This window comes from Leifsonia sp., assembly GCF_051955155.1.
Lineage (GTDB): Bacteria > Actinomycetota > Actinomycetes > Actinomycetales > Microbacteriaceae > Leifsonia.
Genome location: NZ_JBQCGZ010000170.1, coordinates 1 through 54,854 on the forward strand (window position 1 = coordinate 1; position 54,854 = coordinate 54,854).

Annotated in this window: 54 protein-coding genes and 1 pseudogene; 19 read left to right on the top strand and 36 right to left on the bottom strand. The window is 70.5% G+C overall.

The features are described from left to right. From ACTHMF_RS18175 to ACTHMF_RS18190, 4 genes and pseudogenes are all read right to left on the bottom strand, one after another. A pseudogene (locus tag ACTHMF_RS18175) lies at positions 1-469 on the bottom strand (hypothetical protein); the annotation flags it as partial. Further along, positions 466-1,632: a sensor histidine kinase gene (locus ACTHMF_RS18180; protein WP_440319557.1), complete on the bottom strand. Its 1,167-nt coding sequence runs from the start codon at positions 1,630-1,632 to the stop codon at positions 466-468. The pseudogene ACTHMF_RS18175 and the gene ACTHMF_RS18180, both read right to left, overlap by 4 nt. Before the next feature lie 16 nt (positions 1,633-1,648). Next, positions 1,649-2,854 (bottom strand): homoserine O-acetyltransferase MetX, encoded by a 1,206-nt coding sequence (gene metX, locus ACTHMF_RS18185; RefSeq protein WP_440319559.1) that lies wholly within the window; start codon positions 2,852-2,854, stop codon positions 1,649-1,651. A 201-nt stretch (positions 2,855-3,055) separates the two neighbouring features. Next, a complete protein-coding gene (locus ACTHMF_RS18190) occupies positions 3,056-4,378 on the bottom strand; it encodes a bifunctional o-acetylhomoserine/o-acetylserine sulfhydrylase (protein ID WP_440319560.1) in 1,323 nt (440 codons plus the stop codon). Positions 4,379-4,479: 101 nt separating this feature from the next. Here ACTHMF_RS18190 and ACTHMF_RS18195 point away from each other — a divergent pair, with 101 nt between their 5' ends. The 7 genes from ACTHMF_RS18195 (at position 4,480) to ACTHMF_RS18225 (ending at position 11,688) form a co-directional block, all read left to right on the top strand. Further along, positions 4,480-5,256 (top strand): SDR family oxidoreductase, encoded by a 777-nt coding sequence (locus ACTHMF_RS18195; RefSeq protein WP_314149095.1) that lies wholly within the window; start codon positions 4,480-4,482, stop codon positions 5,254-5,256. Between the two features lie 3 nt (positions 5,257-5,259). Then, complete coding sequence (locus ACTHMF_RS18200; RefSeq protein ID WP_440319562.1) at positions 5,260-5,952, top strand: potassium channel family protein; 693 nt, start codon at positions 5,260-5,262, stop codon at positions 5,950-5,952. A 57-nt stretch (positions 5,953-6,009) separates the two neighbouring features. Continuing rightward, positions 6,010-7,215: a homoserine O-acetyltransferase MetX gene (gene metX / locus ACTHMF_RS18205; protein ID WP_440319563.1), complete on the top strand. Its 1,206-nt coding sequence runs from the start codon at positions 6,010-6,012 to the stop codon at positions 7,213-7,215. 13 nt (positions 7,216-7,228) lie between these two features. Continuing rightward, on the top strand, positions 7,229-8,395 hold the full coding sequence (locus ACTHMF_RS18210) for a sensor histidine kinase (protein WP_314149098.1): 1,167 nt from the start codon (positions 7,229-7,231) through the stop codon (positions 8,393-8,395). Next, positions 8,392-9,588: a hypothetical protein gene (locus ACTHMF_RS18215; RefSeq protein ID WP_440319565.1), complete on the top strand. Its 1,197-nt coding sequence runs from the start codon at positions 8,392-8,394 to the stop codon at positions 9,586-9,588. Before ACTHMF_RS18210 ends, ACTHMF_RS18215 begins: the two co-directional genes overlap by 4 nt. Positions 9,589-9,622: 34 nt before the next feature. Continuing rightward, complete coding sequence (locus tag ACTHMF_RS18220) at positions 9,623-10,276, top strand: response regulator transcription factor (protein ID WP_314149100.1); 654 nt, start codon at positions 9,623-9,625, stop codon at positions 10,274-10,276. A 131-nt stretch (positions 10,277-10,407) separates the two neighbouring features. Further along, a complete protein-coding gene (locus ACTHMF_RS18225) occupies positions 10,408-11,688 on the top strand; it encodes an MFS transporter (protein ID WP_440319567.1) in 1,281 nt (426 codons plus the stop codon). A gap of 10 nt (positions 11,689-11,698) precedes the next feature. Here the strand turns inward: ACTHMF_RS18225 and ACTHMF_RS18230 are convergent, their stop codons facing one another. After that, the gene (locus ACTHMF_RS18230; protein WP_440319569.1) at positions 11,699-12,268 is read right to left on the bottom strand and encodes a TetR/AcrR family transcriptional regulator; all 570 of its coding nucleotides are present in this window, start codon (positions 12,266-12,268) and stop codon (positions 11,699-11,701) included. A gap of 115 nt (positions 12,269-12,383) precedes the next feature. On the opposite strand from ACTHMF_RS18230, the gene ACTHMF_RS18235 reads away from it, so the two are divergent. Next, positions 12,384-13,640, top strand: coding sequence for an amidohydrolase family protein (locus ACTHMF_RS18235; protein ID WP_440319570.1), 1,257 nt, complete (start codon positions 12,384-12,386; stop codon positions 13,638-13,640). 46 nt (positions 13,641-13,686) lie between these two features. Here ACTHMF_RS18235 and ACTHMF_RS18240 read toward each other — a convergent pair whose 3' ends face one another. Genes ACTHMF_RS18240 through ACTHMF_RS18255 form a run of 4 tightly spaced genes read right to left on the bottom strand, consistent with a single transcriptional unit; the run spans position 13,687 to position 16,455 of the window. After that, complete coding sequence (locus tag ACTHMF_RS18240) at positions 13,687-13,884, bottom strand: hypothetical protein (RefSeq protein ID WP_440319571.1); 198 nt, start codon at positions 13,882-13,884, stop codon at positions 13,687-13,689. Next, on the bottom strand, positions 13,885-14,193 hold the full coding sequence (locus ACTHMF_RS18245) for a thiamine-binding protein (RefSeq protein ID WP_314149105.1): 309 nt from the start codon (positions 14,191-14,193) through the stop codon (positions 13,885-13,887). Between the two features lie 25 nt (positions 14,194-14,218). Next, the gene (locus tag ACTHMF_RS18250; protein ID WP_440319572.1) at positions 14,219-15,562 is read right to left on the bottom strand and encodes a hypothetical protein; all 1,344 of its coding nucleotides are present in this window, start codon (positions 15,560-15,562) and stop codon (positions 14,219-14,221) included. Between the two features lie 41 nt (positions 15,563-15,603). Continuing rightward, positions 15,604-16,455 (bottom strand): ADP-dependent NAD(P)H-hydrate dehydratase, encoded by an 852-nt coding sequence (locus ACTHMF_RS18255; RefSeq protein WP_440319574.1) that lies wholly within the window; start codon positions 16,453-16,455, stop codon positions 15,604-15,606. Between the two features lie 33 nt (positions 16,456-16,488). On the opposite strand from ACTHMF_RS18255, the gene ACTHMF_RS18260 reads away from it, so the two are divergent. Together ACTHMF_RS18260 and ACTHMF_RS18265 are read left to right on the top strand one after the other, a co-directional pair. Further along, positions 16,489-17,106 (top strand): HAD family hydrolase, encoded by a 618-nt coding sequence (locus tag ACTHMF_RS18260; protein ID WP_314147363.1) that lies wholly within the window; start codon positions 16,489-16,491, stop codon positions 17,104-17,106. An 8-nt stretch (positions 17,107-17,114) separates the two neighbouring features. After that, on the top strand, positions 17,115-18,197 hold the full coding sequence (locus ACTHMF_RS18265) for an NADH:flavin oxidoreductase/NADH oxidase (RefSeq protein ID WP_314147362.1): 1,083 nt from the start codon (positions 17,115-17,117) through the stop codon (positions 18,195-18,197). A gap of 55 nt (positions 18,198-18,252) precedes the next feature. Here ACTHMF_RS18265 and ACTHMF_RS18270 read toward each other — a convergent pair whose 3' ends face one another. From ACTHMF_RS18270 to ACTHMF_RS18280, 3 genes are all read right to left on the bottom strand, one after another. Then, positions 18,253-18,639, bottom strand: coding sequence for a VOC family protein (locus ACTHMF_RS18270; protein ID WP_314147361.1), 387 nt, complete (start codon positions 18,637-18,639; stop codon positions 18,253-18,255). 100 nt (positions 18,640-18,739) lie between these two features. Beyond that, positions 18,740-19,777 carry a hemolysin family protein gene (locus ACTHMF_RS18275; protein WP_314147360.1) on the bottom strand — a complete coding sequence of 346 codons (1,038 nt, stop codon included), beginning with the start codon at positions 19,775-19,777 and terminating at the stop codon, positions 18,740-18,742. Further along, positions 19,770-21,065, bottom strand: a complete 1,296-nt coding sequence (locus ACTHMF_RS18280) for a hemolysin family protein (RefSeq protein ID WP_314147365.1) — start codon at positions 21,063-21,065, stop codon at positions 19,770-19,772. Before ACTHMF_RS18280 ends, ACTHMF_RS18275 begins: the two co-directional genes overlap by 8 nt. Positions 21,066-21,314: 249 nt before the next feature. Here ACTHMF_RS18280 and ACTHMF_RS18285 point away from each other — a divergent pair, with 249 nt between their 5' ends. After that, a complete protein-coding gene (locus tag ACTHMF_RS18285) occupies positions 21,315-21,701 on the top strand; it encodes a hypothetical protein (RefSeq protein WP_440319576.1) in 387 nt (128 codons plus the stop codon). On the opposite strand, the gene ACTHMF_RS18290 is transcribed toward ACTHMF_RS18285, so the two are convergent. The 3 genes from ACTHMF_RS18290 to ACTHMF_RS18300 form a co-directional block, all read right to left on the bottom strand. Beyond that, on the bottom strand, positions 21,698-22,354 hold the full coding sequence (locus ACTHMF_RS18290; protein WP_440319578.1) for a DUF305 domain-containing protein: 657 nt from the start codon (positions 22,352-22,354) through the stop codon (positions 21,698-21,700). The genes ACTHMF_RS18285 and ACTHMF_RS18290 overlap by 4 nt on opposite strands. A gap of 2 nt (positions 22,355-22,356) precedes the next feature. Further along, a complete protein-coding gene (locus tag ACTHMF_RS18295) occupies positions 22,357-22,989 on the bottom strand; it encodes a DUF3105 domain-containing protein (RefSeq protein WP_440319579.1) in 633 nt (210 codons plus the stop codon). A gap of 106 nt (positions 22,990-23,095) precedes the next feature. Next, the gene (locus ACTHMF_RS18300) at positions 23,096-24,535 is read right to left on the bottom strand and encodes a GuaB1 family IMP dehydrogenase-related protein (protein ID WP_314147356.1); all 1,440 of its coding nucleotides are present in this window, start codon (positions 24,533-24,535) and stop codon (positions 23,096-23,098) included. A gap of 135 nt (positions 24,536-24,670) precedes the next feature. On the opposite strand from ACTHMF_RS18300, the gene ACTHMF_RS18305 reads away from it, so the two are divergent. After that, positions 24,671-28,552: a multifunctional oxoglutarate decarboxylase/oxoglutarate dehydrogenase thiamine pyrophosphate-binding subunit/dihydrolipoyllysine-residue succinyltransferase subunit gene (locus tag ACTHMF_RS18305; protein ID WP_314147355.1), complete on the top strand. Its 3,882-nt coding sequence runs from the start codon at positions 24,671-24,673 to the stop codon at positions 28,550-28,552. Between the two features lie 137 nt (positions 28,553-28,689). Here the strand turns inward: ACTHMF_RS18305 and ACTHMF_RS18310 are convergent, their stop codons facing one another. Next, complete coding sequence (locus ACTHMF_RS18310; protein WP_440319582.1) at positions 28,690-29,778, bottom strand: epoxide hydrolase family protein; 1,089 nt, start codon at positions 29,776-29,778, stop codon at positions 28,690-28,692. Positions 29,779-29,844: 66 nt separating this feature from the next. Between ACTHMF_RS18310 and ACTHMF_RS18315 the strand changes: the two genes are divergently transcribed. Further along, a complete protein-coding gene (locus ACTHMF_RS18315) occupies positions 29,845-30,627 on the top strand; it encodes a VOC family protein (protein ID WP_440319584.1) in 783 nt (260 codons plus the stop codon). A gap of 103 nt (positions 30,628-30,730) precedes the next feature. On the opposite strand, the gene ACTHMF_RS18320 is transcribed toward ACTHMF_RS18315, so the two are convergent. Together ACTHMF_RS18320 and ACTHMF_RS18325 are read right to left on the bottom strand one after the other, a co-directional pair. After that, complete coding sequence (locus tag ACTHMF_RS18320; RefSeq protein WP_314147352.1) at positions 30,731-30,976, bottom strand: zf-HC2 domain-containing protein; 246 nt, start codon at positions 30,974-30,976, stop codon at positions 30,731-30,733. Then, on the bottom strand, positions 30,973-31,584 hold the full coding sequence (locus ACTHMF_RS18325) for a sigma-70 family RNA polymerase sigma factor (RefSeq protein ID WP_314147351.1): 612 nt from the start codon (positions 31,582-31,584) through the stop codon (positions 30,973-30,975). Before ACTHMF_RS18325 ends, ACTHMF_RS18320 begins: the two co-directional genes overlap by 4 nt. 139 nt (positions 31,585-31,723) lie before the next feature. Between ACTHMF_RS18325 and aroA the strand changes: the two genes are divergently transcribed. Genes aroA through bcp form a run of 3 tightly spaced genes read left to right on the top strand, consistent with a single transcriptional unit; the run spans position 31,724 to position 34,654 of the window. Then, entirely contained in the window at positions 31,724-33,091 is a 1,368-nt protein-coding gene (gene aroA, locus ACTHMF_RS18330; RefSeq protein WP_440319586.1) for a 3-phosphoshikimate 1-carboxyvinyltransferase, read from the top strand. Further along, positions 33,088-34,146 (top strand): ribosome small subunit-dependent GTPase A, encoded by a 1,059-nt coding sequence (gene rsgA / locus ACTHMF_RS18335; RefSeq protein WP_440319587.1) that lies wholly within the window; start codon positions 33,088-33,090, stop codon positions 34,144-34,146. Before aroA ends, rsgA begins: the two co-directional genes overlap by 4 nt. A 34-nt stretch (positions 34,147-34,180) precedes the next feature. Further along, complete coding sequence (gene bcp, locus ACTHMF_RS18340; protein ID WP_314147348.1) at positions 34,181-34,654, top strand: thioredoxin-dependent thiol peroxidase; 474 nt, start codon at positions 34,181-34,183, stop codon at positions 34,652-34,654. Positions 34,655-34,739: 85 nt separating this feature from the next. On the opposite strand, the gene ACTHMF_RS18345 is transcribed toward bcp, so the two are convergent. From ACTHMF_RS18345 to ACTHMF_RS18375, 7 genes are all read right to left on the bottom strand, one after another. Further along, complete coding sequence (locus ACTHMF_RS18345) at positions 34,740-35,504, bottom strand: ABC transporter ATP-binding protein (RefSeq protein WP_440319589.1); 765 nt, start codon at positions 35,502-35,504, stop codon at positions 34,740-34,742. Further along, positions 35,501-36,289 (bottom strand): ABC transporter ATP-binding protein, encoded by a 789-nt coding sequence (locus ACTHMF_RS18350; RefSeq protein ID WP_314147345.1) that lies wholly within the window; start codon positions 36,287-36,289, stop codon positions 35,501-35,503. The genes ACTHMF_RS18345 and ACTHMF_RS18350 overlap by 4 nt, the downstream gene beginning before the upstream one ends. Then, the gene (locus ACTHMF_RS18355) at positions 36,286-37,170 is read right to left on the bottom strand and encodes an ABC transporter permease (protein ID WP_440319591.1); all 885 of its coding nucleotides are present in this window, start codon (positions 37,168-37,170) and stop codon (positions 36,286-36,288) included. The genes ACTHMF_RS18350 and ACTHMF_RS18355 overlap by 4 nt, the downstream gene beginning before the upstream one ends. Continuing rightward, entirely contained in the window at positions 37,167-38,129 is a 963-nt protein-coding gene (locus tag ACTHMF_RS18360; RefSeq protein WP_314147343.1) for an ABC transporter permease, read from the bottom strand. Before ACTHMF_RS18360 ends, ACTHMF_RS18355 begins: the two co-directional genes overlap by 4 nt. A gap of 92 nt (positions 38,130-38,221) precedes the next feature. Further along, on the bottom strand, positions 38,222-39,718 hold the full coding sequence (locus ACTHMF_RS18365; protein ID WP_440319594.1) for an ABC transporter substrate-binding protein: 1,497 nt from the start codon (positions 39,716-39,718) through the stop codon (positions 38,222-38,224). Positions 39,719-39,773: 55 nt separating this feature from the next. Continuing rightward, a complete protein-coding gene (locus tag ACTHMF_RS18370) occupies positions 39,774-40,529 on the bottom strand; it encodes a DUF1684 domain-containing protein (protein WP_440319596.1) in 756 nt (251 codons plus the stop codon). 37 nt (positions 40,530-40,566) lie between these two features. Then, entirely contained in the window at positions 40,567-40,992 is a 426-nt protein-coding gene (locus tag ACTHMF_RS18375) for a hypothetical protein (protein ID WP_440319597.1), read from the bottom strand. Between the two features lie 225 nt (positions 40,993-41,217). On the opposite strand from ACTHMF_RS18375, the gene ACTHMF_RS18380 reads away from it, so the two are divergent. Next, entirely contained in the window at positions 41,218-41,466 is a 249-nt protein-coding gene (locus ACTHMF_RS18380) for a WhiB family transcriptional regulator (protein ID WP_018190103.1), read from the top strand. 392 nt (positions 41,467-41,858) lie between these two features. Here ACTHMF_RS18380 and ACTHMF_RS18385 read toward each other — a convergent pair whose 3' ends face one another. From ACTHMF_RS18385 to ACTHMF_RS18415, 7 genes are all read right to left on the bottom strand, one after another. Continuing rightward, positions 41,859-42,467, bottom strand: coding sequence for a hypothetical protein (locus tag ACTHMF_RS18385; RefSeq protein ID WP_440319600.1), 609 nt, complete (start codon positions 42,465-42,467; stop codon positions 41,859-41,861). 492 nt (positions 42,468-42,959) lie between these two features. Next, positions 42,960-43,817, bottom strand: a complete 858-nt coding sequence (locus ACTHMF_RS18390) for a DUF2278 family protein (protein ID WP_440319602.1) — start codon at positions 43,815-43,817, stop codon at positions 42,960-42,962. A 138-nt stretch (positions 43,818-43,955) separates the two neighbouring features. Then, positions 43,956-44,732 (bottom strand): ABC transporter ATP-binding protein, encoded by a 777-nt coding sequence (locus ACTHMF_RS18395; RefSeq protein WP_440319604.1) that lies wholly within the window; start codon positions 44,730-44,732, stop codon positions 43,956-43,958. Continuing rightward, positions 44,729-45,523, bottom strand: coding sequence for an ABC transporter ATP-binding protein (locus ACTHMF_RS18400; RefSeq protein ID WP_440319606.1), 795 nt, complete (start codon positions 45,521-45,523; stop codon positions 44,729-44,731). Before ACTHMF_RS18400 ends, ACTHMF_RS18395 begins: the two co-directional genes overlap by 4 nt. Further along, complete coding sequence (locus tag ACTHMF_RS18405; RefSeq protein ID WP_440319608.1) at positions 45,520-46,410, bottom strand: ABC transporter permease; 891 nt, start codon at positions 46,408-46,410, stop codon at positions 45,520-45,522. The genes ACTHMF_RS18400 and ACTHMF_RS18405 overlap by 4 nt, the downstream gene beginning before the upstream one ends. Then, entirely contained in the window at positions 46,407-47,483 is a 1,077-nt protein-coding gene (locus ACTHMF_RS18410) for an ABC transporter permease (RefSeq protein WP_440319610.1), read from the bottom strand. The genes ACTHMF_RS18405 and ACTHMF_RS18410 overlap by 4 nt, the downstream gene beginning before the upstream one ends. Next, entirely contained in the window at positions 47,467-49,032 is a 1,566-nt protein-coding gene (locus ACTHMF_RS18415) for an ABC transporter substrate-binding protein (protein WP_314147335.1), read from the bottom strand. The genes ACTHMF_RS18410 and ACTHMF_RS18415 overlap by 17 nt, the downstream gene beginning before the upstream one ends. Positions 49,033-49,208: 176 nt before the next feature. Here ACTHMF_RS18415 and ACTHMF_RS18420 point away from each other — a divergent pair, with 176 nt between their 5' ends. Continuing rightward, positions 49,209-49,772, top strand: a complete 564-nt coding sequence (locus ACTHMF_RS18420) for an Lrp/AsnC family transcriptional regulator (protein WP_440319612.1) — start codon at positions 49,209-49,211, stop codon at positions 49,770-49,772. 60 nt (positions 49,773-49,832) lie between these two features. Here the strand turns inward: ACTHMF_RS18420 and ACTHMF_RS18425 are convergent, their stop codons facing one another. Continuing rightward, a complete protein-coding gene (locus ACTHMF_RS18425; protein WP_314147333.1) occupies positions 49,833-50,210 on the bottom strand; it encodes a hypothetical protein in 378 nt (125 codons plus the stop codon). A gap of 116 nt (positions 50,211-50,326) precedes the next feature. Further along, positions 50,327-51,820 (bottom strand): sensor histidine kinase, encoded by a 1,494-nt coding sequence (locus ACTHMF_RS18430; protein WP_314147332.1) that lies wholly within the window; start codon positions 51,818-51,820, stop codon positions 50,327-50,329. Between the two features lie 120 nt (positions 51,821-51,940). Between ACTHMF_RS18430 and ACTHMF_RS18435 the strand changes: the two genes are divergently transcribed. Continuing rightward, positions 51,941-52,372, top strand: coding sequence for an Rv3235 family protein (locus ACTHMF_RS18435; RefSeq protein ID WP_440319614.1), 432 nt, complete (start codon positions 51,941-51,943; stop codon positions 52,370-52,372). Here the strand turns inward: ACTHMF_RS18435 and ACTHMF_RS18440 are convergent. Further along, positions 52,359-52,823, bottom strand: a complete 465-nt coding sequence (locus ACTHMF_RS18440) for a DUF2871 family protein (RefSeq protein ID WP_440319616.1) — start codon at positions 52,821-52,823, stop codon at positions 52,359-52,361. The two genes, ACTHMF_RS18435 and ACTHMF_RS18440, sit on opposite strands and share 14 nt — an antisense overlap. Positions 52,824-52,940: 117 nt before the next feature. Continuing rightward, a partial coding sequence (locus ACTHMF_RS18445) for a preprotein translocase subunit SecA (RefSeq protein WP_440319618.1) occupies positions 52,941-54,854 on the bottom strand: 1,914 nt, incomplete at its 5' end.

Below are 54,854 nucleotides of genomic sequence, written 5' to 3' on the forward strand. Positions count from 1 at the left end.
CGATCGCGAGGACCCCGCCGAGGGCCGCAGCCGCGAGGAGGATGTCGCGGGCCGGCCGAACAGGCACGCAGAGCAGCAGGGCGGGCCCGATGGCCGCGGCCGCGGTCAGTGGCGCGGCGGCGCCTCCTCCCGGCCAGCTGCCCGCGATGTCGAGGGCGAGGGCGACCGCCCACATCCCGAGGCCCCCGAGGTACAGCCACAGCGGCAGCTCGTCCGGCAGCCGGAAGCGCAGCACGAGCGCGGCGACCAGGGTCACGGCGACGAGGACCCAGGCGGCGATCGTCAGGCCGAGCAGCGGGTAGTCCCCGATGTCGAGGAAGAACAGGACCAGCAGGAACGCGATGAGCGCGACCGTTGCGACGTTGAAGCCGAGATCCAGGCGGGCGCGGCTGAGCGCATCCCGTTCGTCCCCGGCTGCCCCGCGTGCCAGCGGGCTGCGCGGGACCGTCCGCTCGTCGATCCGGGTCACTTCGGCACCTCCAGCACCACGGTCGTCCCGCTGCCGGGCGACGAGAACAGGCGTGCGTTGCCCCCGACATCCCGCAGGCGCGCCACGATCGACTCGGTGAAGCCCAGACGGCCGGCGTCGATGGTCGACACATCGAACCCCTTGCCCGCATCCGTCACCATGGCCCGCACGTTCGCGTCGTCGTCGGTGATGGTGACGTGCGCCTCGTTCACCCCGGAGTGCCTGCGCACGTTCTCGAGGCACTCGCCGAGGGCGAGCAGGAAGGCGTCGAGCACGTCGCTGGGCAGGAGGACCTGGCCGGCGCCGTGCCAGTTGACCTCCAGTCCCATTCGCCGGAAGCGCTGCTTCACCGACTCGAGGGTGTTGCCGAGCGTGGACTGCTCCACGGGTTTCAGCTTGTAGTCGCCGGACCGCGACGGGTCGGGCGTGAAGCCGAGCCGCAGCTGGCGCAGCAGGGCAGCATCCTCGGCCGCCTGCTCCCGGAGCGCACCGTGACTGACGCCGACACCGGAGTGGGCGAGCAGCGTCAGCGTGGCGAGCACGGTGTCGTGCAGCAGCCGGGCGCTCTGCCGGCGGCGCGCCTCCGTCTCGCTCGCCTGGCGTTCGACACGGTAGGCGCGGCTCATGGTCGAGATGCGCTTGAGCGTCCGTGGGACGGTCCGCGAGAGCCAGACGCCGGTCGCGGTCAGCGCGATCCAGCCGGTCACCGTGAACACGAGCGGCTCGGCCATCCGCGAGCCGGTCATCCCGAGCGTCACGCCCAGCGAACCCACCGTCAGCGCGGCAGATGCGACCAGGAGGATCAGCCGGGTACGGGAGGTGACGGCAAGGACGCAGACGCAGGCGACCGACGCTGCGCCGATGACGCCGACCGCGCTGATCGCCGAGGGGCCGAGGGCGGTCCCCGGGAGGAGGTGGACGAGGATGAGGGCGTTGCCTGCGGCGACGATGATCCACATCCACATCGTCAGGCGCAGCAGCCCGGCCAGCTGCCACTGCGCGTAGCCGAGGCACAGGATGAGCACCAGGGAGGCGAAGTAGAGGGGGAGCGGGAGCGAACCGGGGACGCTCAGGCAGAGCAGCGCGGTCGCCGTGGCGGTCAGCCCGACCGTGCGGGCTGTGGCGGCGAGGAGACGATCACGCTCCTTCTGGATGCGCGACATGCCCCTCCAACCATCGTCAGCCTGCGAGCAGCCGCCTCAGTTGAGCGCTGACCGCATCGTCCTCGATCAGGAACCCGTCGTGGCCGAAGTCCGACCGGATCACCACTGGAACTCTACCGTCCAGCGTGTCCGGAACATGGTAGGCAATCTGCTCCTGTCCTTCCACGGGGAACAGACGGTCGCTGTCGATGCCCACGACGAGCGTGCGCGCCGCGACCCGGGAGAGCGCGGCGGCCTGCCCTCCGCGGCCGCGGCCGACGTCGTGGGAGTTCATCGCCTCCACGAGGGTGATGTAGCTATTGGCGTCGAACCGGCGGGTGAACTTGTTGCCGTGGAAGTCGAGGTACGACTCCACCGCGAAGCGGCCGCCGCCGCCCAGCGGACTGATCCCGCTCTGCCACGCGCGCTCGAACCGGACGTTCAGCTCGGAGGGGCTGCGGTAGTTGAGCAGCGCCATCCGGCGGGCGAGCGCCAGCCCGCGGTGCGGCCCCTCGCCGTCCCCGGCGTCGTAGTACTGACCGCCGCGGAACAGGGGGTCTGTGCGAACGGCCTCGATCTGCACCGAGTTGAGGGCGATCTGGTCGGCGGTGGAATGCGGCGGCGCGGCGAGGACGGCCAGCCGCTCGACGCGGTCCGGGAACATCACCGCCCACTCCAGCGCCTGCATCCCGCCCATCGAGCCGCCGACGACAGCCGCCCAGCGATCGATGCCGATCGCGTCGGAGAAGGCGGCCTGCGCATTCACCTGGTCGCGGATGGAGGTGAACGGGAAGCGGGGGCCCCACTCCGCCCCGTCCGGAGCGAGGGATGCCGGCCCGGTCGTCCCCTGGCAGCCGCCGAGCATGTTGGGCACCACGACGAACCAGCGATCGGTGTCGATCGCCTTGCCCGGTCCGATGATGCCCTGCCACCAGCCGGCGGTGAGGTGGCCGGCGCTCGCAGGGCCGACCGCATGGGAGTCGCCGGTCAGCGCGTGCAGGACCAGCACCGCGTTGTCACGGTCCGGCGACAGCTCGCCCCACGTCTCGTACGCGATGCGGACGAAGGGGAGGCTCTCGCCGCTCTCGAAGGTGAACGCGCCGATCCCCGCGAACTGGCGCCCGCCGGCATGGTCGGACTCCTTCCAGGCGCCGCTCGCCGGCGGCTTTCCGAGCAGCGTCCGCGCCTGGGCGTCCGTGATGAAACTCGACGGCGCCGTGTCGGCGGATGTCTGCCACTCCATAGGCCCATTCTCCCGGAGCGCGCCCGCGCCCATCGCTCTATTACGTCCCGCCGTCGCCCGCGCCCTGCGAGCACCCACTCCCGAGCCCCACTCCCGAGCCCCACCCTCGAGCCCCACCCTCGAGTACGCGAAGACTGCACGCGGACACCGTTCTCCGCGTGCAGTCTTTGCGTACTCGAGGGTGGGGCTGGATGGAGGGGGTTACGCGCGCGCTGCCTCCGCGACCGAGCGCGCGGCAGCGAGACCGGCGGAGAGGTCGGCCTTGAGGTCGTCGATGCTCTCCAGCCCGACCGAGAGGCGGACGAGACCGGGGGTGACGCCCGCGGTCAGCTGCTGCTCGGGCGTCAGCTGCGAGTGCGTGGTCGACGCCGGGTGGATGACGAGGCTGCGGACATCGCCGATGTTGGCCAGGTGGCTGAACAGCGAGAGGTTGTCCACCAGGGCGGCGCCCGCATCCACACCGCCCTTCAGCTCGAACGACAGCACAGCGCCGACGCCCTTGGGGGCGTACTTGTTGGCGGCCGCGTACCACGGGCTGGTCGGCAGGCCCGAGTAGTTCACCGAGGCGACATCGGGGTGCGACTCGAGGAACTCGGCGATCTCCTGCGCGTTCTGCGTGTGGCGCTCCACCCGCAGCGAGAGGGTCTCGATGCCCTGGATCAGCTGCCACGCGCTCGCCGGGGCGATGGCCGCACCGAAGTCGCGGAGCAGCTGGACGCGCGCCTTGATGATGTAGGCCAGGCCGTCGCCGACCGCGGCGGTGTAGCTGGCGCCGTGGTACGAGGGGTCCGGCTCGGTGAGGCCGGGGAACTTGTCCACGTTCTTCGACCACTCGAACTTCCCGCCGTCCACGACGACGCCGCCGATGACGGTGCCGTGGCCGCCGAGGAACTTCGTCGCCGAGTGCACGACGATGTCGGCGCCGTGCTCGAACGGGCGGATGAGGTACGGGGTCGCGATCGTGTTGTCGACGATCAGCGGGACGCCCGCCTCGTGCGCGACGTCGGCGACCAGTGCGATGTCGAGGACGTTGATCTTCGGGTTGCCGATGGTCTCCGCGAAGAACAGCTTGGTGTTCGGGCGGACCGCGCGGCGCCACTCCTCCGCGTCGTCCTGGTTCTCGACGAACGTGGTCTCGATGCCGAGCTTGGCGAGCGTGTACTTGAACAGGTTGTAGGTGCCGCCGTAGATCGAGCTGGAGGAGACGATGTGGTCGCCCGCCTGCGCGATGTTGAGCACGGCGAAGGTCTCCGCGGCCTGGCCGGACGCGACGAGGAGAGCGCCGGTGCCGCCCTCGAGCGCGGCGACCCGCTCCTCCACCACGGCCTGCGTCGGGTTCTGGATGCGGGTGTAGATGTTGCCGAACTCGGCGAGCGCGAACAGGTTCTTCGCGTGCTCCGCGTTGTTGAAGACGTACGACGTCGTCTGGTAGATCGGGGTCGCGCGAGCGTTCGTCACCGGATCCGGCGCGGCGCCGCTGTGGATCTGCTTGGTCTCGAACTGCCAGTCGGCGGCGTCGGTCATGGCTCACGCTCCTCGTATTCGGGTGGTTGCTAGCAGGCTAGACGGCACGCACCGCGGGGGCAACGCACCCGAAACATGCCGTAACCCGTGAGAATGGGCGCATGAGCAGCAGACGAGTGGTCGTGACGGGAGCGAGTTCGGGCATCGGGGCGGCGACGGTCCGCCTGTTCCGCGAGCAGGGCTGGGACGTGGTCGGGGTCGCCCGCCGCGCGGACCGGCTGCGGGCGCTCGCGGAGGAGACCGGCGCCGAGGTCTTCGCCGCCGACCTCACCCGCCAGGAGGACGTCGACGCGCTCCGCGACCACCTCGCGGCCACGGGCGGCATCCACGCGCTCGTCAACAACGCGGGAGGCGCGCACGGCCTGGACTCGGTCGAGGGCTCGAGCGTCGACGACTGGGTGTGGATGTACGAGATCAACGTCATCGCCACCAAGCGCGTGATCAGCGCGCTGCTGCCGCTGCTCCGCGCCGGCGCGAAGGCGACCGGGCACGCCGACATCGTCACCGTCACCTCCATCGCCGGCCACACCGCGTACGTCGGGGGCGGCGGCTACAACGCGGCCAAGTTCGCCGAGCACGCGCTCACCGAGGTGCTGCGGCTGGAGCTGAACGGCGAGCCGATCCGCGTCGTCGAGGTCGCGCCGGGGATGGTCGCGACCGAGGAGTTCTCGCTGGTGCGCTTCGGCGGAGACAGGGCGAAGCGGGACGCGGTCTACGAGGACGTCCCCGAGCCGCTGGTCGCCGAGGACGTCGCCGAGACGATCGTGCACGCGCTCAGCCTCCCCCGGCACGTCGACCTCGACCTCATCGTGGTCAAACCGGTCGCGCAGGCCGCATCCCACCGCTTCCACAAGGGCGAGCTGATGGTCAAGGATTAGCGCGTGAGCGACGACGCGAAGCGCATCCGCTGGGAGCAGGCCACGGCCTGGCCCGGCATCGGCGCGAGCATCGTCTTCCTGATCGCGTACTCCTGGACGATCCTGCAGCCGAGGATGTCGCCCGCGATGTACGCGGCGCTGGTCTCCCTGCTCGGGCTGATCTGGGTGCTCTTCGTCGTCGACTACTCGGTGCGGCTGATCCTCGCCGAGGACAAGCGCCGGTTCGTGCGGCGCAACATCGCCGACCTGCTCTCCGTGCTGCTGCCGCTCGCCCGGCCGTTCCGGCTGATCGGCGACCTGGGCCGGCTGCCGCTGCTGCGCGGCAACACCGCGTCGCACCTGCGCCGCAGGGTCCTGATCGTCGCCGGTTCGTTCGTGCTGATGTTCATCTACGTGATTTCGCTCGCCGTGTACCAGGTGGAGCGCTACGCCCCTGGTTCGAACATCCACTCGTTCGGCGACGCGCTCTGGTGGGCGTGCGTGACGATGGCGACCGTCGGCTACGGCGACTACTACCCGGTGACGGTCACCGGCCGGCTGCTCGCGGTCGTCCTGATGATCGGCGGCATCGCCATCGTCGGGACCTCGAGCGCCACGATCGTCAACTACCTCAACGAACGCACCCAGCACCTGCGCCAGCGCCACCAGCACGAGACCGAGCGCGTCGACGACCGCGAGGCCGGCGACGGGCGCTGATCCGGCTCCGCCGTAACACGGCACCGTCCCGTCGGCCGCTCGGCAAGAATGGGACGCATGGAGTGGCAGACGTCGGCGGACACCGCACCCTCGAGTTTCATCACCGAGGAGCAGGCGCGCTCGCTGCTCGGCAAACCGCACGCCAGCGGGGCGTGGAAGGAGTCCGACCCGGTCGGCGGGCGGAAGTTCGCCGGGATCGGCGAGTTCCGGTTCGAGAGCGGCGAGACGCTGCCGTTCGTGCGGGTCGCGTACGAGACCTGGGGCGAGCTGAACCCGGAGCGGGACAACGCGGTGCTCGTGCTGCACGCGCTCACCGGCGACAGCCACGCGGTCGGCGCGGCCGGCCCCGGCCATCCCACGGCCGGCTGGTGGCAGGGCATCATCGGTCCCGGCAAGGCGATCGACACGGACCGCTGGTTCGTCGTCGTCCCCAACATGCTCGGCGGCTGCCAGGGCACGACCGGGCCCGCCTCGATCGCTCCGGACGGCGCGGAGTGGGGGCCGCGGTTCCCGTTCACGACGATCCGGGACCAGGTGAACGCGCAGGCCGCGTTCGCCGACGAGATCGGCATCGGGCGCTGGGCGGCCGTCGTCGGCGGGTCGATGGGCGGGATGCAGGCGATCGAGTGGGCGGTGAGCTTCCCGGAGCGCGTGGAGCGACTGGCCGTGCTCGCCGCTCCGCCGTTCTCGACCGCGGACCAGATCGCGCTCAACTCCGTGCAGATCGAGGCGGTCCGCACCGATCCGCTGTTCCACGGCGGCTACTACTACGACGAGAAGGACGGCGAGGGACCGCACCGCGGCCTCGCGCTCGCCCGCCGGATGGCGCTGCTCAACTACCGCAGCCCGTCCGAGCTGAACGAGCGGTTCGAGCGCGCCTGGCAGAGCGGGATCAGCCCGCTCGGCGGCGGCGGCCGGTTCGCCGTCGAGTCGTACCTCGACTTCCACGGCAACAAGTTCACGCGGCGCTTCGACGCCAACAGCTACCTGACGCTGGTGGAGGCGATGAACTCGCACGACGTCGGCCGCGGCCGAGGCGGGCTGGCCGCCGCGCTGTCCCTGGTGACCGCGAGGACGCTCGTGCTCGGCATCGACAGCGACCGGCTGTTCCCCGTCGAGGGCCAGGAGCTCATCGCCTCCCATCTGCGGGACACGATCGACGGTAGGATTCCCGTGGTGATCCGTTCGGACTTCGGTCACGACGGGTTCCTGATCGAGGACGACGCCGTCAGCACCCACCTGAGGCGGCTGCTCGCGGAGTGAGGAACGGAGGGGCATGTCGCGCATCCAGAAGGAGCGTGATCGACTCCTCGCCACCACGGCGCGAACGGTCGGGCTGACCGCCACGGTGACCGCGCTGCTGTGCCTGAGCGTGCCCGGGACGCTGCCGCTGCCGCTGTACTTCGCCTCCCTGGTCCTCCTGGTCTGCATGGGCTACGCGCAGTTCCAGCTGCCGGCGCTGCTGCGGATGCGGCTGTGGATGTGGGTGATCGTCGTCGCCGGCCTCGCGCTCGTCCTCATCCACCTGCTCCCCGGGCACGAGCTCGTCCCGTCCGCCGTCGCTGCGGTCGGCGTCGTCGCCGCCGCGGCCATCCCGAGCGTCAGTGTGCTCGGCAGCACGTCCCGCGCGAGCATCGCGCAGCTGGTCGTGGCCGCCCTGGCGACCGTCGTGGCCACGGTCGCGACGCTCGCGGTGACCGGCTCCCGGCTGACGGAGGTCGTCGTCTTCATCCTCGCCGGCTGGGTCGCGCTCACGGCCACCGGCGTCTGGCTCTCGCGGACCGTCCCCCGGACGCTCAAGCGCATCTCGACGATGAGCCGTGCGTACCGCGTCGAGAGGCAGGCCAGCGAGACCGAGGCGCGGCGCCGGCAGGGCGCCCGGCTGCTGCACGACACGGTGCTCGCGACGCTCACGCTGCTCGCGCACTCCGGGGTCGGCGTCAGCGTCGGCGCGCTGCGGGAGCAGGCGGCGGAGGACGCGGCGCTGCTGCGGCAGCTGCGGCTCGGCTTCACGCCCGACCCGTCCCGCTCCGGCGACTACCGGCTGAAGCCGGTCGAGGAGTCGACGCTCGGCAACACGCTGGAGTCGGTCAAGCAGCGCTTCCGCCGGATGGGCCTCGAGGTGAACTGGCACGGCTCCGGCCAGGTGCTGCTGCCCAGCGACATCCTGGACGCGTTCCTGCTCGCCCTCGCCGAGTGCCTGGAGAACGTGCGCAGGCACTCCGGGGTGAACGAGGCGCACGTGACCATCACGGACGACGAGACGACGGTCCGCGCGATGGTCACCGACTCCGGCGTCGGGTTCGACGTTTCGTCCATCCAGGAGGGCAGGCTCGGCTTCACGGAGTCGATCGTCGCCCGCCTGCGCGATGTCGGCGGCAACGCCCGTCTGTTCTCGTCCCCCGGGAGCGGGACGACCGTGGTGCTGGAGGTGCCCAAGTGAGCCGCGTCGACGAGCGCACGATTCCGCACCGGCAGGTCGGCCGGCCGGGACCGGGCGGGCAGGAGCGGGACGCCCTGGGCCGCGCGCGCCTCGACCTCGGCTTCAACATCGCCTCCGTCGCCCTGATCGCGTTCCTGTTCGTGATCGCCGCGCTGACGATCGGCTACGACCCGCGGCCGCTCCTGACCGGCGCGGCCTGGGGACTGCTGATCGCGACGCTGGTGGCGGCGCTCATCCTGCGCTTCCGGCTGCCGGATGTGCTGCCGAACTGGATGTTCGCCGGGGCGCTCCTCGCCTGGACGGCCGTGGTGACGCTGGACGTCCTCGGCACCGCCGGCGCCGACCAGTGGCTGCCGCTCACCGCGGCGGCGGCGGTCGGTCCGGCGCTGCTGCTCTGCGCCTCGGTGCGGCCGGCGCGGGACATCGTGCTGGCGACCATCGTCCTCGGGGCCGCACTGGCGACCGTGCTCGTCATCCGGTCGCTGCCGGACATCCAGATGCTCGGGCCGGGCTTCGCGACGATCGCGATCGCCGTGGCCCCGCCCCTGGTCGGCGTGCAGATCGTCCGCTCGCTGAGCACGCTCGTCCAGCTGGAGCTCGACCTCGTCCAGGTGCAGAGCACGGTCTCCTCCCCCGGCTACGCGGTCGGCATGATGGCCTCGGAGGAGCTGGCGCGGCTCGACCTCGCGGCCGAGCGGCTGCTCGACGGCGTCGCCACCGGGCGCACGTCGCTTCCGCTGGACGAGGAGACCGCGGACACCGCGGCGAGCATCGCCACCGAGCTGCGCCTGCACCTCATCCAGGGCCGCAAGGAGACCTGGCTGTACCACGCCGTCACCGAGTCGGCGCTGCTCGGCCCCGCGGTCACCCTGAGCGACCCGGACGGCCTGGCGGCCGGGCTCACGCGCGATCAGCGCGACGGGCTGCTCACCGCGGTGTGGCTGCTGATCAGCGACCCGGTGCGCACCGGCGCCGGCCAGTCCCGCAGCCTCGATCTCGACATCGGGCGCGTGGAGGGACCCGGCACCACCATGTCCATCGTGATCACCGCCACCGGTGTGCCGCGAAACGGGGTAGACCCCGCGGCGTGGCAAGCTATCCGTAAGGTGGGCCGCCACGTCGAGGCCTTCTCCGGCTCGACGCTCCGGCTCGAGATCACCACCGTGAGCGACACCACCGCCGAGCTGACGTGATACGGCCGGCGCAGACAGGAAGAAAGGCTTGCTCATGAGCGAGGCTCCCCCCATCAGAATCGCGATCGTCGACGATCACAAGATGCTGCTCGGCGCCCTCACCGAATGGATCCGCAACGCCGCGGACGACATCCGGATGGTCGCGGCCGTCGCCACCTGGCCCGAGCTGCTGACGCATCCCGAGTTCCCCGTCGACGTCGTGCTGCTGGATCTGGACCTCAAGGACAACATCCCGGTCTCCCTCAAGCTGTCGACGCTCAAGACGACGGGCGTGCGGACGGTGCTGATGAGCACGTACTCCGAGCCCGCCGTCGTGCGCGAGGCGCTCGCGGCCGGCGCGATGGGCTACCTCGTCAAGAGCGAGGACGCCGAGATGATCGTGGAGGCGATCCGCGCGGCCAGCAAGGGCGAGTCGTTCATCTCGGCCGAGCTGGACCTCGCGCTGAACGCCGGCGAGGTCGGCGGCGCGCCCAAGCTGAGCGCGCAGGAGCGCCGGGTGATGGCGCTGTACGGCGCGGGCGAGCCGGTCAAGGCGGTGGCCTTCCAGCTCGGGATCTCGGACGAGACCGCCAAGAGCTACCTCAAGCGCATCCGCGAGAAGTACCGCGTGGCCGGCTACGACGTCGGCACCAAGGTCGCCCTGCGCAAGCGCGCCATCCAGGACGGCATCCTCCTCCAGAACGACTGACGCCCGCGCAGGCCGCCGAGCACAGGAAAAACGCTCGGATCCGGGCAGGATCCGAGCGTTTTTCCTGTGCTCGCGGGCTGTGGGGGGGCTCGCGGGCGTGGGGGGTCGAAACGATTCGATAGGATTGGCGGGTGAATCCCGTCATCGCCGGGCCGACGTCGGTGGCGTCGGCCCGTATTCGTCTTGCCCTGCTCGCCCTCGCGCTCGGGGGCTTCGGCATCGGCTCCACCGAATTCGTCGCGATGGGATTGCTCCCGAACATCGCCCACGACCTGCTCCCGCAGGTGTACGCGCAGTCGCCGAACGCCGCCAACGCGCAGGCCGGCTGGATCATCTCCGCCTACGCCCTCGGCGTCGTGGTCGGCGCGCCGACCATCGCTGCCCTGGCCGCGCGCTGGCCGCGCAAGAAGCTGCTGCTCTGGCTGCTCGTCGCGTTCACGGTCGGCACCGTCGCCTCCGCCCTCGCGCCCACCTTCGGGCTGGTGCTGGTCGCCCGCTTCCTCTCCGCGCTCCCGCACGGCGCGTACTTCGGCATCGCGTCGCTCGTCGCCGCGTCCCTGATGGGACCGGGCAAGCGCGGCCAGGGCGTCGCCTTCGTGCTCTCCGGTCTCACCATCGCCAACGTGATCGGCGTCCCGTTCATCACCTGGGTCGGCCAGACGCACGGCTGGCGCATCGCCTACCTGGTGGTCGCGGCGATCTTCGCGCTGACCTTCGTGGCCGTGGCCCTGCTGGTGCCGTGGCAGGCGGGGAACCCGCTGGCGACGATGCGCAACGAGCTGCGCGCGTTCGGGCGCCTGCAGGTGTGGCTGGCGCTGCTGATCGGCGCGATCGGCTTCGGCGGCTTCTTCGCCGTCTACACGTACATCGCGCCCATGGTCACCTCGGTCACCGGCCTCCCGGCGTCGAGCGTCCCGCTGGTGCTCGTCCTGGTCGGCGTCGGGATGACCGTCGGCAACATCCTCGGCGGCCGGATGGCGGACCGCAGCGTCCCGCGCTCGATGCTGCTGTTCTTCGTCGTGCTGCTCGTCGGCCTCGCCGCGCTGTTCCTGACCGCGTGGAGCATCGCCGGGCTCCTGATCTCGGTGTTCGTGATCGCCGGGGCGTCCTCCGCGCTCTCGCCGACCATTCAGACCCGGCTGATGGATGTCGCCCACGACAGCCAGTCGATCGCCGCCGCCCTCAACCACTCCGCGCTGAACATCGCTAACGCGGCCGGTGCCTTCCTCGGCGGGCTGACCGTGGCCGCCGGGTTCGGCTACCTCTCGCCCGTCGCGGTCGGCGCGGTCCTCTGCGTGGCGGGGATCGCGCTGGCGCTGGTGTCGTTCGGGATCGACCGCTCCCGCGTCCGCCGTGGCGTCGACACCGGCGTGGTGCACGCGCAGCACGCGGATCCGGTCCCGATCGACTGAGACCCGGCGTTCATACGCCCCAGCCGCGGCGCAGGTTGGCGAAGATCACGGCGAGCGCCTCGCCGGGCGACTCCTCGCGCGCGGCGATGTCAGGGCTTTCGAGGACGAAGCGCGCGAGCGCCCGCAGGTCGATGCGCCCGCGATCGCTCCACTCCTCCGCCAGGACCGCGGTGAGGGCGTCCTCGCAGTCGGTCCAGTTCTTGCGCACATAGGCGCGCAGCGGCGGCGTACCGAAGATGAGGTCGAGGAGCCGTTCCGTGTGCTCGTCTCCGGCCTCGAACGGCAACCGGGAGGCCATGAACCGCTGGACGGCGGCAAGCGGATCCGTTCCCGCGGGCCGTTCGCGGACCGCCCGGATGAGCGCGTCCTGGCGGTCCTCCTCCTGCGGGAAGACCAGCGCGACCTTCCCCTCCGGGTAGTAGGTGAAGAGCGTTGTGAGTGCCACGTTCGCCTCGTCCGCGATCTCTGCAACGGTCACGTCCTCGAACCCGCGCTCGAGGAACAGCCGGAGGGCCGCCTCGTGCAGTGCGAGGCGCGTCTGCGCGCGTTTGCGCTCCCTGAGTCCCGTTCCTGCGGCCATGCCCCGAGTCTAGAGACTTTCTCGGATCCTATCCATTTTCGGAGCGATACCATTTCTGTAGTCACTACAGAATTCTGCTATGGTCGACCCGATCCCGCAGAGGAAGGAACCCGCTATGAGCACGACCGCCATCATCAACGCCCGCATCTTCGACGGCGAGGACACCATCGACGCCACGACGGTGGTGATCGAGGGGGGCCGGATCCGCTCCCTCGGAGGCGCCGCACCGCGCGACGCCGAGATCGTGGACGCACGCGGGGGCACGCTGCTCCCCGGACTCATCGACGCCCACGTTCACACCTCGGAGGACGGCCTCCGCACCGCACTCGCCTTCGGTGTCACCACGGAGCTGGAGATGCAGGGCATGTTCACCAGGGGCAACCGCGGTCAGGTGAGCGAGGACGACACCCTCGCCGACGTGCGCTCGGCGGGTTTCGGGATCACCCCGCCCGGCGGCCACCCGAGCGAACTGATGGACGACGATGGCGAGCACGACGAGGCGCCGTGGGACGACGCCGGTCCGGCGGACGGCGGCGACCCGTGGGCGGACGTCGTGATGCCGTTCTCCACGACCCCGAAGGAGGCGGCCGCCTTCGTCCCGCTCCTGGAAGCATCGGGATCGGACTACATCAAGTTCATGATCGACGACGGCACGGTCGAGGGCGCCCCCGGGCTCCCGATGCTCGACGACGCGACGATCGCCGCCGGGGTCGCCGAGGCGCACCGGCGCGGCCTGCTCACCGTCGCGCACACCCTGACACTGGATGCCACGTCCTCCGCCGTCTCGGCCGGCATCGACGGCCTCGCGCACCTCTTCATGGACCGGCCGCACACCGCTGAGGTCATCGAGGCCGTCGCCGCGTCCGGCGCGTTCGTCGTGCCGTGCGTGGTGCTCGACGCGTCGATGATGGGTATCCCTGCGACCGCCCTCGCCTCGGACCCGCGCGTGCGCTCCCGGCTGGACGACGCGTGGCTCGCCACGCTCGAGAGCAGCTACGACCGCTACCCGCAGGGACGCCTCGACGACGTCCTGGCGTCGGTGCGCGCGCTGCACGAGGCGGGCGTCGACCTCCTCGTCGGCACGGACGCGTCCTTCCCCGCGCCGGCCTTCGGCGGCCTGGCGCACGGCGCGAGCGTCCACCACGAGCTGCAGCTGCTGGCCGAGGCCGGACTGTCGCCGCTGGAGGCGCTCCGGGCCGCGACGTCGGCCCCGGCGCGCCGGTTCGGCCTCGCCGACCGCGGGCTCATCGCGGAGGGCCTCCGCGCCGACCTCCTGCTGGTCGACGGCGACCCGACGACGAGAATCACGGACACGCTGAACATCCGCCAGGTGTGGCGCCGCGGCGCCCCGCTCCTCCCCGCCGCGCGCTGACCGGCGCGGCTCAGCTCCCCGCCAGAGGAAGGAGAAGGCACGAGGCTCAGCGTGCGGCGTCGGCGAAGAACTCGGCGACGTCGACGTCCGCGGCCGGCTCCTGCGTGCGGAAGCCGGTGCGCACGGCGCCGATCACCGCGACGATGACCGCGCCGAGCGCCGCCCCGCCGACCAGCACGAGCAGCAGCACCAGCACCGGCAGCCACCACGGGAGCGCGACGAGCCCGAGGTACAGCCAGTCCATCTAGGAGCCCTGCTCCAGGGCGGCCTCCAGGCGCTCGACCTTGCCGTCGATCTCCCCGCTGTACCCGGGACGGATGTCGGCCTTCAGGACGAGGGAGACGCGGGTGCCGTAGGCGCCGACCGCCTCGGTGGCGCGGCGGACGACGTCCATCACCTCGTCCCACTCGCCCTCGATCTCGGTGAACATCGAGGATGTGCGGTTGGGCAGCCCCGAATCCCGTACGATCCGCACGGCCGCGGCCACGGCGTCGTGCACCGAGGCGTCCGGCCCTTCGCCGCCGCTGGGGGCGACCGAGAATGCGACGAGCATGTGACCCTCCTTCGTCCCTCCCAGTCTAGGAGCCGGGCCCGCGGACCGGCATGGGGTGCGCGTCCGGCGCCGCCCGGAACGGCCAGGCGTGCGCGGGCAGCAGGTCGTCCTTCGCCTCGTCCGCGTGCCGCTTGCGCCAGAGCGCGCCGATGCACCAGCCGAGGATGACGAAATAGCTGAGGTTCCGCAGCGTCAGCACGGCCACCATCGCCGGCACCGGCGTCCCGAGCAGTCCGTCGTACAGGTACGGGTAGATCACCTGCGTGAGCGCTGCGGTCACCAGCACGAGCACGGCGGGCGTCTTGAAGCCGCGGCCCTGGTAGACGAGCCCGATGATGACCGGCGCGGCGAGCCAGGTGATGTACTGCGGCGACCCCACCTTGTTGAACGCGATGAATGCGGTCACCAGCGCGAGCGACAGCTCCGGCAGGATGCGCGTGTACGGCGTCCCGCGGTGCAGCGAACGGATGCCGATCAGGGCGACGGTCACCGCGGTCACCGCGAGCAGCGGGTTCATCAGCGACCCGGCCGCGATCGTGCCGTCGCCTGTCACCTGGAAGGTGAGCAGCGTCGTGTCGTAGTACACGACCGAGCCGGGGACCTGGAAGGCGGCCTGCCACATCCAGAACGTCGCCACCGGCGCCTCGATCTGGATGCCGCGTCCGGTCTGCATCGTGATGAAGCTGAGAACGTGCAGCCCGGCGCCGAAGATCAGCGGGACGGCGACGATGATCGCACTGGTGACGGCGCCGACCGCGACGATCCGCCAGCGGCTGCGCAGCGCGATCACGGCGGCGACCAGGACGGCGGCCGGCCAGACCTTGATCCAGGTGGCGGCCGTGAGCACGACCACGGCCGCCCTCTCGTGCAGCGTCAGCCAGAGCAGACCGACGATGACGAGCGCGACGGACACCGAGTCCAGCCGCCCGACGGCGATCGGGCCGAGCAGCACCAGGAAGCCCAGCCACCACCACGCGGCGACGATGCGACGCGGCTCCCTGCCGACGATCAGCACCGCGAACGCGGCCGCGTTCAGCAGCGTGACCATCGTCAGCCAGCCGCCGACGTAGTTGTCGGCGCCGAACAGCAGCGGGAGCATGATCGGCGCGAGCGCCCCGAACGGGTACACCCAGTCGGAGTCGACGCCGACGATCTGCTTGCCGACGGAGGCGAGCTCCGCCCACGGCTTGTAGACGAACATCACGTCGCCCAGCCCCTTGCCCTGGTGCAGCGCGAGCGCGGCGAGCAGCAGATGCACGAGCAGGAACGCGATCCACAGGGTGAACGGGCTCGCGAGGACGCGGCGCGTCGTCCCGGGGACGGCGTCGGGTGTCGCCGGTGCGGGCACCGGCGCGGCTTCCATCCCCATAGGGCCTCATCCTAGGGGATGCGTTCGACCGCTCCCCCGGCCTAGGCGCCCAGGATCCTGCGGATCACCGAAGGCACGGCCTCGGCGATGTCCAGCGCGGCGATGGGGCCGCCGGCCGACGCCGCCTCCCCGGCCCGGCCGTGCAGCCAGGCCGCCGTCGCGGCGAGCGCCGCCAGCGCCGCGTGCCCGTGCTCGCGCACGGCGTCCGCGTGCGTGGCGACCAGGGCGCCGAGCACGCCGCCGAGCACGTCGCCGCTCCCGGCTGTCGCCAGCCACGCCGGTCCCGCGCTCACCGTGCGGTGGGCGCCGTCCGGCGTCACAACATGCGTCGTGTGCCCCTTGAGCAGCACGGTCACGCCCAGCGCCACCGCGGCTCGCGCGGCCCAGCCCGCCGGATCGGAACGCACGTCGTCAACGGTGACGGCGTCGGAGTCGTCGGCGGCCGCGGCCGCCAGCACCCCCGCGAGCTCGCGGTAGTGGGGCGTGATCACCACCGGACCCGCCGCCTTCCCGATCAGGTCGAGCGCCCCGGCGTCGATCACGAGCGGCGTCCCGTCGCCGAGCGCCACCGCCAGCCGGCCGGCGTCGTCCGCGGGACGCGACGAGGCGTCCATGCCGGAGCCGATCAGCCACGCCTGCACGCGGCCGGGCGCGGACACGACCTCCGGCCGGCGCCGCAGCACGTGCTCGGTCGGACGCTCGGCGCCCAGGTAGCGCACCATTCCGACGCCGGTCCGCGCCGCCGCCTCGACCCCGAGCACCGCCGCGCCGGGATACATCGCCGATCCGGTCACGACGCCGAGCACCCCGCGGGAGTACTTGTCGTCGCCCTCCTCCGGCACCGCGATCCAGTCGCGTGCGTCCCGTTCCTCCCAGCTGCGTGACTCGCCCACCTGCACCTCCACCCCTCACGATAGGTTGGTGTGGTGAGCATCGCCATCCCCGGTCGCGTGATCGTCTTCGACTACGGAGAGGTCATCTCCGTGACGCCGACCGAGTCGGACCGGGCCGCGCTCGTCGAACTCGCCGGCGGCGACGCCGAGGTGTTCTGGCCCGCGTACTGGCGGCACAGGAACGCCCTGGATCAGGGCACCATGAGCATCCAGCAGTACTGGCGCGGCATCGAGGGCGAGCTGGGCGAGCAGTGGGCGGACGCGCGCATCCACCAGCTCTGGCTCGCCGACTTCCGCAGCTGGCTCACGATCGACCACGACACCCTGCAGGTGCTGCTCGACCTGAAGGCGGGCGGCACCCGGCTCGCCCTGCTCTCGAACGCGGGACGCGACTTCGGCTCCTACTTCCGGCACGGGATGCTCGGCGACCTGTTCGAGCAGGTGTTCGTCAGCGGCGAGCTCGGCACCATCAAGCCGAGCGCCGAGATCTTCCGGCACGTGCTCGCCGAGCTCGGCACGACGCCGGAGCAGACGGTCTTCATCGACAACAAGGAGGAGAACGTCCGCGGTGCCGAGGCGCTCGGCATCGCCGGCCACGTCTACACGAACGCGGCGGACCTCCGGGCATATCTCGAGGGACTGGCGGCTTAGTACTTAACATGCCTTCACTATTCGACCCGTTCACTCTGCGCGGGGTCACGGCGCGCAACCGGATCTGGACCTCGCCCATGTGCCAGTACTCGGTCTTCGACCACTCCGGCATCCCGCAGACCTGGCACCTCGTCCACCTCGGCTCGTTCGCCACCGGCGGCAGCGGCATCGTCTTCACCGAGGCGACCGCGGTGAACCCGGAGGGCCGCATCTCGCCGCGCGACACCGGCATCTGGACGGACGAGCAGGCGGAGGCCTGGCGCCCGATCGTCGAGTTCATCGAGGGCCAGGGAGCGGTCGCCGGCATCCAGCTCGCGCACGCGGGCCGCAAGGCGTCGAGCTGGCCGGCGTGGGGGTTCGAGGACCGCCACGGCACCGTCCCGGAGTCCGAGGGGGGCTGGCGAGCGGTTGCCCCGTCGGCGATCGCGTTCGGCGACTTCGACACCCCGCAGGAGCTCGACCTGGCCGGCATCGACGGGATCGTCGCCGACTTCCGCGCCGCCGCGCGCCGGTCGGTGGACGCCGGTTTCCGGATCCTGGAGCTCCACGCGGCGCACGGTTACCTGCTCCACCAGTTCCTCTCCCCCATCGCGAACCGGCGCGAGGACGAGTACGGCGGGTCGCTGGAGAACCGCGCGCGGCTGCTGCTGCGCATCGTCTCTGCGGTGCGCGAGGAGGTGGGCGACGGCGTGCCCGTCTTCGTCCGGTTCTCCGGGAGCGACTGGACGCCGGGCGGCTGGGACGAGCAGCAGACCGCGACCGTGGCCGGCTGGGCGCAGGAGGCGGGCGCCGACTTCTTCGACATCTCCTCCGGCGGCATCCAGACCGGCATCCGCATCCCGCTGGAGCCGGGCTACCAGGTGCCGTTCGCCGAGCACGTGCGTTCGTCCGCCGAAGTGGATGTGAGCGCCGTCGGGCTGATCACCACGCCGCAGCAGGCGGCCGACATCGTCGAGAACGGCAGCGCGGACGCGGTCATGCTGGCGCGCGAACTCCTGCGCGACCCGCACTTCCCGCTGCGGGCCGCGCACGAGCTCGGCGTCCCGATCGACTACTGGCCGCCGCAGTACCTGCGCGCCGTCTGGCGCTGAGCGCACGGCTCCCCGCCCGGCCGCGTCGGGACGGCCGGGCTCGCCCGCGGTCAGGTCACATCGGCTGCGCCGGCTGGGTCAGGCAGAGGTAGTTGCCCTCGCTGTCCTGGAACCAGGCCGACTTGCCCTCGCTGTCGGTGGCGATCCCGTTCTCGGTCTTGAGTCCGGGGAAGTCGTAGTCGGCGAACACGACCCCTCTGCCACGCAGGTGCTCCATCGCCGCCTCGATGTCGTCCACCAGCCAGCACATCGCGGTGTTCTGGGCGGTCCCGGCGTTCGCCGTCTCGTACACGTAGATCCTCGACTCGGTGCCCGTCTTGAAACGGACCCCCTGCTCACTCGTCGACTCCGGCTCGAGCTCGAGCTTGTCGCGGAACCACGCCGTGGCCCGCGCCAGGTCCGAAGCAGGAAGGACGGAGTACGTCACACACGACTCCAACATGAGAATTCCTCCTCTTCTTCTCCGGGCGGCATGCTACTCGCGCACGGCGCTGCCGGGGATGCTGGACGTTCCGGTCTAGGCGAGGAGGAGCGAGGCGCGCTCAGCTGCGCCGTGTCGCGTCCTGGACCTCGCCCACCAGCTCCTCGATGATGTCCTCCAGGAACAGCACGCCGGCCGTCGATCCCTCGACGTCCACGGCGCGCGCGAGGTGGCTGCCCGAGCGGCGCATGGTGGCCAGCGCGTCCTCGAGGTCGGCGTCCACGAACACCGTGACCAGGCGGCGGATGCGCTTGGCCGGCACGGGGAGCTCGAAGCCGGTCTCCTCCAGGTCGAGCACGTCCTTGAGGTGCAGGTAACCGGTCGGCTCGCCGTCCGCGTCCGGGACGACGTAGCGCGAGAAGCCGTGCTTGGCGACCGCCTTCTCGACGTCGGACGGCGTGGGCGAGGTGGGCAGCGAGACCAGGGTCTCCGGCAGCACCATGACGTCCCGCACCTTCTTCTCCGTGAACTCGAACGCCGCGGTGAGCGCGCCCGTGCTGTCGGTGAGGACGCCCTCGCGCGTGGACTGGCTGACGATCGTCGCCACCTCGTCCAGCGTGAACGTGCTGGCCGCCTCGTCCTTCGGCTCCACCCGGAACAGCCGCAGCACGGCGTTCGCCGACGCGTTCAGCGCGACGATGATCGGGCGCACGGCGCGGCCGATCGCGACGAGCGGAGGCGCGAGCAGCAGGGCGGCCCTGTCCGGCATCGAGAACGAGATGTTCTTCGGCACCATCTCGCCGAACACGACGTGCAGGAACGAGACCAGCACCAGCGCCACGACGAAGGCGATCGTGCCGATGACCTCCTCCGACCATCCCGTCGCGTGCAGCGGCACCTCGAGCAGATGGTGGATGGCGGGCTCGGAGACGTTCAGGATCAGCAGCGAGCACACCGTGATGCCGAGCTGCGTCGTCGCGAGCATGAGCGTCGCGTGCTCCATCGCGTACAGCGCGGTCTTGGCGCTGCGCTTTCCGCGCTCGGCGAGCGGCTCGATCTGCGAGCGGCGCGCGGAGATGACGGCGAACTCGGCGCCGACGAAGAACGCGTTCACCGCGAGGAGCACCACCAGCCAGGCGATGCCGGCCCAGTCACTCATGGGCCACCCCCTCCGGGTCCGGCGTGTACCGGATGCGGTCGACCCTGCGCCCGTCCAGCCGCTCCACGCGCAGCGTCCCGCCCTCGATGGTCACCTCGTCGCCGACCTTCGGCAGCCGGCCGAGCTCGTTCATCACGAAGCCGGCGACGGTCTCGTACGGGCCGTCCTCCGGCACATCGACGTCCGCCTGCTCCAGGAGCTCGTCGGGGCGCAGGATGCCGGGGAAGGTGATCGAGCCGCGGCCGCGGACGACGCCGGCCCTGGTGCGGTCGTGCTCGTCGGCGACCTCGCCGACGATCTCCTCGACGAGGTCCTCGAGCGTCGCGATGCCGGACGTGCCTCCGTACTCGTCGACGACGACGGCCATCTGGTAGCCGCGGCCGCGCAGCTCGCCGATCAGGGTGTCCAGGCTCATGGTCTCCGGGACGCGCAGCGCCTCGGTCTGCAACGCCGAGACCGGGACCTTCGCCCTGCGCTCGCGCGGCACGGCGACCGCCTGCTTCACGTGCACGAAGCCGACGACGTCGTCCACGTCCTCGTCGACCACGGGGAACCGGGAGTAGCCGGTCGTGCGCGCCAGGCCGATCACGGACTCCGCCGGGTCGCTGCGCTTTACCGCCTCCACACGCGGCCGCGGCGTCATCACGTCGGACGCGGTGCGGGTGGAGAACGCGAGCGTGCGGCTCAGCAGCGTCGCCGTGTCCTCCTCCAGAACGCCGGCGCTGGCCGAGCGGCGCACGAGCGAGGACAGCTCCTCCGCCGTGCGGGCGCCGGAGAGCTCCTCCTTCGGCTCGATGCCGAGCAGGCGCAGGAAGCCGTTGGCCGTGCCGTTCAGCACCGCGATGAACGGCCGGAACACCGCCGTGAACACGGTCTGGAACGGGATGACCAGCTTGGCCGTCGCGATCGGCAGCGCGAGCGCGAAGTTCTTGGGGACCAGCTCGCCGAGGATCATCGACAGCAGCGTCGCGACCGTGATCGCGACGACCGTCGCGATCGGCGCGACGGCGCCCTCCGGCAGTCCTGTCGCCGTCAGCGGCCCGCGCAGCAGCGAGCTGATCGCCGGCTCCATCGTGTAACCGGTGAGCAGCGTGGTCAGGGTGATGCCGAGCTGCGCGCTGGAGAGGTGCGTCGAGGTGATCTTCAGCGCGGCGATGGTCATCGTCAGCCGAGACTCGCCACGCTCGCGGCGGGCTTCGAGGTCGCCCCTGTCGAGGTTGACGAGCGCGAACTCGCTCGCCACGAAGAGGCCGGTGCCGACCGTCAGCAGGAGGCCGACCGCGAGCATGATCCACTCAGAGGCCACGGCGATCACCCGGCCCCGGGTTCAGTGGTGGTGATGGGCGCTGTTCGGACAGATGTCGTGAAGGAGGGTCGTCCATTTCGCTCAGGAGTATAGCGGCGGGCGCTGGGAACGCGCCCAGCCCGTCCCCCGGATTCCCAGCTCTCGCATGACCTCGGCATAGCGCTCGCGAAGCCCGGGGGTGGATGCTCGCCGGCGGGCCGCGATCCGGCACGCCACCGAGAGGACATCACCATGAGCACCACGGCTCCCGGCCAGAACCAGCCCTGGCAGCCGGCGCCCGGCTACGGCCAGCCCGCCTACCCGCAGCCCGGCTACGCCCAGCACGAACCGGCGCCCGCGCCCGCCCCGCGCCAGCGCGCCGACGGCAGCGTGCTGCGCCACTGGCCGGTCTGGGCGCAGAACACCGCCCTCGCCGTCGGCGCCGTCGCGGTGCTGCTCGTGGTGTTCTTCGCCGGCTTCTTCACCGCGAACGCCGTGGACGGTCCGCGCGGCGGGATCGGGACGAACCAGAACACCGGCCCCGGCTTCGGCGGCCAGTCCGGCGACGGCTCCGGCAACGGCTTCGGCGGCGGCACCGGATCGGACGGCTTCGGCGGCGGCACCGGCAACGGCTCCTAGGAGCGCTCCGCGAGCATCCCCTCCATCAGAGCGATCTCCGACTCCTGGCTCGTCACCACGGCGCCGGCGAACGAGCGGACGGAGGGGTTCTCGCTGCGGGCGAGCACGGCCTGGGCCATCTCGACCGCGCCGCGGTGGTGGGCGATCATGAGCGTCAGGAACCGCCGCTCCGCCTCCACCCCGCTCGCCGCGCGCAGCTGCGTGATCTGCGCGGGGGTGGCGAGGCCCGGCATCGGGTCGCCCGGCCGGTGACCGCCGGCCGCGCCGTGCGCGTGCCCCGCCGCCTGCTCCCCCACGGTGGCCGGGCGGGTCATCCAGGTCATGTCCGGCTCGGAGCCGGCCTGCGGGAGGCGCCACTGCACGAGCCAGCCGAACAGCTGCCCCGCCTGCTGGGCCTGCGTCGTCGCGATGTCGTAGGCGAGGGTGCGGGTCGCCTCGTCGTCCGTGCGGTCCCTGACGATCATCGCGAGCTCGACGCCCTGCTGATGGTGCACCTGCATGTCCCTGGCGAACCCGGCCTCCGCGCTCGTCCCGGACGGCGTCTGGGCCGCCGCGACGCTCAGCCGGCCGGCGGAGAACGCCAGCGCACCGGTCACCACGACCACCACGACCGCGACGACGATCAGCGGCCACGCCCGCCGCGTCCCGGCCACGCTCAGGAGACCTTGCCCGGCGCGTCCAGGCCGCCGACGCACGCCGCGCCCGGCTCCGGCGTGTCCGGACCCTGCCAGTACTTCTGGATGAACTGCTTCACCCGTGGATCGTCCGCCGTGTCCACCGTCAGCTGATGGTTCCACGCGCTCAGCACGATCGGCGCCGGCAGGCCGTCGTACGGCGAGAGCACGGTGTAGGTGTCCGGCAGGTCGGCCTTCAGAGTGTCGATCGCGGACTGCTCGAGCCCCGGCCGGTAGGTGACCCAGACGGCGCCGTGCTCGAGCGAGTGCACCGCGTTCTCCTTCGGCACCTCCCGGTCGTAGACGCCGCAGTTCAGCCACACCGCGTTGTGCTCGCCTCCGGCCGGCGGATTCTGCGCGTAGTCCACGGTCCCCTGCACGTGGTTGCCGCCCGTGTAGTCGAAGCTCTTCACCCCCGCGATGGAGTCGACGGGCTTCGGCGCGGTCAGGATCACCGTGGCGATCAGCGCGATCACGGCGACGCCGCCCGCGATGGCGGACACGATGGCGATCCTGCGGTTGCGCGCGCGCCTGGCCTGCTCCTTGCGGAAGGCCTCGAGCTTGGCGGCGCGGGCCTCGGCCTGCCGTTGCTTGCGGTTGGGGGTCTGGCTCACGTCTGGCCTCCTGGGTAGCGGGTCTCCCCAGAGCCAACCCGACCTGGGCCGCCGCTCATCCGGGAGACGGGCGCTCCCAGCCGCTTAACAGCCGATCGATAAGCCGCTACCAGCTGACCGGCAGCGCCTTGCCCTCCTCGTAGCCGGCGGCAGACTGGATGCCCACCAGCGCGCGCTCGTGGAACTCCGGCAGCGTCCGCGCACCCGCGTACGTGAAGGAGCTGCGCACGCCGGTCGTGATCATGTCGAGCAGGTCCTCGACCGAGGGCCGCAGCGGGTCGAGGTAGATCCGCGAGGACGAGATGCCCTCCGCGAAGAGCGTCTTGCGGGCCAGCTCGTACGCGTCCAGCCGCTCGAAGCGGCCCTTGACCGCCTTGGTGGACGCCATGCCCCAGCTCTCCTTGTAGAGCGCGCCGTTCTCGTCCCGGTCGAGGGCGCCAGGTGCCTCGATCGTCCCGGCGAACCAGGAGCCGATCATCACGGAGGCTCCGCCCGCGGCGAGCGCGAGCGCGACGTCCCGCGGGTAGCGCACGCCGCCGTCTGCCCAGACGTGCGCGCCGAGCTCGCGCGCGGTCGCGCTTGTCTCGAGCACGGCGGAGAACTGCGGGCGGCCGACCGCGGTCATCATGCGCGTCGTGCACATCGCGCCGGGACCGACGCCGACCTTGAGGATGTCCGCGCCGGCGGCGACGAGGTCGCGGACCGCCTGCTCCGTGACGACGTTGCCCGCCACGATCGGGAGGCCGAGGCCGAGCTCCTTGACCGTGTGGATGGCGCGGCGCATGCCGTCCTGGTCGCCGTGCGCGGTGTCGATCACGAGCACGTCGACGCCCGCGGCGGCGAGCGCCTTGGCCTTGCTCGCGACGTCGCCGTTGATGCCGACCGCCGCGGCGACCCGCAGCCGGCCGTGCGCGTCGAGCGCCGGCTGGTAGATGGTGGAGCGCAGGGCGCTCTTCCTGCTGAGCGTGCCGACGACCCTGCCGTGGTCGAGCACCGGCGCGAACTCCAGCCCCGCCGCATCCATCGCGGCGAAGGCGGCGCGACCGTCGGCCAGGTCCTCCGCGTCGAGGGAGGTGAGCGCGCCGTGCAGCAGGTCGCCGATCCTGGCGTCCGGCAGGGCGGAGCCGAGCTGCGACGTCGCCAGGCAGCCGAGGTACGCGCCGTCGGCGTCGTGCACGACGACGCCGTGGCCCTCCACCGCGGGGACCCGGCGCAGCACGTCCGCGACGGTCTCGTCCGGGCCGGCCGGATACGGTGTGTCGAACGCGACCGGCTGGGCCTTGACCCAGCGGATCGCCTCGTCCAGATCCTGCAGGTGCATGTCCTGCGGGAGGACGCCCAGGCCGCCCCGGCGCGCGAGCGTCGCCGCCAGGCGCTTGCCGGTCACCGAGTTCATGTTCGCCGAGACGATCGGGATGGTCGCACCGGTGCCGTCGTTCGGCGCGAGCGAGACGTCCAGGCGGCTCGTCACGTTCGATCGGGACGGCACGAGGAACACGTCGGAGTAGGTCAGGTCGTGGCGGGGCGACGTTCCATAGAACTGCATGGGAATAACGGTATCGCTCCGCGCTGAACGCCCGCACCGGGGCCGCGATGGGATTAGGCTTGATGCTCGGATGGTGACGGGCGGTCCAATCCGCCCGGACGGAACGAAATCAATGGAGAGAGTGGGCGAAAGGCTGTGTCGAGCCAATTGACCGGTGTTGGGACCGACGACGGATCGTCGGGCGAGTTCGGGGCCAATGAGTGGCTCGTGGATGAGCTGTACGAGCAGTTCGTCCAGGACAAGAACTCGGTCGACAAGTCCTGGTGGCCGATCCTCGAGAACTACCACCCGGTGAAGGAGGGCCAGGCCTCGATTCCGTCGCCGGACGAGACGCCGGCCCCCACCCCCGCGGAACCCGCCGCCCCGACTCCGAGCGAACCGACCGTGCCGACGCCGGCGGAGCCGACGACACCGGCTCCCGCTCCAGCTCCGGAGCCCGCTCCGGCTCCCGCGCCGGGCGCCCCCGAGCCGCCCGCCGGACCGGGCGCCGCGGCCGGAGAGCCCCAGCCGGTGACGACGCCCATCCCGATCATCGGATCACAGCCGGTCGCCCGGACCACGTCCGTCGCCCCGAAGCCGCAGCCGGTTCCCGCCGACGCCCCCGTCACCTCGCCCACCGCGGTGTCCGAGCAGGCGGAGGAGGACAAGGTCACCCCGCTGCGCGGCATGTCCAAGACCCTCGCCACCAACATGGATGCCTCGCTCACGGTCCCCACCGCGACCAGCGTTCGCACCATCCCGGCGAAGCTGCTGATCGACAACCGCATCGTCATCAACAACCACCTCAAGCGCGCCCGCGGCGGCAAGGTCTCCTTCACGCATCTCATCGGCTGGGCGCTCATCCAAGCGCTCAAGGAGTTCCCGAGCCAGAACGTCTACTACGACGAGGTGGACGGCAAGCCCTCCGTCGTCGCCCCCGCGCACATCAACCTCGGCATCGCGATCGACCTGCCGAAGCCGGACGGCACCCGCGCCCTCCTTGTCCCGAGCATCAAGCGCGCAGACACGATGGCCTTCGGCGAGTACCTCGCCGCCTACGAGGAGCTCGTCTCCAAGGCGCGCAACAACAAGCTCACCGCCGGCGACTTCGCGGGCACCACCATCTCGCTCACCAACCCCGGCGGCATCGGCACCGTGCACTCGGTGCCGCGGCTCATGAAGGGCCAGGGCGCCATCATCGGCGCCGGCGCGCTCGAATACCCCGCCGAGTTCCAGGGCTCCAGCGAGAAGACGCTGGCCGGCCTGGCCATCGGCAAGACCATCACGCTGACGAGCACCTACGACCACCGCGTCATCCAGGGCGCAGGCTCCGGCGAGTTCCTCAAGATCGTGCACGAGCTGCTGATCGGCAAGCGGGACTTCTACGAGGGCATCTTCGCGGAGCTGCGCATCCCGTACATGCCGATCCACTGGAACCCGGACATCTCGGTCGACCTGGCGAGCGCCGTCGACAAGACCGCCCGCGTCCAGGAGCTCATCAACTCGTACCGCGTGCGCGGCCACCTGATGGCCGACATCGACCCGCTCGAGTACGTGCAGCGCACCCACCCCGACCTCGAGATCGAGACCCACGGCCTGACCTTCTGGGACCTCGACCGCGAGTTCGTGACCGGCGGGTTCGGCAGCCAGGGCAAGCGCACGATGAAGCTGCGCGACATCCTCGGCGTGCTCCGCGACTCGTACTGCCGCACCGTCGGCATCGAGTACATGCACATCCAGGACCCGGCCCAGCGCAAGTGGTTCCAGGACAAGCTGGAGCGCCCGTACGAGAAGCCGACCCACGACGAGCAGCTGCGCATCCTCGGCAAGCTCAACGAGGCGGAGGCGTTCGAGACCTTCCTGCAGACCAAGTACGTCGGGCAGAAGCGGTTCAGCCTGGAGGGCGGCGAGTCCACCATCGCGCTGCTGGACACGATCCTGCAGGGCGCAGCGGAGGCCGGCCTCGACGAGGCGGCCATCGGCATGGCGCACCGCGGCCGGCTGAACGTGCTGACCAACATCGCCGGCAAGACCTACGGTCAGATCTTCCGCGAGTTCGAGGGCACGCAGGACCCGCGCACCGTGCAGGGCTCCGGCGACGTCAAGTACCACCTCGGCACCGAGGGCACCTTCAAGGGCGCCGCCGGCGAGGAGATCCCGGTCTACCTGGCCGCGAACCCCTCGCACCTGGAGGCGGTGGACGGCGTGCTCGAGGGCATCGTCCGCGCCAAGCAGGACCGCCGCCCTGCCGGCACCTTCCTGACCCTGCCGATCCTCATCCACGGCGACGCCGCGATGGCGGGACAGGGCATCGTGGTCGAGCAGATGCAGATGTCGCAGCTGCGCGCGTACCGCACCGGCGGCACCATCCACGTCAACATCAACAACCAGGTCGGCTTCACCACGCCTCCCGGCGAGGGCCGGTCCTCGGTGTACTCGACGGACGTGGCGAAGACCATCCAGGCGCCGATCTTCCACGTGAACGGCGACGACCCGGAGGCCGTGGTGCGCGTCGCGCAGCTCGCCTTCGAGTACCGCCAGGAGTTCAAGCGCGACGTCGTCATCGACCTCGTCTGCTACCGCCGCCGCGGTCACAACGAGGGCGACGACCCGTCGATGACCCAGCCGCTGATGTACAACCTCATCGAGGCGAAGCGGTCCGTCCGCCGTCTGTACACCGAGGCCCTCGTCGGCCGCGGCGACATCACCGAGGAGGAGTACGAGGCAGCGCACCGCGACTTCCAGGACCGCCTGGAGCGGGCCTTCATGGAGACGCACGCCGCGCAGACCAACTCCACCCCGGTGATCACCCAGGGCGACGCCACCGCCGACATCGAGCACCCGATCGCGCAGCGGGACGCGAACGACAACGTCGGAGAGCCGGAGACCACCGCGGTCAGCGAGCAGGTCATCCACATGATCGGCGACGCGTTCAACAACCCGCCCGCCGGGTTCACCGTGCACCCCAAGCTCCAGCAGCTGCTGAACAAGCGCAGCGAGATGAGCCGCAACGGCGGCATCGACTGGGGCTTCGGCGAGCTGCTGGCGCTCGGCTCCGTGCTGCTGGAGGGCACTCCGGTGCGTCTCGCCGGCCAGGACGCGCGCCGCGGGACCTTCGTGCAGCGCCACGCCGTCCTTCACGATCGCGCGAACGGCCAGGAGTGGCTGCCGCTGGCGAACCTCAGCGACAACCAGGCCAAGTTCTGGATCTACGACTCGCTGCTCAGCGAGTACGCGGCGATGGGCTTCGAGTACGGCTACTCGGTCGAGCGCCCGGACGCCCTGGTGCTGTGGGAGGCGCAGTTCGGCGACTTCGCCAACGGCGCGCAGATCATCATCGACGAGTTCATCTCCTCCGCCGAGCAGAAGTGGGGCCAGCGCTCGTCGCTCGTCCTGCTGCTCCCGCACGGCTACGAGGGTCAGGGACCCGACCACTCCAGCGCGCGCATCGAGCGCTACCTGCAGCTGTGCGCCGAGAACAACATGACCGTCGCACGCCCGTCGACCCCGGCGTCGTACTTCCACCTGCTGCGCCGCCAGGCCTATGCCCGGCCGCGCCGCCCGCTGGTGGTCTTCACGCCGAAGGCGATGCTGCGTCTGCGCGGCGCGTCCAGCGACGTCGCCGACTTCACCTCGGGCCGGTTCGAGCCGGTGATCGACGACGCCCGCATCGAGGACAAGTCGTCGGTGAAGCGCGTGCTGCTCATGGCGGGCAAGCTGTACTACGACCTGCTGAACGAGCTGGAGAAGAACCCCAACCCGGAGATCGCGCTGGTGCGCGTCGAGCAGTTCTACCCGCTGCCCGCCGCCGAGCTGAAGGCGGTCGTCGACTCCTACCCCAACGCCGAGCTGGTGTGGGTGCAGGACGAGCCGGAGAACCAGGGAGCCTGGCCGTACATGATCCTGGAGACCTCCAAGCTGGGTCCGCGCCCGCTCGGCGTCGTCTCCCGTCCGCCGTCGGCCTCGCCGGCCGCGGGTTCGGCCAAGCGGCACGCCAAGGAGCAGTCGCTCCTCATCCAGCGCGCCCTCACCCTCTAACCCGCACCCCCGCACACCCCCGCACCCCCCGAGGAGCCCGAGACTCACCGAGTCCCGGGCTCCTCGCACACCCGCCGAGTACGCAGAAAATCCGGGATGTGACCGGTCAGCACCCGATTTTCTGCGTACTCGGCGGTTCAGCGGAGGAGGGCGTGGAAGGCGCGGATGGCCTCGGCGGTGAGGGCGGGGTGCTCGAAGCCGGCGAAGTGCCCTCCGGCGGGGGCGAGCACGAACTGGCGGAGGTCGGTGACCGCGCGCTCGGCGATGGACCGCGGGAAGCCGCGGAAGCCGGGCTCGCGCGACAGGTACACGCCGACCGGCGCCGTGATGGGCGGCCGCTGCGGGTTCTGACCCCAGTCGTAGTACTGCTGGAACGAGGTGCCGATGCTGTCGGTGACCCAGTACAGCGTCGCGATCGAGTAGAGGATGCCGGAGTCGACGATCCGGTCGAAGTCGTCGTCCACCCAGTCGTGCCACTTGTCCGCGATCCAGGCCAGGAGACCGGCGGGTGAATCGGCCAGGGCGGCGGCGATCGTGTCCGGGCGGGTGCCCATCATCTCGCTGTACCCGCCGTCCGCCTCGTCGTACTCGGCGAGGGCGTCCAGGAAGCGCCGCTCCTCATCGTCGGCGGGGCTGTCGTCGGCGGGGAATGGCGGGTTCAGCAGCTGGATGCCGATGACGCTGTCGGCGTGCTCCGCACCGAGCCACGTGGACGCTCCGCCGCCGATGTCACCGCCGAAGGTGGCATACCGGTCGAAGCCGAGCTCCCGCATCAGCCCGTGCAGCGCCTCCGCGATGCTCCGCCGGGTCAGCGGTTGCTCCGGCAGCTCCGAGAACACGAAGCCGGGCAGCGAGGGGATGATCACCTCGAACGTGTCGCTCAGCAGCTCGGCGAGCGGCAGGTACTCGACGAAGGCGCTCGGCCAGCCGTGCAGCAGCAGCAGGGGCGTGTGCGGACCGTCGCCCCTCCCCCGCACCCGGGCGAAGTGGACGCGCGAGCCGCCGACGACGGCGACGCCCTGCTCGACCGCGTTGAGCCTGCCCTCCTCGGCCCGCCAGTCGAACGCGAGCCAGCCCTCCACGAGCGCGCGGAGCCGGTCGCCGCCGAGCCCGCCCTCCCAGCCGGGCCGGCTCGGAGCGGACAGGTAGCGGGTGCGGGCGAGCCGGTCGCGCAGGTCGGCGAGCACCTCATCGGGCACCTGGATGCGGAACTGATCGATCGTCATCCCGCAACGCTAGCGCGCACCGGCGTCGCTCTTCTGCAGCGCAGGCAGCGAGCGTAGGTTATGGCCATGACCGTCGTCACCTCCCACCGCCTCGGCGAGCCCTGCTGGGTGGACTACGCCGCCTCCGATCTTCCGCGCGCGCAGGAGTTCTACTCGTCCCTGTTCGGCTGGAGCGCCGACGTCTCCGGCGAGGAGTACGGCGGCTACGTCAGCTTCCGCAGGGACGGCCACCTGGTCGCCGGCCTCGGCTCAGCGATGGCGGGCCAGCAGCAGAACACGTGGGTCACCTACCTCCTGGTCGAGGACGCCGAGGCCGCAGAGCGGGCCGCGCTCGCGGCCGGCGCCCAGAGCCTCGCCCCGACCATGACGGTCGGCGATCAGGGCAGGCTCGCCGTGATCGCGGATCCGGGCGGCGCCGTCGTCGGGCTCTGGGAACCGCTGGAGCACCGCGGCTCCGAGCTCGTCGCCGAGGTGGGCGGTCTCGCCTGGCACGAGCTCTACGCGCTCGACTTCCGCGCCCAGGTCGACTTCTACACGAAGGTCTTCGGCTGGCGTACGCAGGTGCTCGGCGACACCGCGGACTTCCGCTACTCCACGTTCGGCGACCCGGACGCGCCGGCGGGCGGCGTCTTCGACGCGCGCGGCATGCTGCCGGAAGGCGTCCCGTCGCACTGGGTCGTGTACTTCGGGGTGCAGGATGCCGCGGCGGCATCCCAGCGGGTGGTCGAGCTGGGCGGCACCGTCATCCGCGACCCGTGGGACAGCGAGTTCGGCCGGTTCGCGCAGGTCACCGATCCGCTCGGCGGCCTGTTCTTCCTGCACGAGGTCGGCAGCGGCAGCGCCGCCTGAGCAGCCACTCGGCCGTCGCTGCGCGCCATCGCTTCCTGAGATCTTCACGCGACACGCCGGTGCGCGGCGTGACGAACTCAGGAGCGGCTGACTGGGAGGCCGGTCAGTGGGCGGTCGCCTGGAAGGAACGGATGCGCACCAGGACCTCGGCACGCAGCGTCTCGGGGGCCGTCTCCTTGCACGCGCGCTGCACGACCTCGGTGAGCACGACGTTCAGGTGCGCCTCATTCGAGCAGCCGTCGCAGTGCTCGAGGTGCTCGCGGATGTCCGCGGCGTCCTCGGTGCACAGCTCGTTGCGCAGGTACTCTTCGAGCTCGGCCTTCGCCTTCTCGCAACCGCAGTCGGTCATCGTTGTCTCCTGGGGGTCTGCACGGCCCGGTCCCCCTGAACGGCAGAGAGCCCGCGCTCGTGCGCATAGTCGGTCAGAAGCTCCCGCAGCATCCGGCGGCCGCGGTGCAGGCGGCTCATCACGGTGCCGATCGGGGTCTTCATGATGTCGGCGATCTCCTGGTAGGAGAATCCCTCGACATCGGCGAGGTAGACGGCCAGCCGGAAGTCCTCCGGGATGGCCTGCAGCGCGTCCTTGACGGCACTGTCGGGCAGGTGGTCGATCGCCTCCGCCTCGGCCGAGCGGCTGGAGGATGCGGAGATCGACTCCGCCCCGCCCAGCTGCCAGTCCTCGAGTTCGTCGATCGTCCCCTGGTACGGCTCGCGCTGCTTCTTGCGATAGGTGTTGATGAACGTGTTCGTGAGGATGCGGTACAGCCAGGCCTTCAGGTTGGTGCCCTGCTGGAACTGCCGGAAGGCGGCGTACGCCTTGACGTACGTCTCCTGGACCAGGTCCTGCGCGTCGGACGGGTTCCGCGTCATCCGCAGAGCCGCCGCGTACAGCTGGTCCATGAACGGCAGCGCCTGCTCTTCGAACAGGTCGCCCAGATCCTCGGTTTCGGTGGTCATCACCGGCCAGTCTAGTTGCGGCAGGCCGGAGACCTCCTGCGAGGATGCGGGCGCCGTGAGAGGAGCGTCGAGGAGAGCGGTCGCAGCGGCCACAGGCTCGTCCTTCCTTCGTTCACGATCACGGATAATCTTGACAACAATGCTGATCTCGAAATATTCCGCTCCCGACTTCGATCCGTACGGCGACAACCGCACGGAGGAGCCGAACACGCTGTGGCCGGCCCCCGTTGCGACGGGCCCGGTGACGGCGACCGTGTCGCTCCCCGGCTCGAAGTCGCTGACCGCGCGCGAGCTCGTGCTCGCGGCGCTCGCGGACGGGCCGTCGCTGCTGCGCGCTCCCCTGCACTCCCGCGACACCGGCAACATGGTCGAGGCGCTGCGCGCGCTCGGCGTGAGCATCCAGGAGCGCGAGGGGGCGAGCGCGTTCGGCGCCGACCTCCTGGTCACCCCCGCGGAGGAGCTGCTCGGCAGCACGACGATCGAGTGCGGGCAGGCCGGGACGGTCATGCGCTTCGTCCCGCCGATCGCCGGCCTCGCGCTCGGGCCGACCATGTTCGACGCCGACGACTCGGCGCGCGGCCGCCCGATGGGCGCGATCATCTCCGCCCTGCGCGCGCTCGGCGTCGACGTGAACGACGACGGCCGCGGCTCGCTCCCCTTCACCGTCCACGGCACCGGATCGGTCGCCGGCGGCGCGATCTCGGTGGACGCCTCCAGCTCCAGCCAGTTTGTCAGCGCGCTGCTGCTGTCCGCCAGCCGGTTCGAGGACGGCCTGGACCTCACCCACTCCGGCGAGCGCCTCCCGAGCCTGCCGCACATCGAGATGACGATCGCCGCGCTGGCCGACCGCGGCGTGGGCCGCGCCGCGCCGGAGGTCGGTCGCTGGATCGTGCGGCCGGGGACGATCGCCGCGCGCGACGTGGACATCGAGCCCGATCTCTCCAACGCGGCGCCGTTCCTCGCCGCGGCGGTCGTGACCGGCGGGTCGGTGACCATCACCGGCTGGCCGGAGACGACGACCCAGGTCGGCGCCGACCTCGCCGATCTGCTCCCGATGTTCGGCGCCACGATCGAGCGCGACGGCGACCGGCTCACGGTGACCGGGCCGGAGCGCATCCGCGGCGTGCAGCTCGACCTGACCACCGGCGGCGAGCTCGCTCCCGCCCTCGTCGCCATCGCTGCACTCGCGGAGGACGCGAGCGAGATCACAGGCATCGGCCACATCCGGCACCACGAGACCGACCGGCTCGCCGCACTCGCGGCCGAGATCAACGGACTCGGCGGACAGGTCACGGAGCTCGAGGACGGGCTGCGCATCGAGCCGCGCCCGCTCACCGGCGGCGTCTGGCGCAGCTACGAGGACCACAGGATGGCCACCGCCGGCGCGATCGTCGGCCTGGTCGTCCCCGGCGTGGAGATCGAGAACGTCGCCACCACCGCGAAGACCCTCCCCCAGTTCACCGCGCTCTGGACGCGGATGCTGCACGAAGGCGCCGACCCAGCGTGACCGACGGCACGGGCTCGTGGTGGGCGGACGATGACGAGGACGACGAGTTCGACCTCTACGACGAGTCCACCATCCGCACGCGCCCGAACCCGAAGGGCAACCGGCCGCGCACGAAGGTGCGGCCCGACCACGCCGACGCGGAGATCGCGCGCGTGCTCGGCGTCGACCGCGGGCGCTACACGGTGCTCCTCGACGAGGACACCCCGGACGAGCGGCAGTCGATCGCCGCGCGTGCGAGCGAGCTGCGGCGCAACCCGATCGTGACCGGCGACCGCGTCGCGGTCGTCGGGGACACCAGCGGCGAGGAGGGGACGCTCGGCCGGATCGTGCGGGTCGAGCCGCGCAGCACGCTCCTGCGCCGGAGCGCGGACGACACGGACGACGTGGAGCGCGTGATCGTCGCGAACGCCGACCAGATGCTCATCGTGGTCGCCGCGGCCAACCCGGAGCCGCGCACCCGGCTGGTCGACCGCTACCTGGTGGCCGCGTACGACGCGGGCATCGAGCCGATGCTGTGCGTCACCAAGATCGACCTCGCCGATCCCGCGCCGTTCCTGAAGAACTTCGCCGGGCTCGACCTCCCGGTGTTCACCAGCCGTGAGGACCGCATCCCGGTCGACGAGATCCGGGCGGCGCTCGTCGGCCACGACACCGTGGTGGTCGGGCACTCCGGCGTCGGCAAGTCCACGCTCGTGAACGAGCTCGTGCCGGGGGCGGGACGGGCGACCGGGCACGTCAACGAGGTGACCGGCCGCGGCAGGCACACCTCGTCGTCCACGGTGTCGCTGCGGGTCGAGAACGGCGAGGGCCACGGCTGGGTGATCGATACCCCGGGAGTGCGTTCGTTCGGGCTGGGGCACGTGGACACCGCGAGCATCCTCAAGTCGTTCACCGACCTCGCCGAGCTCGCCGAGGACTGCCCGCGCGGCTGCACCCACCTCCCGGACGCCCCCGACTGCGCCATCGTGGAGGCCGTCGAGGAGGGACGGCTCGGCGAGACCGGCCGCGCCCGGCTCGACTCGCTGCAGCGCCTGCTCGCGACCTTCGCCGGCTGAGCGCGACAGTGCCCGGCCGGGGCAGAATGGACGCATGACCGATGTGCGACTGGAAGCGGGCCGTGAGGCCCCCGCGTTCACCCTGACCGACCAGGACGGCGAGCCCGTCTCGCTCTCCGACTACGCGGGGAAGAACGTGATCGTGTACTTCTACCCGGCGGCGATGACCCCGGGCTGCACCACGGAGGCGTGCGACTTCCGCGACAACCTCAACTCGCTCGCGTCCAGCGGCTACCAGGTGATCGGGATCTCCAAGGACGCCCCGGCGAAGAACAAGCAGTTCCAGGAGCAGGAGAGCCTGAACTTCCCGCTGCTCTCGGACCAGGACCTGGCTGTCCACAAGGCCTACGGCGCGTACGGAGAGAAGAAGCTCTACGGCAAGACCGTCGAGGGCGTCATCCGCTCGACGTTCGTCGTCGACCCGGACGGCAGCATCCGCCTCCCGCTCTACAACGTGAAGGCCACCGGGCACGTCGCGTCGCTGCGGAAGAAGCTCGGGCTCGACTGAGCTCTCATCACGCCCGCTGAGCATTTGTGCCAGATCGCGGCTCGAGCGGGGCTGGAGCCGAGATGTGGCGCAAATGTTCCGGGGGCTAGGCGGGCAGGCGCGGGACGGAGGCGAGCAGGCGCTGCGTGTACGGGTCGGCGGGGGCGCCGAGCACCTGACGGGTCGGGCCCTGCTCGACGACGCGGCCGGAGCGCAGCACGACCGTCTCCCGGCACAGCGTCGCCACCACGCTGAGGTCGTGCGAGACCATCACGACGGTCATGCCCTCGGTCTCGGCGAGCGTGGAGAGCAGTTCGATGATCTGGATGCGCGTCGTCACGTCCAGCGCGCTGACCGGCTCGTCGGCGAGCAGCACGCGCGGGCGCGAGACGATCGCGCGTGCGATCGCGATGCGCTGGCGCTGGCCGCCGGAGAACTCGTGCGGGAACCGGCGCGCCGCGTCCTCGGGGAGCGCGACGGCGCGCAGCGCCGAGGCGACGCGGTCGGCCGCGTCCGCCCCGGAGGCGATCCGGAGCGACGCGAGCGGCTCCCCCACGATCCGGCCGACGCTCTGCCGCGGGTCCAGCGACGAGTACGGGTCCTGGAACACCGTCTGCACGCTGCGGCGGAACGCCCGCATGGTGCCGCGATCGCGCCGGTCCAGCGGAGCACCGTCGAAGAGGACGGCTCCGCTGGTCGGGTCGGCGAGGCCGAGCAGCAGCGACAGCACGGTCGTCTTGCCCGCCCCCGACTCGCCGACGAGGCCGACGCTGCGCCCCTCCTGCACGGAGAACGAGACGCCCTCCAGCGCGGGAGCGGCGGCGCGCCGGTAGCGGAAGCCGGCGTCGCGAAGTTCGAGGATGGCGGTCACCGCACCTCCAGGGCCGCGTCGAGCTCGCGGGCGCTGCGCACGAGGTCGACGGTGTAGGGATCGGCGGGGGCGCTCAGGATGCGCTGGATGCTGCCCTCCTCGACCACGCGGCCGCCGCGCAGCACGAGCGCCCTGTCGGTCATCCGGGAGACGACGGCCAGGTCGTGGCTGACGAACAGCAGCGCCATCCCGCGTTCGGCGACCAGCGTGTCCAGCAGGGACAGGATGTCCGCCTGCACGGTGACGTCCAGCGCCGTGGTCGGCTCGTCGGCGATCAGCAGCTGCGGGCGGCAGGCGAGCGCGGCCGCGATGGCGACGCGCTGGCGCTGACCGCCGGAGATCTCGTGCGGGTACGCCCTGGCGATGCGCTCCGGCTCCGGCAGCCGCACCTCGGCCAGCGCATCCCGCACGGCCGAGCGCAGCGCGCTGCCGCGCAGACCGAGGTGGCGCCGCAGCGGCTCCGCGACCTGGTCGCCGAGCCGCATCAGCGGGTCCAGGGCGGTCAGCGGCTCCTGGAACACCATCGAGACGGTGCGGCCGCGCAGCGGGACGAGGACCCGCTCCTTCGAGCCGATCACCTGCACGCCCGCGAGCTCGACGCTGCCCGCGGCGGTGAGCCCGTCCGGGAGCAGACCGGTGATCGCGAACGAGGTCAGGGACTTGCCGGAGCCGGACTCGCCGATCAGGCTCAGCCGCTCCCCCGCGGCGAGCGAGAAGCTCACGTCGTCGACCAGCGCGGAGCCGTCCCGCGCGGTGACCGTCAGACCTGCGACGTCGAGGATCATCGCGACCTCCTCCTGGTCGGGTCGGCGACATCCCGCAGCCCGTCCGCCACCAGGTTGACGCCGATCACCAGCACCACCAGCGCGATGCCGGGGGCGATCGCGCCGACCGGTGCGACGGCGACGGTGCCCTGCGCCTCCTGCAGCATCCGGCCCCAGGACGCGTTCGGCGGGGGCGCCCCGAGTCCGAGGTAGGACAGGCTCGCCTCCGCCAGCACGGCGACGCCGAACTGCAGAGCCAGGTTGACGCCGAGCGTCGGCCAGATGTTCGGGAGGATGTGCCGGGCGACGACGCCGGGCCAGGAGGTGCCGGAGGTGCGCGCGGCCGTGACGTACTGCTGCGCGAGCACGCGCTTGGCGAGCACGCGCGTCAGCCGCGCGACGACCGCGGACATCGCGAGCCCGATCGCGAGGATGGCGGTGCCGAGCGACGCGCCCTGCGCGGCGACGATCAGCATGGCGAGCAGCAGTGTCGGGAAGGCGATCAGGATGTCGAGGACGGCGGAGATCGTGTCGTCGAGCCAGCGGGTGGCGAAGGCGGCGAGCATCCCGATCGTGACGCCGATCACGGCCCCGATCGCTACCGCCCCGAGGCCGACGGCGAGGGCGATGCGCGCGCCGATCATCAGCTGGGTGGTCAGGTCGCGGCCGAGCTTGTCCGTCCCGAGCCAGTGCTCCGCGCTGGGTCCTTGCAGCCGGCCGCCCGAGGTGTCGCCCTGCGCGTACGGGAGCCAGACGAAGGAGACCGCGGCGACCAGCACGACGAGCCCGACGAGCGTGAGGCCGATGCCGAGGGTCACCGAGCGGCGCGCCCGCCGCCTGGCCGCAGCGCGCGGGTCGTCCGGCGCGCCCTGCGCCGCCGCCTGGTCCACCACCGCGCTCATCGGTTCCCCGAGATGCTCTGCCGCAGCCGCGGGTCGATCAGGCGCTGCAGGATGTCGGCGACGAAGCCCACGATCAGCACCAGCAGGGTCGAGACGAACAGGATGCCCTGGATGTTCGGGTAGTCGTGCTGCTCGATCGCGCGCAGCAGCATGCTGCCGAGGCCGGGCAGCGTGAAGACGCTCTCGACCACTACCGCGCCGAGGAAGGTGGTCGCCAGCTCGATGCCCAGCACCGAGATGACGGGGACAGCGCCGTTGCGCAGGCCGTGCCGCCACATCGCCCGGCCGAAGCCGGAGCCGAGCGCCCTGGCGTTGCGCAGGTAGTCGCTCCCGATCACGTCGAGGGTCGCGCTGCGGACGTAGCGGGAGATGGAGGCGCTCATCACGATCGCGATGGTGATGATCGGCAGCGCGAGCGACTCCAGCGCCGCCGCCGGGTCGGCCCAGTCGTCGCGAGGGAAGCCGCCGGAGGGGAACCAGCGCAGGTTCACCGAGAAGACGCTCACCAGCAGGATGCCCACCCAGAACACCGGGACGGCGATGCCGAGCTGCGAGAACGCGGAGAGCGCGAGCCCGTACCAGCGGTCGGCCTTCCAGGCGGCGACGAACCCGATCGGGAGGGCGAGCAGCAGCGCGAGCACGAACGACAGCAGCGTCAGCGGGATGGTGACGGCCAGCCGGGAGGCGATCTCCGGTCCCACCGGGAGCGAGGTGATGAACGACTGCCCGAGGTCGAGCGTGAGCAGCGAGCCGAACCAGCTCACGAACTGCGCGGGCAGCGGCTGATCGCTGCCGACCTGCTGCTGGGCGGCCTTGATCTGCTCGGGCGTCGCGCTGGCCGAGAGCAGCGCGTTGGCCGGGTCGCCCGGCAGCACGCGGAGCAGGAAGAACAGCACCACCATGGCGAGCAGCAGCGACACCACGAGGAACGCGGTGCGGCGCAGGAGGTAGGTTGCCATGATCCGTCAAGCCTAATCAGCGGGAGCACGTGACTGCCCGCAGGAGGCGCGATGGCCTCCTGCGGGCAGTGGGGTCGTCCGTTCTCCGGACGCTACTTCTTGACGATGTCGTAGGCGAAGAACTGCGAGTTCAGGCCGTTGACCGGGTAGCCGCTGACATCGCTGGAGGCGACGACGATCTGCGGGTAGAGGTACAGCCACGCGCTGGCGGCGTCCTTCGCGATCTGCTCGTTAACCAGCTTGAGCTTTGCGGTCTGCTCCGCGGTCGTCGACGCCTGCTCGGCCTCGTTCACCCACGCGGTGACCTGCGGGTTGTCGTAGCCCCAGTAGAAGTCCGGGTTGCCGTACCAGACGACGTCGCGGTCGTTGACGTGCTCCTGCAGCGTCGCCGTGAAGTCGTGGTTCTTGAACACCTTCGTGTACCACTCGTCGGCCGAGATGGAATTGATGTTCACGGTGATGCCGACCTTCGCCAGCTCGCTCTTCAGGAACTCGGCGACCGCGGGGTGCGGGTCGTAGGTCGGGGTGTCGAGCGTGAAGGTGAAGCCGTTCGGCAGGCCGGCCGCGGCCAGCTCCTTCTTGGCGAGCGAGACGTCGTACGGGTTGACCGTGGTGAGGTCCTCGTACCAGGGGTCGCTCGGCGGGACCATCGAGCCGATCAGCGTGCCGTACTTGCCCCAGATGGAGCTCAGCAGCTTCTTCGTGTCGATCGCGGAGTAGACGGCCTTGCGCACCTCGGCCTTGTCGAACGGGGCCACCTTGTCGTTGAAGGCGAGGAGCTCCTTGGTGGTCGACTTGCCGTTGCTGATCGTGTAGTCCTTGTTGCCCTCGAACTGGGTCAGCGAGTCCGGGCTCTGGATGCTCGTGACGATGTCCACCTGATTGGTCAGCAGGGCGTTGGAGAGGGCGCTGGCGTCGGTGAAGTAGTCGTAGACGACCTCCTTGTTCTTCGCCTTGTCTCCCCAGTAGCCGCTCCAGCGCTCGAGGCTGAGCGAGCTGCCGCGCTTCCAGGTGCCGAGCGTGTACGGGCCGGTGCCGTCCTCCGCCGTCTTGTAGTTCGTGGTGCCCGGTCCGAAGATCCACACGTAGCTGAGGTTGTACGGCAGCGAGATCGAGCGGGTCTTCAGCGAGATAACGACGGTCTTCGCGTCCGGGGTGTCGATCTTCGAGATGACGGACAGCTGCGACTTGCGCGCCGACTGCGAGTGGTCGGCGAGGACGCGCTCGATGCTGGACTTCACCTCGGCGCTGGTCAGCGGCTTGCCGGAGTGGAACGTCACGCCGTCGCGCAGGGTGAAGGTATAGCTGAGGCCGTCGGCGCTCTGGGTGTACTTCGTGGCGAGCAGCGGCTGCACCTCGCCGGCGTCGGTGAGCTTGAACAGCCCCTCGTAGACGTTGCCGTTGAGGGCCTCGGTGACGCCCTGGCCGCCGCCGGCGGTGTTGTCCAGGTTCACCGGCTCATAGAGCGAGCCGATCGCGATGGACGCGTCGGCGCCCGTGGCGGACGAGGACGCTCCGGCGCAGCCGGCGAGCGCCAGCGCCGAGGCGAGGCCGATCGCGAGCGTGGCGAGCAGGGGGGTCTTTCTCAAGGGAGTTCTCCTGTGCTGGGGGAAGGTGCTGTGAGGGTGAGGGTCGTGCGCGACGTCAGTGCGCTGCGCCGTCGCGGAAGACGACGCGCTTCTCGCCGGCGGTCACCGGGACGGGGAAGCGGTTGTTCCGCGGCGGCAGCGGACAGTTGTACTGGTCCGAGAACCCGCAGGGCGGGACGAAGGCACGGTTGAAGTCGAGCACGGCGCGGTCGCCGTCGCGGGTCACGAACAGGAACCGGCCGGACGCGTAGGTGCCGTCGTCGCCGTCCGCGCCGTTCGTCGGGTCGCCGAAGACGAGCAGCAGCGTGCCGTCGTCGTCGAAGGCGCTCAGCGTGTAGTCGACGCCGTCGCGGTGGAACGTGATGTCGCCGGGCACGACCAGGTCGCGGGTCAGGCCGTTGTCGCGGATGTGCTCGAACGGGATGGTGCGCTCGCCCTCGACCGGGGTGAACGTCGCCTCGATGACCCAGGACGGGTCGAACGGGAACACCTCGATCGTCTCGAAGTCGCGGATCGCGGGCGAGGCGGCGTCCCAGAGCCGGATGCCGCGCTCCGGCCGACCTGTCTCCAGGCTGTTGCGCTCGAGCTCGGTCGCGGTGACCGTCGCCGGCTGTCCGGCCAGGGCGTCCTCCGCGGTCGTCTCGTCGCCGTCGGGAAGCCAGCGCGTCTGGATGAGCGCGAGGTTCCCGGTCGGGCCGGTGACGGACGCGAGCCGTGCGGCGTGCCAGGCGTCGTGCCCGGCACGGGCGGTCTCGATGGTGGCGGAGGAGGCGAGGGGCGGGGCGGAGAGTTCAGTCACGATGTCGGGCATAACGTCTCCGAGTCTGAGCTTGTTCCCGGCCGTCGCGTTATTCGTGTGACTCCGTGTTGCGCGTCGTCGCGCGGACGACAGACGGCGCCAGCGCGAGCACCCCGGCGACGACAGCTGGGATCAGGAGTGCCCAGCCGACGTCCGGGCGGGCGAACAGGCCCTGGAAGCTCCCGACGGCGACGGCCAGCATGAGGATCTGGATGGTCACGGTCGACGCGCGCGCCCAGCCCCGCAGCCGCAGGATCCCGACCAGGGTGAGGATGAGCCAGCCGGCAGCGAACACCACGAGCACGAAGATCGCGACCGCTGTCGTGTAGGACTCCGGCTTCACGGTGAGCAGCTCCACGAGCAGCCACACCGCGAGCCCGGTCACCAGCAGCGACTCGAGCGCGAGGATGACCGCGAGCACGAGGAGCAGGGCTGGCCTGTTCGCGGGGGGACGGGTCGGCGAGGGATCGGGCACTATATCATCCTGATGTTTCCGGCTCGTGTTCACAGCGTTATCCCATACAAAACTATTGATTCGGATTAAGCGCTATGGGAGCATATTGACGGTCGAGTTAGTGCTCACAGGGTTGTGGGCAGGTCTCATTCCCCATGGATCTGAAGAACCCTGTAACCCGGCTGCTTACCTGCATTCTAGGCCCATCGGGCCAGGAGACACCCAGCAAACAAGGAGCATATCTTCATGGATTGGCGCGACAAAGCCGCCTGCCTGACCGCGGACCCCGAGCTCTTCTTCCCCGTCGGCAACACCGGCCCCGCCGTCGACCAGATCGACAAGGCCAAGGCGGTCTGCGCGCGCTGCACCGTGACCGAGATCTGCCTGCAGTACGCCCTCGAGACCGGCCAGGACTCGGGCGTCTGGGGCGGCCTCTCCGAGGACGAGCGCCGTGCCCTGAAGCGCCGCGCCGCGCGCGCACGCCGCGCCTCCTGACCCCGAGGACCAGCACCCTGCATCACCCGCCGAGGCGGCGCTCCCCGAACACCTAGCAGACGACCATCGTCCGGAGAGCGTCCCTCGGCGTTCTGCTGTGCCCGCCATCCGTTCCGGACTTCTTCACGCAACACGCCGCGCGGAGGCGTGAAGAACTCAGGAACGGAGCGCGATTTTGACGCCGCCGCAGGAGGAGTCGCACCGGGCGGACGTGTATGGGCCGCGCTGATTGCGTGTGCGATGACGCGGCGTGGTCGCTGCGGAACCTGGAGCTGAACGACGTCCGAGCGCATCCCGTGGTGGATGTTGGCACCGGCGTGTTGACGGAGTTCCCCCACCCGCCTCGGATCCCAATAGCGTGACCCTGACTGCGCGGGGCATCTGAGGCCAGATCATCGGCGATGCCTCACGCTGGAGGCCCGAGACACTGTCGCCGCGGTGGAACGACCTCGCCACAGTTCCCACCAGCTCCATGCGCGTGAGGATTGTGCGTCCTCTTCGCCTTGTAGAGCATCCTCGTAGATGTGGATCCAAACACGCGCCTGCGTACGCTCGTGATCTTGCAAGAGCGCGAAGACCCATGCGAGCGCCGCAGTGATGAGAAGCACTACGCACACTTCGACCACGAGCCCCAAGTTCGAGTTGAGGGCACTCTCGAGCACGCGGAAGGAGCGTTCCGTCATGTCGCCTGTGACGGCGTCTGCCGGTGTCTTGGCCACCATGCTGGCCAGGAGGGCAACAAAGAAGGAGCAAAGCAATGTCCCGGCAGCTGCGAGCGCGGCGATAATTGCCACCATAGCCGGCCCCCTGGCCCCCGGTTCGCGCATGACCGCCACGGCGTACAACTCGATGAGAACCTGGCGCTGCACGCCCCTCGGCGCATCGAGAAATTTGCGCAGCCGCGCCTCAACGTCACGATGATTCGGGTAGATATGCTCCCGCGCACTTACTTGCATCGGATCCCGCCGCCGGCGAAGTCGATCGATTAGTCCCAAGGCCATAGCCCGACCCTAGGCGGGCACACTGACACCCCGACCTCGCCCGCTCCGTGAATCACTTACCTCCCAGCGGCTCTGGTGAGCGCGAACACGTCCCGCCGGAAGTCAGCGACCTGACAAGATCATTGGTCCTCGAGAACCACCGTGGTCTTCAGCGCGCGGTCTGCAGCGCTAAGAAATTCGGCCGCTTTACGCAAGCTCCACTCTCGAACCCGGGGAGTAAGTGTTGCGGGTCGGCGCCTCTGCCGTCAAACTCACGGTTCCGGTTCGTCTGCTCGGACGCTGGGGGACTGGGTGAGATTACGCGACTCTCCGCGCGAGCGCTTGCGGAGCGGATGCTCGACAGCGAAGCGCCTGACCTCGCCGACGCGCTCGAAGAGCTCTTCTCCGACGATCACGCGTGACCGGTAGCACTGGTCCGTGGATCGAAGCCGAGCACGACCTTCTGCGTTCGCGGCCGTGCCCGTCGAACTGCGCCCCATCTTCCGGCAGCGCTCACAGCACGCGTCCGAGTGCCTCCACATATCCGGCGATGGCGTCGATCCGCGCGGCGTCGGCCTCCGGCAGACGGGCAGCGAGTTCGGCATGCAGCACCGCACGCACCGAAGAACGCGATGCCGTGCCGAGCTCGGGCAGGGAGCGGGCCAGGGCCGCGAGACCGACGAGTCCGTCGTCGGTGAGCAGCTGCCGTTCCCGAGCGGACAGGGGGTTATCCGGCGGCCAGCGCCAAAAGGGGACATAGAGCGGCGGGATGTCTGAGACGAAGATCGGGTGGCCCTGCGCGTCGGTGTGCAGCGACTGCGTCTCGAATTTGATCTGCAGCAGTGTCGCCGGATTGGCGGTTCCGGTCTCGACGATCAGACCGCCGTCTTGCCAGATTGCGTCAAGGGGCGCGAACTCACTGTCCGGCGGATCCCCTTGGTTCATGTGGACATCGTGCACGCCGAGGCCCGTGCTGTACGCCGCACCGAAGATGTGGATGCGTGTGCACCCATTCAGAAGCGTTCGCATCGCGTCGATGAGATTCTGCCCGGTTTGCAGCCGCCATCCCGTGGTCCCCCGAGCCGCGGGGAGCCGCACGTAGTCGAGCGCGCCGGAGGTCGGAGTCTGGGCGAGCGGATGCCAACCGTCTGGCTGGCCGAGAAGCCCGGCGAAGGTCACCCTTTCGAGGACGCGAGTCCGGTACTCGATGCGGATGTCGGTGAGGGACTTCAGGTTGATCGCAGAGTCGTAGGTCCCCAGCGGTGTGCGAACCCACACGTGATAGTGCGGCCACTGCCCGCCGCTCGGAGAGAGTAGATCGGCGCGTTCGACCGGTCCGGAGAGAACGCCGTACGGAGTCTGCAGCGGCATGGCTGAAGGATGCCAGACCATAACACCGTCGCACCAGACTGTTGAGTCTATCTAGACCGCCCCTCATGCCTGCCGGACGTGTCAACAGTCAGTCAGGGCTCGCGAGGCGTGCTGGCATTCGAAGCTGGAGCCGCGCGATCAGCCGGGCAGGATGCCCAGGCCGTCCACCCGCGGGATGGCGGCGAGCAGACGCTGCGTGTACTCCTCCTGCGGCTCGTCCCAGACCCGCGCGACCGGTCCGGACTCCACGATCCGCCCGGCGCGCATCACCGCGACGTCGTCCGCGATCTCGCGCACGATCGAGAGGTCGTGACTGATGAACAGCAGTCCGGCGCCCGTCTCCAGCACCAGCCGGCGCATCATCCCCGCGACGCTCGCCTGCAGCGAGGCGTCCAGCGACGCGATCGGCTCGTCGCCGATCAGCAGCTCCGGACCGGTCGCGATGGCGCGGGCGATCGCGATGCGCTGGCGCTGACCGCCGGAGAACGCGTGCGGGTGCTTGGCAGCGGCCGACGCATCCAGCTCGACCGCCTCCAGCAGCGAGGCGACCGTCCACGCCGAACGGTCCGGGTTGATCCGCAGGCCGTCCTCGAGCTGGCTCGCGATCGTGCGGCGCGGGTTCAGCGACGCGTACGGGTTCTGGAACACCATCTGGATGCGCAGCTGCTCGCGGTCGCGCCTGCGTAGCCCGAGCCGGCGCACCGGGGAGCCGGCGAACCGCACGCTGCCGGAGTGCACCGGCTCCAGCCCGCACACCGTCCGGGCGATGGTCGACTTGCCGCACCCGGACTCCCCAACGAGGCCCAGCACCTGGCCGTTGTCGAGGCGCAGGCCGACACCGTCCACAGCGGTCATCCGGCCGCGGCCGGGCAGCTTGTAGGTGACGACCAGGTCGTCGATCTCCAGCAGGCTCATCCGTCCTCCCTGTCCGCGGTCGGCAGCGCGTCGATCAGCGCTCTGGTGTAGGGATCGGCGGGAGCGGTGATCACCTGGTGGCGGTCGCCGTGCTCGACGAGCGCGCCGTGGCGCATCACGGCGATGGTGTCCGCGAGCGCGGACATCACGCCGAGGTCGTGCGTGACCAGTAGGACGGCGAGGTCCAGCTCGTCGCACAGCGACCTGAGCAGCCGCAGGATGCCGGCCTGCACGGTCACGTCGAGCGCGGTGGTCGGCTCGTCCGCGATCAGCACGTCGGGCCCGCACACGATCGCGATGGCGATCGCGATGCGCTGCAGCTGGCCGCCCGAGAACTGGTGCGGGTACTTGCGCAGCGCGCCCTCCGGGTCCGGCACCCTGACGACCTCGAGCGTCTCCCGCGCACGGGCCACCGCGTCCTTCTTGGACAGGCCCCTGTGCCGGCGCAGGTGGTCGGTCAGCTGGCGCTCGATGGTCAGCATCGGGTGCAGGCTCGCGGTCGGGTCCTGGAAGACCATCGCGATCCGGGAGCCGCGCAGCGCGTTCAGCTCGCGGCCGCGCAGGTCGAGCACGTTCCGCCCGCCGTACTCGATGCGCCCGGCGGCACGGCCGCCAGCGGGCAGCAGGCCGAGGGTGGCGAGGCCGGTCATCGTCTTGCCGGAGCCGGACTCGCCCGCGAGGCCGGTGATCCTGCCGGCCGGGACGTCGAGGTCGATGCCGGTGATGATCTGCCGCGAGCGCTGATCGGTGCCCATCGTCACGGTCAGGTCGCGGATCGTGAGGCCGCTCACAGTGCCCTCCCCTGGATGCCCTCGGCCGTGCGCGGGTCGAGCGAGTCGCGCAGCGCGTCGCCGAGGAAGTTGAAGGCCAGCACGACGCTCAGGATCGCGAGGCCGGGGAAGACGGCGATCCACCACGACGAGAAGTTCAGCACGCCGGAGGAGACCATCGCGCCCCAGTCCGGCGTCGGCGGCACCGCGCCGAGGCCCAGGAACGACAGGCCGGAGAGCAGCAGGATGGCCGTGCCGACATCCAGCGTCGCCAGTACGAAGACCGGCGCGATGATGTTCGGCAGGATGTCCTTGGCGAGCGACGTGACGGCGTTGTTGCCGAGCAGGCGGCCGGCGATCACGTACTCGCTGTTGCGAGCGCCCAGGACGAGCGACCGGGTGACGCGCGCGTAGGCGGGCCAGGAGACGATGAGCATCGCGATCACCGCGTTCGTCAGGCTCGGACCGAGCGAGGCCGCGATCACCATCGCCAGGATGATCGTCGGGAAGGCGAAGACCAGGTCCGCGATGCGCATGATCACCTCGTCCACCGCCTTGCCGAGGTAGCCGGCGAGCGCGCCGAGCACCGAGCCGATCACGAGCGAGGCCGCGACCAGCAGCAGCGCAATTAGGATGGACACCCGCGAGCCGGCGATGACGCGGGAGAGCACGTCCCTGCCCACCTCGTCGGTGCCGAACCAGTTCACGGCGTTCGGTGCGAGGAGCTTGGTGAAGTCCTGGGCGAGCGGGTCGTAGGGCGCGATCCACGGCGCGAACACGGCGACCACCAGCCAGACGGCGATGATGACCGTTCCGACGACCGCGAGCGGTGCGCGGAGGGTGCGCGGCAGCGCCAGCCTGCGGCGGAACGGGGCGCGCAGCCCCTCGGTCAGAACGTCCTGGGTCATGCCGTCCTCACCCGCGGGTCGATGACCCCGTACGCCACGTCGACGACGAGGTTCAGGCCGATGTAGACACAGCCGACCACCAGGCCGACGCCCATGATCGCCGGCAGGTCGAGCTTGGTGGCGGCGGAGTAGGCGTACTCCCCCAGCCCGTGCCACGCGTAGATCTTCTCCACCAGCACGGTCCCGGACAGCAGAGAGCCGAAGGCCAGCCCGACGACCGTGATGATCGGCACCAGCGCACCGCGCAGCACATAGCCGAACACGACCGTGCGCCCGGGCAGGCCCTTCGCGCGCGCCGCCCGCACGTAGTCGAGGTCGAGCACCTCGAGCACAGCCGACCGCGCGAACCTGGTCAGCAGGCCGATCGTGTAGAGCGCGAGCACCGAGGCCGGCAGCACCAGGTGGGACACCGCGTCGCCGAAGGTCACGAGGTCTCCGGCCAGCAGGGAGTCGACCGTGTACAGGCCGGTGACATGGGGCGGCGGGACCGTCGTCGGCGACAGCCGCCCGGAGCCGGGGAACAGGTGCAGCTGGTAGAAGAACACGAAGTAGACGATCAGCGCCAGCCAGAACGCGGGCATCGAGACCCCGATCAGGCTGACCACGCGGATCAGCTGGTCCCAGAACGTGCGGCGCTTGAGCGCGGCCACGATGCCGAGGCCGATCCCGAGGATGATCGAGATCACGATGGCGCTCACCGCCAGCTCGATGGTGGCCGGGAATGCGCGGGCGAGGTCGTCGGTGACCGGGTTGCGCGTCTGCGTCGAGGTCCCGAGGTTTCCCTGCAGCAAGTGCCCGAGGTAGGTGAGGTACTGGACGGGGAGCGGCTTGTCGAGGCCCTGTTCCTGCCGGAACTTCGCCACGATGGCCGGGTCGCCCGCCGCCTGCTCGCCGAGCGCAGCCTGCACCGGGTCGGCCGGCACCAGGTTGGTCAGCGTGAAGGTGACCAGCGTGACGCCGAAGAGCAGGAGGACGGTGATGCCGAGCCGGAGACCGAGGTAGCGCGCCAGCGGGTGCAGACCCGCCGGCGCGCTGCGCTCGGTTCGCTCGGCCGTGCTACTTGGTGCTCGCAAAGTCGATCGTCCACAGCGGGTTGAGCGACACGGAGGAGACCGTCTTCGCCGTCACCACGTTCTGCGCGGGCTGCAGCAGCGGGATGAACGGGCCGGACGCGTTCTGCGCCTTCTGCAGCTCCTGGTACGCGGCCTCGCGGGCGTCACCCGTGGCGGCCTTCGCCTTCGCGGCCAGGTCGCTCACGGTCGCGTCCGCGCCCGCGGCCCAGCCGGCGCGGAGGCCGACGAGCTCACCCGGGGTGAACGCGAGGTAGTTCGAGGGGTCCGGGAAGTCCGGTCCCCAGTACCAGAGGCCGATGGCCTCCTTGCCGTTGCGGTAGGCGTCCAGCTCGGTCGCGACAGGGGCCGGGGCGAGCTGCACGGTGATGCCCACCGTCTTCAGCTGCGCCTGGATGGACTCGGCGACCGCCTGCAGCGAGAGGCCCTGCACGGTGATGTCGTTCGGGAAGTTGAGCTTCACGGTCTGGCCGCTGTAGCCGGACTTGGCCAGGGCCGCCTTCGCTGCATCCAGGTCGAACTGGTTTCCGTCGTCCGCCTTCAGCGCGCCGACGAAGATCGACGGGATGACGCCGCCCGGGCGCTCCGAGCCCTTGCCCGCCAGGTCGAGCACCTTGTCGTAGTCGATGCCCTTCTTGACCGCGGTCATGAAGTCGGGGTTGCTCGTGAACGGGTCGACGGCGCTGTTCTGGTTGAGAAGCATGAAGATCGTGTAGCGCGACGGGGCGGAGATCACCTTCACCTTGGAGGTGTCGAGCGCGGCCACCTGGTCGGGGTTCAGGTCGAGCGCGATCTGCGAGTCGCCCGCCTCCACGTTCAGCTTCTGCGTCGGTCCCTGCACGTTGCGGAGCACCACCCGGCCGTAGGCGGGAGCGCTTCCGGTGTACTTCGGGTTCTTGGTGAGCACCACCTGCGAGGAGGCGTCGAACGACTCCAGGATGTACGGGCCGGAGCCGGCGGAGGTCTTGTTGAGGAACGACTCCGCCTTGTCGGACGCGGAGTCGGAGCCGCCGTTCTCCTCGACGACCTTCTTGTTCACCACCCCGAGCGCGGGGTTCGGCAGGATGTACGGCAGCGCCGGGTTCGGCGTGGCGGAGGTCAGGGTGAGGGTGGTGTCCGAGGTCTTCGCGACGGTGACGCCGTCGAGCAGGAACGACGGGTTGCCCTTGATGCCCTGGACGCGCTTGAGCGAGAACAGCGCATCGTCCGCGGTGATCTTCGAGCCGTCGGAGAAGACGCCGCCCTCCTTCATGGTCAGCGTGAGGACCTTGTTGTCGGACGACATCGTGTAGCTGGCGAGGCCGTCGACGGGCTTCGAGACGTCGGAGCCGTCGAAGGTGAGCAGGGTCTGGTAGAGCGCGTGGGCGACGATGCCGCCGGTCGTCTCGTACTCGCGGTTCGGGTCGGCCGTCTTCAGGTCGAACGAGGCGTCGACCACGATCGACTTCCCGGCCGATGACGAGCTGGAGGAGGTGCCGGAGCAGGCGCTGAGGACGAGCGCGCTGGCCACGGCGAGGCCGATGACGGCCGCGCGACGCAGGGAGTGGGACACGGGTGACCCCTTTGGTCTCGGTTGGAAGGTTAGGTGAGAAAGTACTGGTTAGCGGAAAGGAGTGTCAACTCACTCCGGATTCCACGGAACAAAATGCATGCGCTCGGGGCGAAATCGGCATAATATCTCCAACCAACGGACGATTCTGCCGCCGCTATGGACGAATGTGAGGGCGCATGGAACTCGACGAGACGCATCTCCAGATGCTGGAGCTCCTCCGCGAGGACGGCCGCATCTCCATCGCGGCGCTGGCCGAGGAGCTCGGCATCTCGCGCTCGAACGCGTACGCGCGCTACGAGGCGCTCGTGAAGGGCGGCGTCATCCGCGGCATCCACGCGGACATCGACCCGCAGGCGGTCGGGCTGAGCGTCGCCGCGCTGGTCTTCGTGACGCTGCGCCAGAGCCAGTGGGCCGACTTCCGCGCCCGCATCGAGACGCTCCCCGAGCTCGAGTACTTCACCGTGATGACCGGCGAGCACGACGCGATGCTGCTGGTGCGCGCGAGCGGCGTCTCCGCCATCCACAACCTCGTCGCGACCCGGCTGGCGCAGTGGCCGTCGATCAAGGCGACCGTCACCGTGTTCCTGATGGACGAGTACCGCGCGCAGGTCTCGCTGCACCTGCCGCAGCCCGCCTCGGACACCCTGCAGGGCTCGGGGGAACGGATGGGGATGACGCGCTTCGTGCGCACGAGCGACCAGCGCGCCGAGCGGCTCCACGCCGAGCGGAAGCGCCGCTGACCGGCACTTTCCCTCCGCGCGCTCGGAGCGATTCCGGCGGGCGGCTCCGACCGGGCGGCCTCAGCCGACCTCGCGGCAGACCGACACGTGCTGCTCCCCGTCCGGCGTCGCGTAGCGCTCGGTCAGCACCAGGCGGCCGGCGTCGTCGCGCGTGATCCGCGACACGGCGGAGCCCTGCGCGGTGCTGCCGTCGACACCGCGGTGCACGAACGAGATGTGCAGCTCGTCGTCCTCGCGGCGTCCCACGAAGCGGCCGACGGTCACGGTGTCGCCGGTGTAATCGCCCCACAGCACGCCGTCCGCCTCGCGGTACAGGAACCGGGTCGGAGCGTCGGCGTCGACGGCGCTCGAGGTGGACGAGATCATGTCGAACGCCTTCCCGTCGAGTGCGAGGGACGGACGGCGGTCGTTCTGGTGCGAAGCGTCGGCAGTGGTCACGGCGGACCATTCTTCCGGCACCGCACCGGTGCCTGTCAATACGGCGACGATTCGTCCGCCGCCGCGGTGCGTCCTCCCCGGCGGGCTGGACATTCCGCTCCGCCGCGCCGCGCGCGTCAGCCCTTCGTCAGATAGCGCAGCGGCACCTCGATGGTGACCTCGGTGCCCTGTCCCATCATCGTGTGCCAGTCGATGGCGCCGCCGAGTTCGCCCTGGATCAGGGTCCGCACGATCTGCGTGCCCAGGCCGCTGCCGACCTTGCCCTCCGGCAGGCCGGAGCCGTTGTCGACCACCTTCACGGTGAGCGAGTCGGACGAGCGGTGCGCGATGATCTCGACCTGCCCCTCGCGACCGGCCAGGCCGTGCTCGACCGCGTTCGTCACGAGCTCCGTGAGTGCCAGCGCGAGGGGGGTGGCGTACTCGCTCGGCAGCGAGCCGAACGTCCCCGACTTCTTCGGGTGCACGGTCGTGGTGTGGCTGGCCGCCACCTCCGCGACGAGCAGCAGGACGCGGTCGAACACGTCGTCGAAGTCGACGATCTGGGCGAGGCCGGTCGACAGCGTGTCGTGGACGACGGCGATCGCCGCGACCCGGCGCATCGCCTGGCTGAGCGCCTCGCGCGCCTCCTCGGAGTGCGTGCGGCGGGCCTGGATGCGCAGCAGCGATGCGACCGTCTGGAGGTTGTTCTTCACCCGGTGGTGGATCTCCCGGATGGTCGCGTCCTTGGTGATCAGCTCGCGCTCCTGGTGGCGCTGCTCCGACACGTCGCGGCAGAGCACGATCGCTCCCACCCGCTCGCCGCGGTTGCGGATCGGGATGGCGCGCAGCGAGACGGTCACGCCGCGGGCCTCGATGTCGGTGCGCCACGGCGCGCGGCCGGTCACGACCAGCGGGAGCGACTCGTCCACGGTGATGGTGCCGGCGAGCAGGCCGGTGGTGACAGTCGCGAGCGACTCCCCCTCCAGCTCGCCGGTGAAGCCCATCCGGTTAAAGGCGCTCAGGGCGTTCGGGCTCGCGAAGGTGGTGATGCCGTCCACATCCAGGCGGATGAGGCCGTCGGCGGCGCGCGGCGCTCCCCTGCGCGGCGCGGCGGGCGCGCCGAGGTCGGGGAAGTCCCCGGTGGCGATCATGTTGAACAGGTCGTTCGCGCAGTCGTTGAACGTCAGCTCCTGGCGGCTCGGAGTGCGCGCCTCGCTGAGGTTGGTGTGCCGGGTGATCACGGCGACCGGCTCGTCCGCCGTCTCCGGCGAGTGCACGCTCAGCCGGCGGATGACCGGGACCGCCCGCACCCGGGTCGGGGTCTCCTCGTACCAGTCCGGTGCCGAGGTGTCGATGATCGCCTTGGTGCGGTAGGCATCGGTGACCTGCTGGCGCCACTCCGGCTTGATCCGCTGGCCGACGAAGTCGCGGTAGAACAGGGTCGCCGCGCTCGATGGCCGCGCGTGCGCGACCGCGACGAAGTCGTCATCCGTCGTCGGCACCCAGAGCACGATGTCCGCGAAGGCCAGGTCGGCCAGGAGCTGCCAGTCGCCGACCAGACCGTGGAGCCATTCGACATCGTCTTCGGAGGAGCGTCCCTGGGCATGAACGAGATCACTGAGCGTCGACACCCCCCTAGTGTAGGCGGACGCCGATCCCCACCCCGCGTTCGCGCTCTGGTCCCGGTTTCCGCCCACTGGTTGAGTGGGCCTCGCCGCGCCGGGGGCGCGCGGTGAGCGGAGGACGGGCCAGTGATCGGCACAGCGGCGCGGCGGCGAGACGACGACGACGACCGGGCCGCTCGTCCCGAGCTGACGCTGGTGCCGACGACGCCGGCCGCCCTGGACGGGGATCCCGGGCTGCTGTGCGCGAGCCTCGCGCTGTGCGTCGTGGAGATCATCGCCGGTGCGCGATCGCTCGACCACGTCGCGCGCTGGATCACGGACGGCGTCGCCGTGCACCTGACGCGCCGCGCGGTCATCGCGGCCAGGGCCAGGAGCGCGACCGGCGAGCGGGCGATGCGGCCGCGCGTGCGCATCGGGCTGCCGCACCTCTGCCGGATCGACGACGCCACGGTGGAGGCGGTGGTCGTCGTCCACGAGCCGGCGCGGTCCCGCGCGATCGCGATGCGCCTGGAGCGGCACCGCGCGCGCTGGCGGGCCTCCGCGATCACGGTGCTGTGACGGCGCCCGCCTCCTCGACGGCCGGGGCCGCCGCTGCACGGCCGGCGCCGAAGATCCGCCGGCCCAGCGACACCATCAGCAGGGCGAGGGCGATCGTGAGCAGGATGTGGCCCATCCCGGCGATCCCCGCGATCGCGGCCGAACTCGCCTCGCCGAGCACGGTCAGCGACCCGTGAACGACCATCATCGCGGCGGTGAGCAGCAGGCCGGCGTTGTAGGTCCAGAAGAACCACTGGAACAGCGGGCCCCGTGCGATGCCGAACAGGCGGTCGAGCACCAGGACGATCAGGAACACCAGGAAGCCGAGCACAAGCAGGTGCGTGTGCACGACGCCGAGCTGCGTCGCTCCGCCCTCGGGGAAGTCGTTGGCCTTAGTGAACTCGCGGTAGAACAGGCCGGAGGCGATTCCGGCGGCCAGGTAGACGGTGGCGGCGATGAACGAGAGCTTCATGCTTCCAGCCTCGCCGGCGGCGCCTCGTCCGGCATCGTCCGAAAGTTCGAACCGGGCGTGGAACGCGACGCGGCGGCCCCATCCGGGACCGCCGCGTCGTTCACCTCGGGTCGCTGATCAGCGCTTCTTGGCCTGGGCCCTGCGCTCGGCGCGGTTGGCCGGGGCCTCCTCGGCCGGGACGCGCTGGCCGAAGGCACCGCGCTGCGTGGCGCCCTGCGCCGGCGCCTCGGCGGCCGGTGCGGCCTGCTGCTGCTGGCGCTGGGCGCGGGCGGTGGCCGCCTGCTCGATCTGGCCGCGCTGGTTGCGGACCTCGACCTCGCCCTGCTCGCCGGGAGCGGAGTAGCTCAGGCGCGGCTCGTTCTCCGACCGGGTCAGGCCCTTGGCCGCGACCTCGGGCGACTCGACCTCGCCCGGCGCCTGGTTGACCTCGACCTCCAGGTTGAACAGGAAGCCGATGGTCTCCTCGCGGATCGCTCCCATCATCTGCTGGAACATCGCGTAGCCTTCGCGCTGGTACTCGACCAGCGGATCGCGCTGGGCCATCGCGCGCAGGCCGATGCCGTCCTTGAGGTAGTCCATCTCGTAGAGGTGGTCACGCCAGCGGCGGTCGATCACCGACAGGACGACGCGGCGCTCGAGCTCGCGCATCGCCGGAGAGCCGAGGGACTCCTCGCGCTTCTGGTAGGCGATCTTGGCGTCGGACAGGATCTCGCGGCGCATGAAGTCGCGGTTGATGCGGCCCTTGTTGCCCGCCTCCTGGATGACCTCGTCGATCGAGACGCCGACCGGGTAGAGGGTCTTCAGCTCGGCCCAGAGCGCGTCGAAGTCCCAGTCGTCCCCGCTGCCCTCGCCGGTGTGCTGGTCGAGGATGTCGTCGACGACGTCGGTGAGGAACTTCTGCACGCGCTCGTGCAGGTCGTCGCCCTCCAGGATGTGCCTGCGGTCGCTGTAGATCGCCTCGCGCTGACGGTTGAGGACGTCGTCGTACTTCAGGACGTTCTTGCGGATCTCGGCGTTGCGCGCCTCCACCTGCGACTGGGCGCTGCGGATGGCGCGGCTGACCACCTTCGACTCGATCGCCATGTCGTCCGGGACGCTCGTGCGTCCCATCAGGCTCTCGGCGGCGCCCGCGTTGAACAGGCGCATCAGGTCGTCGGTGAGCGAGAGGTAGAACCGGCTCTCGCCCGGGTCGCCCTGACGGCCGGAACGACCGCGCAGCTGGTTGTCGATGCGGCGGGACTCGTGGCGCTCGGTGCCGAGCACGTAGAGACCACCCGCCTCGATGACCTTTGCGGCCTCCTCGTCTACCTTCGCCTTGACCTCGGCGAAGACGCCGTCCCAGGCCGCCTCGTACTCCTCCGGCGTCTCGACCGGGGAGAGGCCGCGGGCGTTCATCTCGGCGACGGCGAGGAACTCGGCGTTGCCGCCGAGCATGATGTCGGTGCCGCGACCGGCCATGTTGGTGGCGACGGTGACCGAGCCGAGCCGGCCGGCCTGGGCGACGATCGCCGCCTCACGCGCGTGGTTCTTGGCGTTCAGTACCTCGTGGCGCACGCCCTTCTTCGCCAGCAGGCGGGAGAGGTACTCGCTCTTCTCCACGCTCGTGGTGCCGACGAGGACGGGCTGGCCCTTCTCGTGGCGCACCACGATGTCCTCGACCACCTGGTCGAATTTGGCCTTCTCGTTCTTGTAGACGAGGTCGGGCTGGTCCTTGCGCTGCATCGGCTTGTTCGTCGGGATGGGGACGACGCCGAGCTTGTAGGTGCTCATGAACTCGGCCGCCTCGGTCTCGGCCGTACCGGTCATGCCGGACAGCTTCTTGTAGAGGCGGAAGTAGTTCTGCAGCGTGACGGTCGCGAGGGTCTGGTTCTCGGCCTTGACCTCCACGCCCTCCTTGGCCTCGATGGCCTGGTGGATGCCCTCGTTGTAGCGGCGGCCGACCAGGATGCGGCCGGTGTGCTCGTCGACGATCAGCACCTCGCCGTTCATCACGACGTAGTCCTTGTCGCGCTTGAACAGGGCGTTGGCCTT

Coding starts and splice junctions, on each gene's coding strand:
- ACTHMF_RS18180 (WP_440319557.1), bottom strand. CDS start 1,632: ATGTCGCGCATCCAGAAGGAGCGTGATCGTCTCCTCGCCGCCACAGCC.
- metX (WP_440319559.1), bottom strand. CDS start 2,854: ATGGAGTGGCAGACATCCGCCGACACGGCGCCGTCGAGTTTCATCACG.
- ACTHMF_RS18190 (WP_440319560.1), bottom strand. CDS start 4,378: ATGACCGACGCCGCCGACTGGCAGTTCGAGACCAAGCAGATCCACAGC.
- ACTHMF_RS18195 (WP_314149095.1), top strand. CDS start 4,480: ATGAGCAGCAGACGAGTGGTCGTGACGGGAGCGAGTTCGGGCATCGGG.
- metX (WP_440319563.1), top strand. CDS start 6,010: ATGGAGTGGCAGACGTCGGCGGACACCGCACCCTCGAGTTTCATCACC.
- ACTHMF_RS18210 (WP_314149098.1), top strand. CDS start 7,229: ATGTCGCGCATCCAGAAGGAGCGTGATCGACTCCTCGCCACCACGGCG.
- ACTHMF_RS18220 (WP_314149100.1), top strand. CDS start 9,623: ATGAGCGAGGCTCCCCCCATCAGAATCGCGATCGTCGACGATCACAAG.
- ACTHMF_RS18230 (WP_440319569.1), bottom strand. CDS start 12,268: ATGGCCGCAGGAACGGGACTCAGGGAGCGCAAACGCGCGCAGACGCGC.
- ACTHMF_RS18235 (WP_440319570.1), top strand. CDS start 12,384: ATGAGCACGACCGCCATCATCAACGCCCGCATCTTCGACGGCGAGGAC.
- ACTHMF_RS18240 (WP_440319571.1), bottom strand. CDS start 13,884: ATGGACTGGCTGTACCTCGGGCTCGTCGCGCTCCCGTGGTGGCTGCCG.
- ACTHMF_RS18245 (WP_314149105.1), bottom strand. CDS start 14,193: ATGCTCGTCGCATTCTCGGTCGCCCCCAGCGGCGGCGAAGGGCCGGAC.
- ACTHMF_RS18250 (WP_440319572.1), bottom strand. CDS start 15,562: ATGGGGATGGAAGCCGCGCCGGTGCCCGCACCGGCGACACCCGACGCC.
- ACTHMF_RS18265 (WP_314147362.1), top strand. CDS start 17,115: ATGCCTTCACTATTCGACCCGTTCACTCTGCGCGGGGTCACGGCGCGC.
- ACTHMF_RS18270 (WP_314147361.1), bottom strand. CDS start 18,639: ATGTTGGAGTCGTGTGTGACGTACTCCGTCCTTCCTGCTTCGGACCTG.
- ACTHMF_RS18275 (WP_314147360.1), bottom strand. CDS start 19,777: ATGAGTGACTGGGCCGGCATCGCCTGGCTGGTGGTGCTCCTCGCGGTG.
- ACTHMF_RS18280 (WP_314147365.1), bottom strand. CDS start 21,065: ATGCTCGCGGTCGGCCTCCTGCTGACGGTCGGCACCGGCCTCTTCGTG.
- ACTHMF_RS18285 (WP_440319576.1), top strand. CDS start 21,315: ATGAGCACCACGGCTCCCGGCCAGAACCAGCCCTGGCAGCCGGCGCCC.
- ACTHMF_RS18300 (WP_314147356.1), bottom strand. CDS start 24,535: ATGCAGTTCTATGGAACGTCGCCCCGCCACGACCTGACCTACTCCGAC.
- ACTHMF_RS18310 (WP_440319582.1), bottom strand. CDS start 29,778: ATGACGATCGATCAGTTCCGCATCCAGGTGCCCGATGAGGTGCTCGCC.
- ACTHMF_RS18315 (WP_440319584.1), top strand. CDS start 29,845: ATGACCGTCGTCACCTCCCACCGCCTCGGCGAGCCCTGCTGGGTGGAC.
- ACTHMF_RS18320 (WP_314147352.1), bottom strand. CDS start 30,976: ATGACCGACTGCGGTTGCGAGAAGGCGAAGGCCGAGCTCGAAGAGTAC.
- ACTHMF_RS18325 (WP_314147351.1), bottom strand. CDS start 31,584: ATGACCACCGAAACCGAGGATCTGGGCGACCTGTTCGAAGAGCAGGCG.
- aroA (WP_440319586.1), top strand. CDS start 31,724: ATGCTGATCTCGAAATATTCCGCTCCCGACTTCGATCCGTACGGCGAC.
- bcp (WP_314147348.1), top strand. CDS start 34,181: ATGACCGATGTGCGACTGGAAGCGGGCCGTGAGGCCCCCGCGTTCACC.
- ACTHMF_RS18350 (WP_314147345.1), bottom strand. CDS start 36,289: ATGATCCTCGACGTCGCAGGTCTGACGGTCACCGCGCGGGACGGCTCC.
- ACTHMF_RS18355 (WP_440319591.1), bottom strand. CDS start 37,170: ATGAGCGCGGTGGTGGACCAGGCGGCGGCGCAGGGCGCGCCGGACGAC.
- ACTHMF_RS18360 (WP_314147343.1), bottom strand. CDS start 38,129: ATGGCAACCTACCTCCTGCGCCGCACCGCGTTCCTCGTGGTGTCGCTG.
- ACTHMF_RS18370 (WP_440319596.1), bottom strand. CDS start 40,529: ATGCCCGACATCGTGACTGAACTCTCCGCCCCGCCCCTCGCCTCCTCC.
- ACTHMF_RS18380 (WP_018190103.1), top strand. CDS start 41,218: ATGGATTGGCGCGACAAAGCCGCCTGCCTGACCGCGGACCCCGAGCTC.
- ACTHMF_RS18385 (WP_440319600.1), bottom strand. CDS start 42,467: ATGGCCTTGGGACTAATCGATCGACTTCGCCGGCGGCGGGATCCGATG.
- ACTHMF_RS18390 (WP_440319602.1), bottom strand. CDS start 43,817: ATGCCGCTGCAGACTCCGTACGGCGTTCTCTCCGGACCGGTCGAACGC.
- ACTHMF_RS18395 (WP_440319604.1), bottom strand. CDS start 44,732: ATGAGCCTGCTGGAGATCGACGACCTGGTCGTCACCTACAAGCTGCCC.
- ACTHMF_RS18405 (WP_440319608.1), bottom strand. CDS start 46,410: ATGACCCAGGACGTTCTGACCGAGGGGCTGCGCGCCCCGTTCCGCCGC.
- ACTHMF_RS18420 (WP_440319612.1), top strand. CDS start 49,209: ATGGAACTCGACGAGACGCATCTCCAGATGCTGGAGCTCCTCCGCGAG.
- ACTHMF_RS18440 (WP_440319616.1), bottom strand. CDS start 52,823: ATGAAGCTCTCGTTCATCGCCGCCACCGTCTACCTGGCCGCCGGAATC.